32 protein-coding genes and 7 pseudogenes are annotated in these 46,083 nt (G+C 62.9%); 11 read left to right on the top strand and 28 right to left on the bottom strand.

What is annotated here, in order from left to right; translation table 11 throughout:
* The 18 genes and pseudogenes from trbJ to EOB36_RS16220 form a co-directional block, all read right to left on the bottom strand.
* Positions 1-376 (bottom strand): P-type conjugative transfer protein TrbJ (gene trbJ / locus EOB36_RS16310; RefSeq protein ID WP_128285230.1); only part of this gene is annotated, 376 nt, incomplete at its 3' end.
* The gene (trbE, locus tag EOB36_RS16305; RefSeq protein WP_095488544.1) at positions 373-2,823 is read right to left on the bottom strand and encodes a conjugal transfer protein TrbE; all 2,451 of its coding nucleotides are present in this window, start codon (positions 2,821-2,823) and stop codon (positions 373-375) included. The genes trbE and trbJ, both read right to left, overlap by 4 nt.
* On the bottom strand, positions 2,817-3,089 hold the full coding sequence (locus tag EOB36_RS16300; RefSeq protein WP_024502852.1) for a VirB3 family type IV secretion system protein: 273 nt from the start codon (positions 3,087-3,089) through the stop codon (positions 2,817-2,819). Before EOB36_RS16300 ends, trbE begins: the two co-directional genes overlap by 7 nt.
* Entirely contained in the window at positions 3,089-3,397 is a 309-nt protein-coding gene (locus EOB36_RS16295) for a TrbC/VirB2 family protein (RefSeq protein ID WP_024502851.1), read from the bottom strand. Before EOB36_RS16295 ends, EOB36_RS16300 begins: the two co-directional genes overlap by 1 nt.
* Positions 3,398-3,409: 12 nt before the next feature.
* Positions 3,410-4,378, bottom strand: coding sequence for a P-type conjugative transfer ATPase TrbB (gene trbB, locus EOB36_RS16290; RefSeq protein WP_128242904.1), 969 nt, complete (start codon positions 4,376-4,378; stop codon positions 3,410-3,412).
* Entirely contained in the window at positions 4,375-4,788 is a 414-nt protein-coding gene (locus EOB36_RS16285) for a CopG family transcriptional regulator (protein ID WP_095488561.1), read from the bottom strand. Before EOB36_RS16285 ends, trbB begins: the two co-directional genes overlap by 4 nt.
* Positions 4,789-4,904: 116 nt before the next feature.
* A complete protein-coding gene (locus EOB36_RS16280; RefSeq protein WP_024502848.1) occupies positions 4,905-6,929 on the bottom strand; it encodes a conjugal transfer protein TraG in 2,025 nt (674 codons plus the stop codon).
* Positions 6,930-7,148: 219 nt separating this feature from the next.
* Positions 7,149-10,613 (bottom strand): Ulp1 family isopeptidase, encoded by a 3,465-nt coding sequence (locus tag EOB36_RS16275; RefSeq protein WP_245330027.1) that lies wholly within the window; start codon positions 10,611-10,613, stop codon positions 7,149-7,151.
* Between the two features lie 835 nt (positions 10,614-11,448).
* A complete protein-coding gene (locus tag EOB36_RS16270) occupies positions 11,449-13,755 on the bottom strand; it encodes a S9 family peptidase (protein ID WP_095488546.1) in 2,307 nt (768 codons plus the stop codon).
* Positions 13,756-14,737: 982 nt separating this feature from the next.
* Positions 14,738-15,786, bottom strand: a pseudogene (gene fni, locus EOB36_RS16265) (type 2 isopentenyl-diphosphate Delta-isomerase).
* Positions 15,787-15,871: 85 nt separating this feature from the next.
* Positions 15,872-16,768 (bottom strand): hypothetical protein, encoded by an 897-nt coding sequence (locus EOB36_RS16260; protein WP_095488547.1) that lies wholly within the window; start codon positions 16,766-16,768, stop codon positions 15,872-15,874.
* The gene (locus tag EOB36_RS16255; protein WP_095488548.1) at positions 16,765-18,315 is read right to left on the bottom strand and encodes a hypothetical protein; all 1,551 of its coding nucleotides are present in this window, start codon (positions 18,313-18,315) and stop codon (positions 16,765-16,767) included. The genes EOB36_RS16260 and EOB36_RS16255 overlap by 4 nt, the downstream gene beginning before the upstream one ends.
* 302 nt (positions 18,316-18,617) lie before the next feature.
* Complete coding sequence (locus tag EOB36_RS16245; protein WP_128285232.1) at positions 18,618-19,616, bottom strand: polyprenyl synthetase family protein; 999 nt, start codon at positions 19,614-19,616, stop codon at positions 18,618-18,620.
* A gap of 67 nt (positions 19,617-19,683) precedes the next feature.
* The gene (locus EOB36_RS16240; RefSeq protein ID WP_095488550.1) at positions 19,684-21,027 is read right to left on the bottom strand and encodes a cytochrome P450; all 1,344 of its coding nucleotides are present in this window, start codon (positions 21,025-21,027) and stop codon (positions 19,684-19,686) included.
* A gap of 8 nt (positions 21,028-21,035) precedes the next feature.
* A pseudogene (locus tag EOB36_RS16235) lies at positions 21,036-21,815 on the bottom strand (SDR family oxidoreductase).
* A complete protein-coding gene (locus EOB36_RS16230; RefSeq protein ID WP_095488563.1) occupies positions 21,766-22,074 on the bottom strand; it encodes a ferredoxin in 309 nt (102 codons plus the stop codon). Before EOB36_RS16230 ends, EOB36_RS16235 begins: the two are co-directional and overlap by 50 nt.
* Before the next feature lies 1 nt (position 22,075).
* Positions 22,076-23,367 (bottom strand): annotated as a pseudogene (locus EOB36_RS16225) (cytochrome P450).
* Between the two features lie 91 nt (positions 23,368-23,458).
* Positions 23,459-24,629 (bottom strand): annotated as a pseudogene (locus tag EOB36_RS16220) (cytochrome P450).
* 1,134 nt (positions 24,630-25,763) lie between these two features.
* Between EOB36_RS16220 and EOB36_RS16215 the strand changes: the two are divergent.
* The 4 genes from EOB36_RS16215 to EOB36_RS16200 are packed head-to-tail and all read left to right on the top strand — an operon-like array spanning position 25,764 to position 28,832.
* A complete protein-coding gene (locus tag EOB36_RS16215; RefSeq protein ID WP_024505654.1) occupies positions 25,764-26,060 on the top strand; it encodes a DUF2604 domain-containing protein in 297 nt (98 codons plus the stop codon).
* Positions 26,053-26,670 (top strand): putative metal-binding protein, encoded by a 618-nt coding sequence (locus tag EOB36_RS16210; protein WP_091595799.1) that lies wholly within the window; start codon positions 26,053-26,055, stop codon positions 26,668-26,670. The genes EOB36_RS16215 and EOB36_RS16210 overlap by 8 nt, the downstream gene beginning before the upstream one ends.
* On the top strand, positions 26,667-27,155 hold the full coding sequence (locus EOB36_RS16205) for a Mov34/MPN/PAD-1 family protein (protein ID WP_091595801.1): 489 nt from the start codon (positions 26,667-26,669) through the stop codon (positions 27,153-27,155). The genes EOB36_RS16210 and EOB36_RS16205 overlap by 4 nt, the downstream gene beginning before the upstream one ends.
* 3 nt (positions 27,156-27,158) lie before the next feature.
* Positions 27,159-28,832 (top strand): E2 ligase fold family C protein, encoded by a 1,674-nt coding sequence (locus EOB36_RS16200; RefSeq protein ID WP_245330028.1) that lies wholly within the window; start codon positions 27,159-27,161, stop codon positions 28,830-28,832.
* Between the two features lie 100 nt (positions 28,833-28,932).
* On the opposite strand, the pseudogene EOB36_RS16195 reads toward EOB36_RS16200, so the two are convergent.
* The 7 genes and pseudogenes from EOB36_RS16195 to EOB36_RS16165 all read right to left on the bottom strand — a co-directional run bounded on the left by EOB36_RS16195 (position 28,933) and on the right by EOB36_RS16165 (position 36,900).
* Positions 28,933-31,400: pseudogene (locus EOB36_RS16195) on the bottom strand (S8 family peptidase).
* Between the two features lie 17 nt (positions 31,401-31,417).
* Positions 31,418-32,404: an ATP-binding protein gene (locus EOB36_RS16190; RefSeq protein WP_095488552.1), complete on the bottom strand. Its 987-nt coding sequence runs from the start codon at positions 32,402-32,404 to the stop codon at positions 31,418-31,420.
* Positions 32,405-32,760: 356 nt separating this feature from the next.
* The gene (rlxS, locus tag EOB36_RS16185) at positions 32,761-34,731 is read right to left on the bottom strand and encodes a relaxase/mobilization nuclease RlxS (RefSeq protein WP_128285229.1); all 1,971 of its coding nucleotides are present in this window, start codon (positions 34,729-34,731) and stop codon (positions 32,761-32,763) included.
* Between the two features lie 179 nt (positions 34,732-34,910).
* Positions 34,911-35,594, bottom strand: coding sequence for a transglycosylase SLT domain-containing protein (locus EOB36_RS16180; protein WP_128285228.1), 684 nt, complete (start codon positions 35,592-35,594; stop codon positions 34,911-34,913).
* A complete protein-coding gene (locus EOB36_RS16175) occupies positions 35,582-36,130 on the bottom strand; it encodes a S26 family signal peptidase (RefSeq protein ID WP_029354919.1) in 549 nt (182 codons plus the stop codon). The genes EOB36_RS16180 and EOB36_RS16175 overlap by 13 nt, the downstream gene beginning before the upstream one ends.
* Entirely contained in the window at positions 36,127-36,396 is a 270-nt protein-coding gene (locus EOB36_RS16170) for a helix-turn-helix domain-containing protein (protein ID WP_029354917.1), read from the bottom strand. Before EOB36_RS16170 ends, EOB36_RS16175 begins: the two co-directional genes overlap by 4 nt.
* Positions 36,397-36,576: 180 nt before the next feature.
* The gene (locus tag EOB36_RS16165) at positions 36,577-36,900 is read right to left on the bottom strand and encodes a DUF736 domain-containing protein (protein ID WP_008871905.1); all 324 of its coding nucleotides are present in this window, start codon (positions 36,898-36,900) and stop codon (positions 36,577-36,579) included.
* Positions 36,901-37,684: 784 nt separating this feature from the next.
* Here EOB36_RS16165 and EOB36_RS34400 point away from each other — a divergent pair.
* From EOB36_RS34400 to groL, 3 genes and pseudogenes are all read left to right on the top strand, one after another.
* On the top strand, positions 37,685-38,032 hold the full coding sequence (locus EOB36_RS34400) for a hypothetical protein (RefSeq protein WP_126038541.1): 348 nt from the start codon (positions 37,685-37,687) through the stop codon (positions 38,030-38,032).
* Positions 38,033-38,320: 288 nt separating this feature from the next.
* Positions 38,321-38,614 (top strand): annotated as a pseudogene (gene groES, locus EOB36_RS16155) (co-chaperone GroES); the annotation flags it as partial.
* 65 nt (positions 38,615-38,679) lie between these two features.
* The gene (gene groL / locus EOB36_RS16150; RefSeq protein ID WP_128285227.1) at positions 38,680-40,335 is read left to right on the top strand and encodes a chaperonin GroEL; all 1,656 of its coding nucleotides are present in this window, start codon (positions 38,680-38,682) and stop codon (positions 40,333-40,335) included.
* A gap of 221 nt (positions 40,336-40,556) precedes the next feature.
* Here the strand turns inward: groL and EOB36_RS16145 are convergent, their stop codons facing one another.
* A complete protein-coding gene (locus EOB36_RS16145) occupies positions 40,557-41,156 on the bottom strand; it encodes a TetR/AcrR family transcriptional regulator (protein ID WP_095489275.1) in 600 nt (199 codons plus the stop codon).
* 113 nt (positions 41,157-41,269) lie between these two features.
* Here EOB36_RS16145 and EOB36_RS16140 point away from each other — a divergent pair, with 113 nt between their 5' ends.
* Together EOB36_RS16140 and EOB36_RS16135 are read left to right on the top strand one after the other, a co-directional pair.
* Positions 41,270-41,713 (top strand): OsmC family protein, encoded by a 444-nt coding sequence (locus EOB36_RS16140; RefSeq protein ID WP_128285226.1) that lies wholly within the window; start codon positions 41,270-41,272, stop codon positions 41,711-41,713.
* Between the two features lie 17 nt (positions 41,714-41,730).
* Entirely contained in the window at positions 41,731-42,117 is a 387-nt protein-coding gene (locus EOB36_RS16135; protein ID WP_095489277.1) for a nuclear transport factor 2 family protein, read from the top strand.
* 218 nt (positions 42,118-42,335) lie between these two features.
* On the opposite strand, the gene EOB36_RS16125 is transcribed toward EOB36_RS16135, so the two are convergent.
* The gene (locus EOB36_RS16125; protein WP_095489278.1) at positions 42,336-42,947 is read right to left on the bottom strand and encodes a LysE family translocator; all 612 of its coding nucleotides are present in this window, start codon (positions 42,945-42,947) and stop codon (positions 42,336-42,338) included.
* 277 nt (positions 42,948-43,224) lie between these two features.
* Between EOB36_RS16125 and EOB36_RS16120 the strand changes: the two genes are divergently transcribed.
* Together EOB36_RS16120 and EOB36_RS16115 are read left to right on the top strand one after the other, a co-directional pair.
* Positions 43,225-44,070, top strand: a complete 846-nt coding sequence (locus EOB36_RS16120) for a class I SAM-dependent methyltransferase (protein WP_095489279.1) — start codon at positions 43,225-43,227, stop codon at positions 44,068-44,070.
* A gap of 474 nt (positions 44,071-44,544) precedes the next feature.
* Entirely contained in the window at positions 44,545-45,843 is a 1,299-nt protein-coding gene (locus EOB36_RS16115) for an amidohydrolase family protein (RefSeq protein WP_128285231.1), read from the top strand.
* Positions 45,844-45,851: 8 nt separating this feature from the next.
* Here the strand turns inward: EOB36_RS16115 and EOB36_RS16110 are convergent.
* Positions 45,852-46,083 (bottom strand): annotated as a pseudogene (locus EOB36_RS16110) (YkgJ family cysteine cluster protein); the annotation flags it as partial.

Genomic DNA, 46,083 nt, shown 5'->3' with positions numbered 1-46,083 from the left:
CCTTGATCGTGGCGTCGTAGCTTTCCGGATATTGGCTGCGCCACTGGTCTTGAAGCTTGCCCAGATCAAAGCTGAGGCCACTCGCCTGGTCCATCAAGCCGTCGATGCGATGGAGCGAACCGGTGAGTTGGCCAACGGAAGAGAAATCCAGACGCTGAAGATTGCGCGCCATGTTCTGCAGCATGGTCGCCTGATTCTGCAGCGACTGGATCTGGTTGTTGATCTGCTCCAATGCGCGCGCGGCCGTCAGCACGTTCTGCGCATAATTGGACGGATCGAACACGATAAGGGCGTAGGCGGGCTGCACATAGTCGGCCATAGGCTTGGCGATCAGGGAAACGGTGATCAGGCCGGAGAGAAGGCGTCGCCGCATCATGCAAATTGCTCCTTGTCTGGTTGAGGGAATTGCTTGAGAAGTTCGCCGGCCCAATCGAGGCCGCGCGCGATCAGGAACTGCGAGGCAAAGCTGCCTTGCCCGTCTTCGGACATGATCCTGTCGATCAGAGTCTGCGTGGCCGGATCGGAAGCACCGCAAAGCGCAAGAGCGATGGGGCCAAGCTCGAGCTCGAACAGACGGTTGCCGCGGCGCGATTGCAGATAATACTGACGCTTCGGCGTGGCGCGGGCGATCAATTCGATCTGCCGCTCGCTTAAACCGAAGCGCTCGTAGGCTGTGCGCGCCTGGGGTTCCACGGCACGATCATTGGGAAGGAAAATGCGCTGCGGGCAGCTTTCGATGATTGCCGGCGCTATGCCAGAGCCCGCGATATCAGCCAGCGACTGCGTAGCGAAGACAACCGACACGTTCTTCTTTCGCAGCACCTTCAGCCATTCGCGGATGCGGGCGGCGAACAGCGGATTGTCGAGATAGACCCACGCCTCGTCGAGCATGATCAGCGTGGGCCGTCCGTCGAACCGTTCCTCAAGTCGCTGGAACAGATAGGTAAGCACCGGCAGCAAAGCGCCTTGGCTGTGCATTAACTCCTCGGTCTCGAAACACTGCACATCCGACAAGGCCAGCCCATCATGATCGGCATCGAGCAGGCGGCCGAAGGGACCGTCGAGCGTGTAGGGCATCAATGCGGTCTTCAGCGCATTGGATTGAAGCAGGACCGAAAGACCGGTCAGTGTGCGTTCCTGCGCCGGCGCGGTGGCAAGGCTGGCCAGCGCTGACCAAATAGCCTCCTTCACCTCCGGCGTGACGGTGACGTTCTCGTGGGCAACAAGGCTGGCGATCCATTCGGCCGCCCAGCTTCGGCTAGCCTGGTCGTTGATGCTGCGCAGTGGCTGAAAGGCAAGGGAACCGTCCGCTCCTAGCGCGTGGTGTTCTCCACCCATGGCAAGTGTTGCAGCACGGGCCGAATTGCCTTTGTCGAAGACATAAACCTGGGCGCCGGCATAGCGCCTGAACTGCAGAGCAATCAGAGCAAGCAGAACCGACTTGCCGGCGCCGGTCGGACCAACAACCAGCATGTGGCCGACATCTTCGACGTGGGTGGAAAGCCGAAACGGTGTCGACCCACTGGTCTCGGCAACGAAAAGCGGTGGCGCTTCGGTTTGGGTGACTTTCGCGAGATGCTCGTTTGTCGCAGGACCGGCCCAAACCGACGACAGCGGCATGAGATGGGCAAGGTTCAATGTATGAACGAGCGGTTGGCGAACGTTAGCGTAGACATGGCCAGGCAATGAGCCGAGCCAAGCCTCGACCGCATTGACGCCTTCTCGGATCGTGGTGAAGCCGAGCCCATTGATGATGCGCTCGACCGCGCGAAGCTTCTCTGCAGCGGCTTGGCGATCCTCGCCCCACACCGTCACGGTGGTGGTGAGATAGCCGAAGCTCACATGATCGCCGCCCAATGCCTGAAGGGCTTCGTCGGCATCGAGCGCCTTGTTGTCGGCATCGCTATCGACAAGCGGGACCGGCTCGTTGGTAATGACCTCGCGTAGGATTGCCACGATCGATTTGCGCTTGGCAAACCACTGCCGGCGCAACCGCGTCAGCGTCTTCGTGGCTTCCGTTTTCTCGAGCGGAATGAAGCGCGTCATCCAGCGATAGGCGAAATCCTGATGATTGAGGGTATCGAGGATCCCGGGCCGGGTGAGGTTCGGAAAGCCGAGGATGGTCAGTGTGCGAAGATGCTGCTCACCCAGCATCGGCTCCAGGCCACCGGTAAGCGGCGCATCGACCAGTATTGCATCCAGATATATCGGCGTTTCGGGGGCCATGATAGGATGGCGGCGAGGCGAAATCGTGCCGTGGAGGTAGGTCAGCGTCTGAGCATCATCGAGGACGCGTACTTCGGACATGAAACCCGAGAAGAGATCGAGCACGCGGTTGGTCTCGTCACGGAACCTCGCCAGATCCTGGCGCCAGTCTCTTTCTCCTTGGGAATAATGAGAGTCGACGAGCGCGCTTTCTGCGCGCGCCTGGGCGTCCGGCGGTGGCATAAACACCAAGGTCAGATGATAGCGGCTCTCGTAGTGCGCTACCTTCCCCTCGAAAGCAGCGCGGCGTTCTTCGTCGACCAGCCACGACGCGGCGTCAGGAAAATGCGAGTTCGGATAGCCCAGCGCTTCTATGCGCTCGGCCTCAAAGAACAATGCCCAGCCAGAGCCAAGGCGTCTGAGAGCATTGTTCGCCCGGGCGCAAATGCCGACGAGTTCAGCCTCCGTCGCACTTTCGAGATCCGGGCCGCGGAACCGCAACGTCCGCTGAAAGCTGCCGTCCTTGTTGAGCACGATGCCGGGCGCCACCAAGGCAGCCCAGGGTAGATGGTCGGCAAGCCGGTCGGCTTTGCTTCGATATTCCGAAAGGTTCAGCATGCAAGCCACCCCTTCAGACGTAGGTGGCGCACAAGCACGCTGGCGAAGTCCGGATCGCGTCTTGCGGCAAAGACCGCTAACGAGTGGCCCGCGATCCAAAGCACCAGACCAGCAATCCATTGCTGCAAGCCGAAGCCAATGGCCGCGGCCACTGTACCGTTGAGGATCGCCACCGCGCGCGGAGCCCCGCCGAGCAGGATCGGCTCGGTCAGCGCCCGGTGGACCGGTACTGCGAAGCCCTCGATATGCTGCTCCCCGGCGGCCATCAGACGAGCGCCCCACCACCGAAGGAGAAGAAGGAGAGGAAGAAGCTCGATGCCGCGAAGGCGATCGACAGACCGAAGACGATCTGAATCAGGCGCCGAAAACCACCGGCGGTGTCGCCGAAGGCAAGCGTCAGGCCGGTGGTGATAATGATGATCACCGCAACGATCTTGGCGACCGGTCCCTGCACGGACTCCAGGATCTGCTGCAGCGGCTGCTCCCACGGCATGCCGGAGCCGGCCGCATAAACCGGGGCCGTGATAAGAAACGCGAGCGCTGTGGACGAAAGAAAGCGAAGCTTCTTGCGCATGAGGAAGGCCTTTCAAAGCTGCTGGAGTTGCGAAAGCGTGAGCGGGGCAACGGCGTAATCGCCGCTGCCGTCGAGACCGGTGACCTCGGCGATTGCGTCGATGTGGCGCGACGAGCCGCGTCCCGCTATAAAGACGATCAGATCTATCGCCTCAGCGATGAGCCGGCGGGGAACGGTGACCACCGCTTCCTGGGCGAGTTGCTCAATGCGATAGAGAGCCGAGCGCGCGGAATTGGCGTGTACGGTAGCGATGCCGCCTGGGTGCCCGGTGTTCCATGCCTTCAGCATGTCGAGCGCTTCCGCGCCCCTCACCTCGCCCACGATGATGCGGTCCGGCCTGAGCCTCAGCGTCGAGCGCACGAGATCGGCAAGGGTGACCGAGCCCCGCCTCGTTCTCAGGGCAACGCAGTCCCTGGCCGCGCACTGCAGTTCGCGTGTGTCCTCGATCAGGATCACCCGATCGTCGCATTCGGCGACTTCAGCCAGCAGAGCGTTGGCGAGTGTTGTCTTCCCCGAGGAAGTGCCGCCGGCGATCAGCATGTTGCGCCGCTCGTGGACGGCCTTTTTCAGCGCATCGGCCTGCAGCGGCAGCATGATGCGTTCGGCAACATAGTCGGCCAGGGTGTAGACTTTCGCGGCGGGCTTGCGGATGGCAAAACATGGCGCCAACACCACAGGTGGCAGCAGGCCTTCGAAGCGTTCGCCAGACGGCAATTCGGCACTGACGATCGGGTTGTCGGCGTGCGCCTCGGCGCGCACGTGCGAAGCAACCAGGCGGATGATACGTTCTGCCTCGGACGGGTGCATGTGAACGTCGGTATCGACCCGACCTTCGCCTAACCGGTCGAGTCGCAGCGCGCCGTCGGGATTGACCATCACCTCGATGACGGACGGATCGGCCAGGGCTTCGGTGATTGCCGGACCCATGGCGGTGCGTAGCATGACACGCCGCCGGTGGTCGGCCTCGGGATGAGAGCTCATCCTTCCCCTCCCCCACCATTGTCTTTGCTAAGCGACTTTTTGCCGGAAGCGATCTGGCGGCCGACCTTCTCAACGAATTTCTCGAAACGCTCTTGGGCAATAGCCTGCGTTGCCCGATCCGGGACCGGCGTGTGGGCATGAAGGGTGATCGAAAAGCGGATGAAGAGCGCCAGGCTCTCCAGGATCACCTCGGAATCGCGCCTGACGTGGGCAAGATCGCGGGAGAGCCGGTCAAGCCTTACGCCGTAGCGCCGATCGAACTCGCTCTCGCCACGCCGCTCGATGAACGCCTCGATCGCCTTCGCCACGATCGCTGATTTGGTCGTTGACGGATCGCGACTGAGGTTGTCCAGCTTCTCGCTGAGCTCCGGCTCAAGCAGAAACTGATGGCGAATGCGGTGCGGCTTCATGCGGCTCGTTCCGACGGCCCGGCGTTGCGCCGGCGACGGGAGAAGCATCGGCCAGACGCTCAAAATTGCTTATGGCCGTTATCTACGCTGAGGTGCGCTCTGCAACTCAGCGGACTTCAGAAGCCGGGAATGACATCGTCGCCCCTGCCCTCGTTGATACCGTAGGCGCGGGCCGCAGTGGAAATCCGATCCATGACACGCTTGTCCGCGAGCGCTTCGCTGTCATCGTCTGCGGGCTTGTACAGATCGGCCTGATCGGGCTCTTGAGAGACAACAACGTCTTCTTCGGGCAGGCTTGGATGGCGTTGCTGCTGAACGCCTCCCTCGTCTTCAACTGGCGCGTCGGCGCTTTCCTCGTCCGCAGCAAGTCGGCTATCGACGCTGCACACTTGTCCAGTCCAGCCGTCCGGGCGTGATGCAGGGCAGTCCGCATAGGGCCCGTCGTGCAGCACCGGCGCAGGCAGCACCCGATCTGTGAAATTCTGATCCTGATAATAGCGCAGCTTCTTGGCGCGGATCGGCGGCAACCCAGAAACCAGGACCAATTCGTCTGACGGCGGCAATTGCATCACCTCGCCTGGCGTCAGGAGCGGGCGCGCGGTTTCCTGGCGGCTCACCATGACATGTGAAAGCCAGGGCGCAAGCCGATGGCCCGCATAGTTGCGCATCGACCTAAGTTCGGTTGCGGTGCCGAGGGCATCCGAGATGCGCTTGGCCGTGCGTTCGTCATTGGAGGAAAAGGCAATTCGCACGTGGCAATTGTCGAGAATAGCATTGTTCTCGCCATAGGCCTTTGAAACCTGGTTCAAAGATTGTGCGATCAGATAGGAGCGAATGCCATAACCTGCCATGAAGGCGAGCGCCGTTTCGAAGAAGTCGAGGCGACCGAGCGCCGGAAACTCGTCCAGCATCATGAGCAGCTGATGCTTACGGCTCTTCTTCGGGTCCCCCTCCAGACGCTCCGTCAACCGCCTGCCGATCTGGTTCAAGATCAGTCGCACCAAAGGCTTGGTGCGCGAGATATCCGAAGGCGGCACGACCAGATAGAGCGACAGCGGTCGCTCTCCATCCACTAGGTCAGCGATGCGCCAGTCGCAGGACGAAGTGGCCGCCGCGACCGTTGGATCACGATAAAGCCCGAGAAAGGACATGGCGGTCGAGAGGACGCCTGAGCGCTCGTTTTCCGACTTGTTCAGGAGTTCGCGAGCCGCCGAGGCCACTACGGGATGGACCTGAGGGTTATGCCCCGTCCCGAGATGGTTTGTCGTCATCATCCGCCGTAGCGTTGCGGCAAACGAGCGTTGCGGGTCCGACAGGAAGGTGGCGACGCGGGCCAGCGTCTTGTCCTCTTCAGCGTAGAGCACGTGCAAAATGGCGCCAACTAGGAGTGAATGGCTGGTCTTCTCCCAGTGGTTCCGTCGCTCCAGCGCGCCCTCGGGATCGACGAGGATGTCGGCGATGTTTTGAACGTCCCGGATCTCATCTGGGCCTTTGCGCACCTCCAGCAGCGGGTTGTAGCGTGCCGATCTCGGGTCGGTCGGATTGAACAGAAGGCAGTACGAGAATTTCGACCGCCAGCCGGAGGTCAACTGCCAATTTTCGCCTTTTATATCATGAATGATGGCAGACCCGGTCCAGGAAAGTAGCGTTGGAACAACCAGCCCCACGCCCTTGCCCGAACGCGTCGGCGCAAATGCCATGACGTGCTCCGGGCCGTCATGGCGCAGATAGCGATCGTTCAGCCTACCGAGGAAAACGCCCGCCGGCCGTAACAACCCTGCCGTCTCGACCTCATGAGTCGTGGCCCACCGTGAAGACCCATAGGTCGTAACCGACCCGCGCTGTCGCGCGCGCAAAAGCGAGCCAGCGATTGCGGCGGCACAGCCCAGGAATCCGCTGGCGCCTGCAAGCGTACCGGCTTTGTCGAAGACCTCCGGCGCATAAGCATCGAAGTGGAACCACCATTCAAACAGCTTCCACGGCTTGTAGATTGGCCAGCCGGCGAAGAGAAACCATGGTGCGCCGAGAGGCGTCTGGTAGGTCAGCATTTGAGCGCACCATTGGGTTGCCGTCCATACGCCGATAATGACAATTGCGCACACAACGGCGATCTGCCCGATCAGTAGCTTCGTAGGTGTCATCGGCTTGGCCCGCTGAACAACGCGACCTAGCATCGCGCGGCGCAGCCGGGACAGGAATGTTCCTCACATACGATTTGGGAGCAATGAACGACTTCCTACGTATGCAGGTCGGTCAGCACGCGTGTTGCGCCTTCACGCGACACCATCCGCCACTCCATCCTTTCCATTCACCCTGAGGCCCGGCGCCGCCGACAGTTGCGTGACCGCTCCTCCGCAAAGTTATCTTCTGCGTTCAGGGAGCCACGGCGCCTGGGCTGGCTGATGAACACCGTCCGCTCGCGCATGTGGGGTCGAATTGATTTGTGCCCAAGTGGAGGCAGGCTCGTCTTCCAACAGTTGCCGCAGTTCCCCTGGCTCGAACGCCATCATCGGTGGGGAAGCGGGTTCATCCTCCAACAGTTGCCGCAGTTCCCCTGGCTCGAACGCCATCATCGGTGGGGAAGCGGGTTCATCCTCCAACAGCTGCCGCAGTTCCCCTGGCTCGAACGCCATCATTGGTGGGGAGGCAGGCTCGTCCTCCAACAGTTGCCGCAGTTCCCCTGGCTCGAACGCCATCATTGGTGGGGAGGCAGGTTCGTCCTCCAACAGTTGCCGCAGTTCCCCTGGCTCGAACGCCATCATTGGTGGGGAGGCAGGCTCGTCTTCCAACAGTTGCCGCAGTTCCCCTGGCTCGAATGCCATCATCGGTGGGGAGGCGGGTTCATCCTCCAGCAGCTGCCGCGGCTCTTCCTCGTGCGGCAAGCGCCTCCTTAGCCGGTCTTGCAGCGCCTGCCGATCGGCAACGAGGTTGTCGAGGGGCAGCGGCTCGTGGTCTGGCCGCTGCCCTTTCACCAATCGTTCAACCAGCGCCCACGTGCCCTCCAGGACAAATACGCCGCAATCATAATGGTTCGTCTGTCTGGCCATGGGGGCTGGCGCCAAGGTGGCATTCAGCAGTCCTGCGAGCTGTTTTGCAGGCACGTCGTTATATCCCTCTCGCTGGAGGGAGTCGTAGTGATAGGCGAACCGCCTTTCCGGGTCGCGGCGATCAACGAGCAGCAGCGACCAATGGGTGCCGGGGCTAGTAGCCGTGCCATTATTCACTGGCAAGAACAGGAAGTCGGCTGTGGCGTTGTTTTGATTATAGATGGACTGCAATATGCCTCGAGCGTCTTGCGGCGACGTGTGTCGCAGTAGATGGGATACGGAAGGATCCACCAGCCGAGTCCGGGCAGCGAGCGCCGGATTGATCCCCTGCAGTTGCCCCTCCAGCAAATTGTAATCTCTCTGGATATGGGCGTCGCTCAGCCATTCGGCGGCGCCGAGCACCCGCCCCGTTGCAACGTTGGACGGGGCTGTCGGATCGAGCGCCCCGATCTGAGCCCCAGAGGAACTGGTAGTCAGTGTGGTCACATCAACCAGTGGAAGGCCGCGGTAGGTGCCTGGCAGCCTAGCGGTTGCTGGCGAGGCGGGTTGGGGAGCTCTTGCCGGTGCCGCTGGCCCAGCTTCAGCAGCGGCCCCAACGCGCCTGGTGACTGCGTCTGCCGGATGAGCAGAAAGGACAGTTTCGCGCCCGAGCACAATGCGCGGCAGGATATCCCGGAGGTGAGCCAATGCAGAACTGATACTTAGCCTATTACCATAGGAGACAGCCTTGAAGCTCTCAACATCTTTATCCAGCGATTTGTCGTGAATCCGAGCCGCAATCCCAAGCTTGTTATTTTGACGCAGGTACTGACTAAAATGTCTAAGAAAATTTGTATAGCCGCCCACGGTATCTGGATTCCGTCCGGTCGCAGGCGCTGCCAGGTACTCCTTGGTCGAAGCGGCTCTGTAATTTCTAATGAGCTCGGCATCGTCAGGATAGGGGATCACGACAGGGCGAGCCATAATCGGGGCTCCGCCTGTCGACTTCTTGAGGTAACGCAGTGCGCCAGCCACGGTGGAGGAACCACCCGTACTCTCGTACTCCTTGAGATCCTGATCCAGCGACGAATGGTAAAGCCGAGCAGCAAACCCTGGCTTGTTGTTTTGAAGGAGCCACCGACTAAAGCCGAAAAGAGAATTTACATTGTAAGTGACCGTGTTCGCTTTGGCCTTACCCGCGTGGAATGCTGCCCTCAGCCCTTCGATAGCGGTCGCATCGTTGGAATAGACAGGACGCTTGTCGGCACCGTCGGGGACTACAATTGGACGATCCGGCTGCACTGTCGAGGGCATCGACCCACCACCTCCGGGATGCGGTGCTGGGGTGGATTCGTGCTCATCCCTCTGCCTGACGAGCTGCGCCTCACATTCCGGTGTAGCCACCTTATGAGGATCCTGCATCGGTTCGATCCCCTCCATCTCCTGCTGCAACCAAGCCAAAGCTTGGCGAGCGGCCTGCGCGGCTTCATCAACCGCGGAGGATGTCTCCACACCTCTGGCGGACGCCGGCAGAGCCTGCTCCGCCCGCCGTCGAAAGAGCTCTGGCGAGGCGGATTTCTCCGCCCACAATCTGGGCTGCGTAGCGAGTCCCCGTCCAGATTTATGTGGCACCGCCTCGCTTGGCAGCGGGCTGCTCCTGTCCCGTGCAGCTACCAGCTCCTCCGGGGCGCCCTGGTCGCCGTGGCGCCAGTTCAAGTGAGGGACGGCCTCTCCAAAGTCGGGCGCTTGGTGTTGGTGCGCGGTTGGGGCGAGAGACAATGGTAGATCGGTGCCCTCCTTATAACCTACCGGCAGGAGCTCCTCTGGCCAATCGAATCCCTGCTGTGGTGCGGTATGCTGAGCAGCGTCGCCACGGGGACGAGCCTCCATGCTGACCGCGTTTTCCAGATGATTCCCGAGTATAACGCGCGGCGGGTTCTTGCGGAGATAAACCAGCGCAGATTCGATCGGAGCTCCACCATTAGAGGAGGCGGCCTTGTAGCTCTCAACATCTTTATCCAGCGATTTATCGTAAATGCGACCCGCAATTCCGAGCTTGTCATTTTGACGTAGGTAATGACTGAAATGGTTAAGAGCAGTTGCGTAGCCGCTCGCGGATCTGAAATGTCTGGTGAGCGCGGCGTCGTCAGGATGGGGGTTCAGGACAGCGCGACCCACAATCGGGCCGGCTCCGCCCATCGACTTCATCAATTGACGCAGTGCGCCAGCCACGGTGGAGGAACCACCCCTACTCTCGTACTCCTCGAGATCCTGGCTCAGCGACGGATGGTAAAGCCGAGCAGCAAGCCCTGGCTTGTTGTTTTGAAAGAGCCAACGACTAAAGCCGAAAAGAGAATTTGTGCTGCGAGTGACCGTGTCCGGCCTGGCTTTACCCGCAAGGAGTGCTGACTTCAGCCCTTCGATGGCGGTGGCATCGTTGGAATAAACAGGACGCTTGTCGGCACCGTCGGGGACCACAATTGGACGATCCGGCTGCACTGTCGAGGGCATCGACCCGTCGAGATGCGGTGCTGGGGTGTATTCGTGCTCGTCCCCCTGCATCACAAGTTGCGCCTCCCGTTCCGATGTACCCACCTGATGGGTGGGGAGTTGCATCATCACGCGAGCGCCTGAGTTGCCAACCTCACCTGGTTGCCGCTCAGTGACAGCATGCTGCAGATTGCTTTGGATCCTCTGCCTCTTCGTTGGTCTCAACTCACCTTTACCATGCGAGCCATTGACGAGGACCTCCTCGCCTGGCGCACCCATCAACTCGTCCGCCGCCTGCAGTTCGCCCAAGTGCTGCTCAAAACCGGCTTGGCCGGCCTGTCCGCTTGCTCGTGCGGTACGGCGTGCTGCACCTGCAGCCAAGCTGCCACGATGAATGTCTAGTTTGTACGGGTGCACGCTATCCTCACTTCCACAGATCACATGAGCAACCTACTCAGGCAAGCTTTCGAGAGGCTGACGAGGTCCGCCGCCGCGGAAGGCGAAGGCTGGTTTTCTGCTCAGCGGTTGACGGCCTCGCGTGTTGCGGCCGCGCCGGGTATCACGCCAATCAATCTGAATAGTCGATGCGTCAAACGAACCAGGATGGGATTTTCGTAGCGGGGCTGCTCTACTCACTCTTGTCCTGAGGGCAGAATTCAACCATATCGCCGAGCAACTGGATGCCGATTGGATACCCGATCCGGAAAGCTTCAGCTCCTATGTGACGCGAGGATGAGAATCGTGGCAGCTCCAGACCGGCGGGCTGCCACCGACACCGGCGATGACCGACGAGGGTCTTCTATTGCCAAGGCAATCGTCCGTTCGGGGACCTATGTGTTCCAATGCTCGTCGAGCGGATCGGGTGGGCGGCACCGCCGTAGCGTTACGGCGAGCGGAAGCGGCGTTGGTGTGCGGCTTTTCCCCTGAACGCTTCACACGAGGCTGATAGTGGATCTTGCAATCGCACACACGCGGTCTGCAGGCGTGCCCATCAAGCAGTTTGCGCAGACCAACGTCGCGGCGAGCCGATCCTCAATACGCAGCGCAAGTCCTAGACTCCACGATCGTCCTTCGGTGAAGATTTGCTCGCGCCTCGCCCTGATTACAGCCGATAAGGCGAGCTAACAATTGCAAGAGCCACAAGCTATTCCAGCTCGATCGGTTTGGTGTTCCAGTCGGGCGGGGTCTGACCGAGAATGTTGCGAACGAAGAAGTCTAGGAGTTTGCGCTCGGTGTAGGTGCCTAGAGTATGGTGATTGGCACCAGGAACGTAGACCATGTCAAAATCTTTTCCTGCCTTGATGAGTCGATCGGCAAGCTGGAACGAGCAAAACGGATCGACATTATCATCCATTTCGCCGACCGCGATCATCAGCTTGCCCTGCAGCCTGTGAGCATTGTCAACGGCGGAGGATTGCGAATATTCAATGCCGACCGGCCACCCCATCCACAGTTCGTTCCACCAGGTCTTGTCTATCCTGTTGTCGTAGCAGCCGTTTTTGGCGACGGCGACCTTGTAGAAATCGGGGTGAAAGAGCAGCGCGCTGACTGCACTCTGGCCGCCGGCGGATGCGCCAAAAATGCCGACGTTGGATATGTCGTACCATGGATATTGCGCGGCCGCCGCCTTGTGCCACAGAATGCGATCGGGAAATCCTGCGTCCTTCAGATTCTTCCAAGCAACATCATGGAAGGCGCGGGAGCGGTTGTTGGTGCCCATGCCGTCGATCTGAGCAACGACGAAGCCCAGCTGCGTGAGCGGCTCTGTCCACCGCGAGAAGGATTTCGGGACGAAGGAGCCGTGGGGTCCAGCATAGATATTCTCCACAACCGGGTATTTCTTCGTCGGGTCGAAGTTGGCTGGCAGGTGGAGCACGCCCCAGATATCAGTTTTGCCGTCGCGCCCCTTGGAATGGAAACTGAGCGGCGGCTGCCAGCCTGCGGCGACGAGCTCGGAAATGTCGGCCGTCTCGATCTGCTGGAGCTTGGCATTGTCGCTGGCGCGGTAGAGTGCCATGCGCGGGGGCAGATCGATGCGTGACCAGAGATCGACATAATAGCGCCTGTCAGGCGAGAACTCGATATGGTGGTTGGCCGGTTCGGGCGTCAGTGCAGTCAGTCCCTTGCCGTCAAAGCCGATGCGGTAAGCATGGACCCAATAGGGGTCCTCCTGCGGGTTCATCCCGCTCGCCTCGAACCAGATCTGACGCTTGACCGGATCGACATGGTTGACCCTCCGGACGACCCACTCACCTCGGGTGATCTGGTTTTCGAGCGCGCCTGTCCGGCCGTTGAAAAGATACAAATGCTCATACCCGTCGCGCTCGGATGCCCAGATGATCTCCTTCCCGTCATCGACATCGAAACGGAAGATTTTTCCGGCATCCTCCTGGCCATGCCCCAGCGGCAAATAATCAACGAATGTCTCGCTGGTCTCATCGATCAGGGAGCGCCCGTGGCCCGTGGCGGCGTCTACCTCGACCAGGCGATAGAGCTGATGCCCGCGCTGGTTATATTCGAAAGTGAAGCCGCGGCTGTCCGCCCACCACCGGAGAGCGGAAAGTTCGAAGACGTTCGAGAAGAGGGCATCGTCAATCACGATCTGGCGCGGGCCGGCAATGTCGAACAGGACCGGCTGGGGCAGCGGAAGGACATCGCCCGGCCTGGGATAGAATATTGTTGAATATTCCCGCTCCAACTGGTCCGTCGAAGAATTGAGATAGCGGACCTCCCGCCTATAGCCGGGGCGAACAAGGTAAGCGGCGAGGTGGCGCGAGTCCGGCGACCAGCTCAGCGTCGAAAAGACGTAGCAATTGCCTTCGGCTCCGTCCCGGCTCAGAGGAACATCCTGCAATCCGTCCTCGCTGCGCAGGAAAACATTGCAGTTCTTGATATAGGCGATCCATTTGCCGTCGGGCGACGCGTTGCTCTTGTCGGGGTTGTTCTCCGCTGGCGGCGTGTAGCGGTGGCTGAGCTCCCTAGGGTCCCCTTTCCTTGCATCGAACGTGGTGCTGGTACAGTCGTAGCTTGCAAGGTCGCAGCTCCACCGGGTGTCTTCAATCTGGAAGTCGAGCCTGCGACCATCCTCACTCAGTTCGAAACGGTCGAACGGAAGATTGCCGGCTTGATAGCTCTCATGGCTCACCTTGTTTAGCGCTGCCGCCAGACGCGCCTGATCGAAAGCGGGCCGCTTGAAACCCGTGGCAGCATCGACCTGCATGAACTGCTGCTCGCCGTGGCTAGTCCGGCGGTAGACTAAGGCTTCACCCCCGGTCAGCCAGAAAGGCATTTTGGGGACATTGACAGTGAGCCCGCCATATCGATCGTTGATCGTAAGTGCGCGCTTGAAATCGGCCGGCGCTAGCGGCGGGTGTAAACTTTTCGAACCCTTGGCCAGCGTCTGAGTTGCCGATCCCCGTGCCGCGCGCGTCAAAGCGCCGATCCTGGACATACCTGTTCACTTCTTTCGGTTTTCGGAATGCGAATTTTGAAGTTGGGTTCTCGTCGCCGGTCTGCAGCAGCGCCGAGCGTCGCCTTGGAGGAGAGCCAGCACGCGGGTGCAGCCAGGCCGCGCAACAGGGGCGCTCCTTGGACATCCAGGCACTGGTCGGGTGCCGATTGAAGAGTTGGCGTCCGCCGCCGAAACAACCAGGAAAGAGCGTCCATGCAGCCCTGACGCGACTATTTCCTCCGCGAGTATGGCCGCTTGCTTTTCTACATCATCTGAAAGGTCCTGCTCTAGTCGGGCCGGATGTCACCCCGGCAGAAATCATTGTGCTATTTCGACAATCTCCGAGCGATTGCCGCCGGCCCATGACGAGGTTTACCGATAGGGCGCAATATGCGTGCCAAAGGAAAAGCGGTTTAAATACACGGCAATCCGCCTATGTCGCATCCCCAACATCGTCGTACACCGGACAATGCCGGACGAAATTGTCCCGGGGCGTCAAATTGGTTTTGATGGTGACCCAAGGAGTTCTGGCCTTATCTGAGGCGTTCGGCCTTTTTCGAGAGCCGGACTCTTCGCGCGTTTCCGGCGACCCGAAGCGCCTGATCAAAGCTGACGGCATTCCCGGGTCTTGGCCTTGCCACAGCAGCACCTGCTGCATCAATTCCGACGGACGCTGTAGAACACCTGCAACACACGGCCCGCAGCAATTTCTCCGGCGCAACGCTGGGGCGACCGCCTTTGGCACTGCAGGCGTACATGCCGGAAAGGATGCCGTCTAGCCGCACCAGCGCTCCATTGATCATCAGCCGGTGCGGGCACAAGGATGATCGGCTGGAACGAAATCTTCCAAGCTTCATCGTGAACAGCTGCTCCATGAACACATCGCTCCCGTGCATCGAGCCGTCTCGCCAGGGGGATCAATAGTCTGTCTTTGGCGTAGGTATTTCAGCAGCCTGCTGCTAGCGTGCGGACGACGCCGACATCAACCGGCGGACAAATGCGCCGAGGGCAACAAGCGCGCCTGACGCAACGCCGCCAGATCAGCCGAGCCGGTGCAGAAGCAGGCGACGGCCAACTGGCGGATGACGATCTCGAAATGCGCGACAACCGCCTCGGTGGACACTGTCGCCGCGCCCAGCACGCTGGCCGCCTGCCCGGCGATGTCCGCGCCCAGGCGGATGGCCTTGGCCACGTCGACGCCATCGCGGATCCCGCCCGACGCGATCAGCTTCACCGTTGGCAGCGCCCGGCGCACCGCCTGCACGCTGGTCAGGGTGGGAATCCCCCAATCGGCGAACGACATCGCCACTGCACGGTCGGCGGCATTGCGGGCGCGCTCGCCCTCCACTGCGGCCCAACTGGTGCCGCCGGCGCCGGCGACATCGATTACCGCCACGCCCGCCTCGACGAGCGCACAGGCCACCGAGGCGGACAGGCCCGCCCCCACTTCCTTGGCCACGATCGGCACCCCCACGATGCGCGCGGCGCCAGCGATCAGCGCCAGGACGCCGCGCCAGTCGCGGTCGCCCTCCGGCTGTACCGCTTCCTGCAGCGGATTGAGATGGACGATGAGCCCATCGGCCTCCAGCGCGTCCACCTGCGACGCGCCAGGTCCAGGCCGTCGGCCTCCCGCAGTTGCGCGGCGCCGATATTGGCCAGCAAGGGAATGTCTGGCGCCAGGCGGCGCAGCGCGCGCGTTAGCCCCTGGGAGTTGCGGGATTGCAGGCTCACACGCTGCGAACCGACGCACATGGCGATCCCCAAGGCTTGCGCTGCCTCGCTCAAATACCGGTTGATGGCCTCGGCCCGTGGCATGCCGCCGGTCATAGAGCTGATCAGCAGCGGCGCGCGCATAGCCTTGCCCAGCAGCGAGGCGCGCAGGTCGATCTGCGTCAGGTCCAACTCGGGCAGTGCGCAGTGTTCGAAACGGATGTACTCCCAGCCAGCGGCCACCGTGGCCGGCGCCGTTCGCCGATCCAGCACGATGTCCAGATGTTCGTCCTTTCGCCGGCTCAGGGCGGTGTCGCTCATGCTCGCTCCATCCGTAGCAGCGGGCGACGGCGTTGCGTCGGATCGAACCGACGGCAGGGCGCCCAAGCCGCCGCCTCCGGCGCGTTCAGGCCGACGCACGCTGGCCTCCCCCTGCAGCGTCGCTGCGGTAGCGGCTGGTCGAAGTCTGGTAGTACTGCGCGCGGATCGCCGCCATCGCCTCGATCAACGGTCCCCACGGCGCGGGAAAGCATTCTTCCGCCATCACCCGGTGCAGCATGCGCGTATGGCCGGCCAACTCGTCGTTGAGGAACTCAACCACAGGCATAGCCGGATAGCGCTGCAGAAGCAGGATCGCCGCGTTGTCGCCGGCCGACCTGTCCTTGTCGCGTCCATGCAGATCGTTCTGCAGGCGCCCTATCACTGAGATGAGCCGCAGGACCTGGCGAAACGCTGGACGCGCGCGCAAGGTCGCCATGTCCAGCCCCCACAGCAGCGACAGGCAACAGAACACGTTCCCGTAAGCGATCGAATCGATGCCGTTGTGCAGGTACTCGGCGTAAGACCAGCGTCGCGCCCCTGCCGCCTGCGCGTGTCCGGCGCGCAGCGCCGCGCAGTAGCACCGGGTATAGTCGAGAAGCCGAGCATAGTCGCGACGATCGTAGGCGAGCGCAGCCAGCGAAGCGCGCAGCTGAGCGCAGCCCTCGAATCCGGAGAGCACGCACGGTACGCCGTGCCCCAGCGCCTGCTCCACGGCGGCGAGCTGCTCCGGCGCGATCAGGCCAAGGTCGTTGCAATCGTCTAGCCAGAACAGCAGCGCCAGTTCGCGATAGAACGCCACGATCAGCGTTTCGTCCTGCGGATCGCGGCCGGTGCGGGCGCTGGTGTCGCGCAGGCTCGGGTGAATGCGTTGCAGGATATACTGGCCGCCCCTTACCGCTTCCTCACCATGCTCATCGGCGAAACCGGTCAGGGTACGCCCCCACTCCAGGACCTGCTGCAGCGCGCGTTCGGTCTGGATCATGGCGCCGCTCCTGCTCCCTCGGCTACGACGCGCCGCCCCCAACGAAGCGCCAGCCACAACCCGGCGAGTTCGGCCACGCGCACGACCCGGGTAGGGCAATACAGTTCCTTGCCGATCCACAGCGGCGCCTCCGGCATTTTATGCGCCGCATGGCGGGCGAGCATCCACTCCAGCGCACGCGCTACCGCCTGCGCGATCCGCCGGCGCCCTGTTGGCTCTTCGCTCCCGTTCATCACGTGCAACGTGAACAGCGCATAGGCGGTTTCCTCGAATGTTGACGCGCGACCGGCGCCCCAGCCGCCGTCGTCGCGCTGCGCCTGCAGCAGCGCCGCCAGCGCGCGCTCGTCGCGCCACTTGGGCTTGCCTTGCGCCAGCGCAGCGACCGCATGCGCGGTGGGATACAGCCACGAAACGTGCCATTTTTCGTTGTCCCAAAGACCATGCGGGTTGCGTTTGGCCTCGATGTAGGTGCTGGTGCCGGCGGCGGGCTTTCCCAACAGTCGCAGCGCATGCAGGGCATGGATGTTGGTCGACACCGAGGCATTGCGCTCGCCGGGAAAGGTGACGAACAGCTCGCCGATTTCGAAATGGCACAACGCATCGACCGCCGGGGCGCGGCCTGCAAGGCGCAGGACGCACAACGCAACGGCGGTGTCGTCCGCATCGGCCGCGAAGTGCAAGGCCGGCCCCAGACCGCGCACGCCCAGGCGGGCGTCGAGCTGGGCGACGATCACGCGCACCGCATCGGCGAGCGCGGGATGCGCGAACAGCCCGACCAGATGCAAGGTGTACAGCGCCCAGCATGGCTCGAACACATTGATAGGCCAGACGTTGGGAACGACGCCTTCGATGCCGCTGTGCGTCGCCCGCGATGCCGCCTGCAGATACGCGTCGGCGCGCCCGACCTGCGGCGTGCTCCCCTGTTTCACGGCGTGCGCACGCCACGCGGCGGTGGCCGCCGGACTGATGCCGATGCTACCGTAGTCATCCGGGCATAGGGTGGCCGGCGACGTCCCCCAGGCTTCCCAGGAGTGCAGCAACGGATGGCCGCTCGGCAACGTCGCCACCGCACCCAGCTTGAGCAGGCACGCTTGCCGCAATGGCAACAGCGCCGGGTGGCGGGGAAACGCCACGCCGCCCAGCAAGGATGCGGCCTCGCCACACAACTGCGGCAGGATCAGCTCAGCGCCGATCGGCGCGTCTTCTGGCACGGCATGCGCGTACGGATCGGGCTGGCGCTCGAGGAACCGGATTGCAGCCTGGACTGCGTCGGCAGCGCCGGGAAGAGGATCGGCACGTTGCAATGCCAGCAACGCCGCCCACGTGGGCGCATGGCGAAACAGCGGGAAGTCCGCGCTTCCCCATCCGCCATCGGCCTGTTGCTGCGCGATGAGCCACGCGTATGCGTCCTGCCGACCGGTGAGGTTGCCGTGGAACTGCAGAGCTCGCGCGGTGTCATAGACGCACGGACCGACGCTGCCGCCGTCGCTCATCTCGCTCAGCAGGTGGCGCAATTCGGAAAGGAGCTGTTCGGACAGCGCGTTCACGTGGGATGTTCCTTCTGCAGACGGTTGACGAGAACCAGGATCGGGCAGACGCCGCGCACGTCGCCGCAGGCCCGTCGCGGCCAGGCCGCGGGCAGCGCCGGACGGCCGCCCTGCTGCGGCTCGACGCCGCGCCCGATGCTGGCGCCGGTCCGCCGCATAGGCTTGGCGCAGCGCGCCGCGTGCGCCGCGGCCGTGCTGGGCAACCGCTGCGATCGGCGCGCCGGAGTCGGAAACAGTGCAGCATGCACCGTTGCCGCCGGCCGATCGCAGCGGCACAGGGGCGACTCCATTCGGACGGGCGCTCAAGCGCATGGCGCGTGCTCCAACAGATACGTGTTGGCCCGCTGCAGCATCTGCGCCAATCGTTCCGCACGTGGCCCTAGCAGGGCGATGGCCTCCCCGGCGTCGCGCAACAGATCAAGCGCGAACTGGCGCGCAGCCTGCAGCCCCATGATCGACGCGCAGGTCGGCTTCTGCGCCGCCGCGTCCTTGCCGGGGGTCTTGCCCAGCGTCGCGGTATCCGCTGTCGCGTCGAGAATGTCGTCGACCACCTGCAACGCCAGGCCGAAACAGGCGCTGTAGCGATCGAGCGCATCGTACAGCGCAGCGTGCGCAGAATCCTCCGCGATGGCGCATAGCGCACCCATGCGAACGGACGCGCGCACTAGCGCTCCGCTCTTCATCCGGTGCATCGCCACGATCTTGTCTAGCTCGACGTGCTTTCCGACCAGCGACAGATCCATGGCTTGCCCGCCTGCGGCACCCTCGGCGGACACCGCCTGCGCCAGTTCGCGCACGAGCGCGATACGGTTATCGCCCGGCGCATCCAGGCTCGCCAGGGTCAGGAAGGCGTGCGCCTGCAGCGCATCGCCGACCAGGATCGCGGTGGCTTCGCCGAATTTGACGTGCACGGTCGGAAGGCCGCGGCGAAGCACGTCGTCGTCCATCGCGGGCAGGTCATCGTGGACTAGGGTACAGGCATGCATCATCTCGATGGCGGCGCCGACGTCGTCGATCATGTGCGCCGAGTTGTCGGCCAGTGCGCCGGCAGCCAGACAGAGCAAGGCGCGGGTTCGCTTGCCGCCATGCAAGGTGGCGTAGCGCATCGCCGCCATCAGCTCGGTCTCACAGTCGCCTTCGGCGCAGAGAAGACGCGCCAGCGCCTGTTCGACCCGCTTTGCGCTGTCCTGCACCCAGATTTCCGGCAGCAGCCTGCCGGGTGCGCCGCGCGCCTGCGCGCCAAATTCGACGAGCGCGGAAATGCCAGTTCGATCGTCGTTTGGCGTGGGACCGGCCTGCATATTGTTCATCTCCTTGTACCTGACAGGAGGCGGCCACGGCGAGCCACACGGGACATGCGATGGAAGCTCATGAGAATCCGATGCAGATTGTCATGGACGGATGTGCGGTCGGGTAATAGCGCTGGCCTTTTTCGGCGTCGTTCAGCAACCGTGGCCGCACCCCGGCCTTGTGCATGGTCAGCGCCAACGCGATGCAGAACTGCACCAGTTCCAGCCATACCAGGTGGTAGCCGATGCAGACGTGTGGGCCGGCACCGAACTGCAACATGTCAACCGGCCGGATCGGCTCCGTGCGTTGCAGCCACCGCTCGAGTCGGAACTCATCAGGCGCCTCGTGCAGCAGCGGCGAGGTCGAGAAATGCAGCAGCGGGATGCCTAGATGGGTGCCCGCGGGAATGCGTCGTTGGCCGAGTTGCAGTTCCTGCAGCGTGCGACGCGGCAGGAGCGTGACAGGAGGATGCAGGCGCAGCGTCTCGCGGAACAGCGCCTCGGCGACCGGACAATGCGCCAGGTCCGCGTGCCGGGTCGGCACCGCGCCCACGCGTTGCGCCTCTTCGACCAGGGCGTCCCACAGCACAGGCTGCCGCGCCAGCTCGATCACCATCCAGGCCATCGTCGAGGCGGTGGTCTCGTGACCGCCTAACAGCAGCAGGCGGATATTGGCGACCAGAACGTCATCGGAGAGCTCATCGTCGCTGCGATCGAAGGCGCTCACCATGTCGCTGATCAACCCGGTGCGCGCGGCATGCGAGCGCGCGTCGCGGACGAACTGGCGCAACTGCGCGTCGATCCAGTCGCGGGCGGCGCGGCCGCGCCGCAAGGGGAGGCCGGGCAGGTCGATCGGGGGCGCGACGATCAACTGCAGCAGTTGCCGGTACTTGCGATGCCATCCCGGCAGGTCCTGGGCGGGGATTCCCATGAGGCTGAAGATGAGCTTGAGCATCAGGTCGCCGGTTTCGCACAGGATGGTTACGTCGCCGCGGTCGCGCCACGCCTGCACCCGCGCCCGGATGACGGGCGCGAACAGGTCGCCGATGCCGGCTTGGGTCAGTCCCTTGGGCAGCAACGCCGCCTTGATCGCATCGCGCGCCTGCCGGTGCGCGCCGCCGTCCTGGGCGACCAACGTTCCGCCGAGCAATTCGGGCGCCATCTCTCCGATCAGCGCGGAGGACACGTCCTTGTGCCGGAGCAATGCGAACGCATCCGGATCCACGCAGATCATCAGGTGTCCGGCAGGGCCGAAATTCAGCCAGAAATGGCTGCCCAGCGTCCGTTCCGCGCGCCGCAGCAGGCGCGGCAGGTCGCGGACCATGGCGGGAAAATGCCCGACCAGGGGGAACGCGCCGGGCACGACCGGGATGTCGTGCCAAAGCCGGTGGCGACGGTTCAGCGGGTTGAGCAGCATGTCCATCAACTCCATCAGCAGCGCGGCGCCGCGGCCGCTTCGGCGGTGTCGCCGGCAGGCGGCATGGCGCGGCTGTTGCCACCGTCGGCGTATGTCGGCACATGCACCAGCATGTCGCCGCCGATGCACACGACCTGGCGGGTGATGAACGCCGCATCGTCGGAGAGCAGGAACGCCATCAGCGCGGGCACGTCCTCAGGGCGGCCGACGCGCGGCAGGACCTGGTGTCGGCGCGGATGCCGTTGCATGCACTTGTCCAGCTTGGCGAGCAGACGCTCGGTCATGGTGAGACCCGGAGCAACCGCGTTGCAGCGGATTTACGCATGACCGTACTGGGTTGCGAGGGAGGCCGACAGCATGTTCATCGCCGCCTTCGACGCGGCGTAGGACGTCTGCGCGGTGTCACCGCTGAGCCCCTGGCACGACGACATGTTGACGATCACGCCAACGCCGCGGGCGATCATCCGTGGGATGGCCTGCCGGCAGCAGAACAGCGCGCCGCGCAGTTTGGTCACCATGGTCTGATCCCAGACCGCCGGGTCCAGGTCGAGGATCGCGCGGTCGTGCGGGGTCAGATACATGGCCCTCGCGTCGAAGTGCCGCTGCGCCGTCTCGAACAGCGCTGCCACCGCCTGCGCGTCGGCGATGTCCAGGGCTAGGGCCAGCGCTTGGCCCGCTTCTGCCGCGATCTGCGCGGTGAAGGCGATGGCCGCCGAGCCATCAATGTCGGCCACCACCACGTCTTCAAACCGTCCCATCGTGTCCTCCTGGATTGCGTTGGTCTTTCGCGGCATGCCGCTCGGGCTCCGCCGGAGAAGGCGCAGGGTCGGCGTTGGCGCGCTCGTCATCGCAAGCGTCGCTTTCGATGACCCGAATTGCAGCGACCGGGCACTGGCTGGCCGCGAGCCGCACGGCGGCGTGCAGCGCCTGCGGCACTGTCGCCACGCATACTTCGACCACGCCGTCCGGTTCGCGCTGGCGAAAGGTGCCCGGCAGCGTCAGCACGCATTGCCCGGTGGTTCCGCACAGATCCTGGTCGACCACGACGCGCATCTCAAGCCCCCCGCTGCGCATGCAGCCTCACCGGCAGCGCGCGGAACGTCCTAAGGAACGCGGAGGGCTCCCGGGTCGGCTGCTTGGCCAATGTCAGCGTGGGGAAGCGCGCCTGGATCTGCGGCAGGCTCTCGGCCAACTGCATCCGGGCCAGTTGCGCACCGGGGCAGAAGTGGATGCCGTGGCCGAAGGTCAGCATGATCTTCCCGTCTGTCGACATGCCAGGATTGGTGCCGTAGAATCGCGCAGGGTCGAAGCGGTCGGGATCGGCGAAGGCGTCCGGGTCGCGATTGCTGGCCGCGATGAGCACGCGCACGTCCGCGTTCTTGGGGATTACCACGCCGCCCAGTTCGATGTCGCGCTGGGCGATACGCGGAGTGACGCTGAACAGGACGGGCGAGTCGCGGCGCAGGACTTCTTCGACGAATGCCTTCACCCCCTTGGCGTCTTCCTGCACCCAGTGCCGCTGTTCGGGATACGCCAGCATCGCCAGGACCGCATGGTCGATGGTCGCAGCAGTGGTGGCGAAGCCGCCCAGCAGCATGCCCCAGAGCATGCTGATCAACTCCTCATCCGACAGCGTGTCGACATCATCGTCGTGTGCGCCGACCAGCATCGACACGATGTCGTGGCAGGGATCGGTTCGCTTGCGCTGTATGAGGTCCCCGAAGTAGGCCTGCACCCTGGCGCTGGCCGCGTCCGCCGCGGCGAGTTGGGGATCGCTGGCGTGCGGGCCAAGGCCTTCCACAATGGTGCCGATGCCGGCGGCGAGCCCGAACATATCGTCCTGGGGAAGGCCGAACAATTCGGCGAAGGCCAGCATGGGCAAGGCCAGCGCGAATTCCCGATGCAGGTCCACCGCATCCCCGCGCTCCAGCGCGGGCGCTATGCCGTCCAGGCGCTCTGCAAGATGCGCGCGATGCTCGGCCGCAGGTTGTCGACCTGGCGCATGGTGAAATCGGGCGAGATCAGCCGCCGCAGGCGCGTATGCGTCGGTGGATCCTTCATCGCCACCGTGGACGCCATCAGTTTGAGCGACAGGCTGGTCGCCGCACGCGGGAAATAGCGCGCCAGCTCGCCCGGCGTCGGTCCCCGAAACGCATCGCCCGTGGCCTTGAGCGCCCAGTAGATGTCGGCGTGTCGGCTCAACAGAAAGAGGCCCGACGCCGCGCGATGCACCGGATCGTGCTCGCGCAACCACCGCATGAACGGATACGGGTCGTGGATGCACGCTGGCGACGCCAGTTCGGCGAAGGCGTCCCGGCATGCTGCCGTGGTTTCTTGGACGTCCATATTAGTTACCTCTTGGCTGGCTGATCAGACCGGTGCGCCAGGGGCGCCGGCAAAATTGCGGAGAAGATCGCGAATCCCGGCGGCGTCCGCATCACCAGAGAACCGGGAACTCCTCGAACCCGCCAGTGATGATCTCCTTGCGCAACTTCAGTTCTTCGGGCGCCACGGCCAAGCGCAGCGCGGGAAAGCGCTCGAAGATCGAACCGAACACCACCTTGAGTTCCAGCCTGGCCAGCGCCATGCCGACGCAGTAGTGCGCCCCGTAGGAGAATGCCAGGTGCGGGTTTTCGTCGCGTCCGATGTCGAAGATTTTCGGGTCGTCGAAATGGCGCGGATCGAACGAGGTCGCCGGCAGGCCGACCAGCACCTTGCTCTCCGCAGGAATATCCACGCCCGCGATGGTTACGTCGGTCCTCGGATAGCGCATGATGCCGTCCCAGCCCGCGCCTGGCGGGTACATGCGCAGGATTTCCTCCACCGCCTTGTCCACTAGAGATGGATCGCCGACCAGGCGTTCGCGCTGTTGCGGATAGCGGAACATGGCCAACATGCCGAATTCGATCTGTGCGCAGGTGCTCTCGTGCCCGGCCACCAGCATGCCCGCAGCCAGGCCGATCGCCTCTTCCTCCGTCGCCTTGCCTTGGTCGACCGCCGCCAGCAGATCCGTCAGCAGGTTGTCGCCCGGATCCGGGCGCTTGTCCCGCATCTTGCCGCGAATGTAGGCGCGCAGGTCTTCCCAGGCTAGGCGCGACGCGCTGCGCGGGCCGCTTTCATGCTGGTGCGTCATCACCTCGTCGGACAGCCCGGCAAAAAAATCGTGATCCTCGTAGAGCAAGCCCATCAGCGCGCAGATGACCATGGTCGGAAGGGGAAAGGAGAGGTGGCGCCGCAGGTCGGCGGGCTGGGGCTGGGCCGCCAGGGTCTCGAACAACTGCCCGGCGATCGCCTCGACCTGCTGCGCGAGCAGCTTTACCCTTGGGTTGCTGAAGGCCGGTGCCACGATCGTGCGTAACCGGGCATGCTCGCTCCCCTCGTGTGAAACCAGCCACCCCGGCGAACCGAGGATCACCGAATCCGGTGAAAGCCGCCGGCGGCATTCCCGCGGGCCGGAACGCCGCGTCGGACAGCACCGCCTTGGCCTCGTCGTAGCCTGTCACCCACCAGCCTTCGTGCCCGGACGGGAAGCGCACGCGGTGGATCGGACCGTTGGCGCGTAACGCCAACATCTCGGGCGAGGGCTCGATATGATCTACGCGCCACATCGGCAGCGTCGGCAGCGGTTGTTCGGACGTCGTGGCACTTCACTTTCTAACCGATGGAAGGGCAATCCGTGTTGCTAGCATCTCAATTGCAAAGGCCGCGCCAAATCTCACTGGGCAGTAAACGCATGGCTCTCCCCGAAAACCTCCACGATCCCGGCATGTCGACTATGCGGAACCCGACATGTCGGCTTTTGCCAGTGTCAGCTTTCGTTCACGCATGACGCGTTTCGCGCGCCGCCCACCCAAGCCCGTGAGCACGCTCGGCAAGGGCGCCCCAGGCGGCTTGCAGACCATCAGGCCGCATCTCCGCGCCATAACGGCGATCGCGAAGTTATCGATCCGATTGCCAGTTGCTGATGCAAGCTCTTGTGAACGGCCGTTTGGAGCCGGCCCGCAGCCCCGCCGGCAGTATCGAGCAAGCCGCTTGCGCCGGCTCGCCATTAGCAGGCGAGGACGAAGGTCGCCGGCGGCAAACGCACGCGAGCACATTGCAAGCGACATCCGCGAACGCGGCGCCGACTGGTCAGCCTCCGCCTCGGTGCCCGCATATGTCCGCGAGTCGAGCAGCGCCTGCGCCACGAAATGAGCAGAACGCGTTACGAACATCGACCGCCGGCTGCTGCGCATGCGCGATGATGAGGCCTGGTCTCGCAGCGGCATGCGTTCCGAGAGATGCTGCACCAGGTACGAGGCGACCTTATCCAACAAGGCACCACTTGCGCTGTTTTGTGGAGACGAGCGTCGGCATGCATCCATGCGGGTGCTTGAGTGGTGAAGACTCTGAACGACGGTTCCTATGGCGCTGCCGGCGCAATCAGCTGCTTGGGGACGCGTGACGCAGATCAAAGCTCCCCTTGCCGAGCACGGAGCAGGCGAGTGAGAGAGCAGATGAATAGGCGTGTCGCCAATATTTTCGCATTGCTCTAATCGATTATAGTTGTGAGGAGCAATTTGAGACCATTTACTTGCGGCTCAAGTCACCCATAAAAGAAGGCAAGCACCGATTCGGTAGCTTATCCCCTGTCTTTCGCGTACTCGCGGCCGTGGCGCCGGGTGAACGATTGAAGACCGCCGGTCTCACTCGCAGGTGGGTGCCAGGGCGTGGGGCGGTTGGCAAGCCACAGGAGTAGGACAATGTCGAAGGATTCGGGTAAGGGCGATAATCACGGCGGCGGACCGGGCAAGATCGAGATCACGGTGGTGGTGAACGGCCAGCCCACGCAGGTCGAAGCCAATCCCAACCAGCCGCTTCACGTCATTCGTACCAAAGCCCTTGAGAACACGCAGAATGTCGCCCAACCAGCCGAGAATTGGGAATTCAAGGATGAGGCCGGCAACTTGCTCGACGTCGACAAGAAGCTTGGCGATTTCGGTTTCCCGAATACTGTGACCCTGTTCCTCAGCCTGAAGGCGGGCGTCGCAGGTGCCTAAACCCCAAAGTGTGGATCCGGAGGTCTCCCGAGCGAAGTTTGATCGGGAGATCGGCCGGTTCCGGCCATATGCTGATGTCTATCGGGCTCAGGGCTGCTTCTTGATCGAGGCGACTTTTCCGCGCGCTTTCTTCATTTTCGCCAGCCCCAAGTTAAAGCCACGGGTGGTCAGCGCAGCGAGCGAGGTCGACTTCACCGACTACGACTTAAGACCACCGTCCGTGGTCTTCGTCGATCCGTTTACGCGTGATCCGATTGCCCGGAAAGATCTATACCTGAAAATGCTTAGACGTCCGCCGCTGCCCGGAACGCCGCCGGAGATGATAGGAGCTCTCATCCAGCAGAACGCCGTGCCGCTGACGGACTTCATCCAGGCCAACAGTCCCGAGGACGAACCATTCCTGTGCATGGCGGGCGTCCGGGAATACCACGACAATCCAGCCCATTCAGGTGATCCATGGCTACTTCATCGGGGTTCTGGCGAAGGCTGTTTGGCCTTCATCCTGGACAAGATCATCAAGTACGGAATCGTTCCTATAGAGCAGTTGCAGATTCAACTCCAACCGACAATCGTAGGAATGGTGGTATCCCCTCAGGCGATACAAGAATGACTGGTTTGAGAGATGTAACGATCGTGACTCTCCCGCGCGGCTGCATCTCGACCACGCATGGGCATCTGCGCTCAGTTGGTCGCGAGGGCAATGAGGGGATGGCACTTTGGGTCGGCGTTCAGGAAGACCGGCACTTTGCCGTAACAGAGACGGTTATCCCGGCGCAGCGTCACATTCGAACAAACGATGGCGTTTGCGTGATCGTTGCGGCCGAAGAACTGCACCGGCTCAATGTCTGGCTCTACAAAAGCGGCCTGAAACTCTTGGCCCAGATTCACAGCCATCCGGGCCGCGCCTACCATTCGACGACGGACGACGCTTATGCGGTTGCTACCACGGTTGGGTGTCTGTCGCTGGTGGTGCCGAATTTCGCCCGCGAGCCTTTCGATTTTGCTCGGGTCGCCGCCTATCGGCTTGACGAAAAGGCCAAATGGAATGCGCTCCCTCCCGCGGCACTGTCGCGAATGATCATGATATCGAGTTGAACAATGGCATTCGCTAACTTCATCGATCGCGCCGCCACGGCGGCATCTCAGGTCCTGGCCGATTTTCATCTGGGAGACTTCAAAGCAGCTCTTGAAAAGCAGGTCGTGGCAGTCGCCTTCGACCATCAGGCCGCTTCCTGCGCCGAAGGCCAGGCGACACTAGATCTTGCGGTGAGATTGCTCGCTAGGCTCTACCCGGTTCTGGCGATACTCCCGCTGGACAGCGCGGCGAGCTCTCAAGCCCAAGCGCTGGAGCGCTTGGCAAAGTCGATCAATCCAAAAGTCGGCATCCGGCGTTCCGGCAAGTCTGCCACCGTCTGCGTCGTTGCAGGGGTAACGCGCCCATCACTCCGGTGCCCGATCTTTTTCGTGGGATCGGACGGTTGGGCGGCAAAGCTGTCGCGTACGGACCCGGTGGGCTCTGGCCCAAGTCTGCTGCCTTATGGAGCTGGCGCCGCCAGTTGCTTCGGCGCCGCCAACGTCTTTCGAACTATCTTCGCCGCCCAGTTGACCGGCGCCGAGTTGGACGAAACCATCGACCTCTCGCTATGCAGCTACGACAAGACCAAAGCCGGGGAGGCTGGCCCGATCGACTTCCCAGTCGACCTTGGCGAAACCCACCTCGTTGGGCTCGGTGCGATAGGCCATGGCTCGCTTTGGGCGCTAGCGAGACAACCCGATCTCAAGGGTCGTCTGCATGTAATCGATCACGAAGCGATCGAACTCTCAAACCTGCAGCGCTACGCATTGGCCGGCCAGGCGGAGATTGGTATGTCCAAGGCGGTTCTTGCAGCCACCGCCCTTAGATCGACTGCCCTTGAGGTCGAGGCGCACCCTCTGACGTGGGCAGAATATGTTGCGCGCCGGGGCAATTGGGTCTTCGACCAAGTGGGTGTGGCGCTTGACACCGCCGCCGACCGTCTGGCTGTCCAAGGTGCACTGCCGCGATGGATCGCAAACGCTTGGACGCAGGAGCACGATCTCGGTATCTCCCGGCATGGTTTCGATGACGGCCAGGCTTGCCTTTGTTGCATGTACCTGCCATCCGGAAAATCCAAGGACGAGCACCAGCTGATTGCCGAGGAACTCGGAATACCGGAAGCACACGAGCAGGTGAAAACGCTCCTGCAGACCAATGCCGGAGTTCCCAACGACTTTGTAGTTCGCGTGGCTACAGCGATGGCTGTGCCGTTTGAACCGCTAGCCCCGTTTGTCGGCCAGCCCCTGCGCTCCTTTTATCAGCAGGCTATCTGCGGCGGTCTGGTGTTCCAGCTTAGCGAAGGAAGTCGCCGCGTTCGAACTGTGGTTCCGATGGCCTTTCAGTCGGTGCTTGCCGGGATTATGCTTGCCGCGGATTTGGTCAAACATAGTGCGGGGTTTCCCATGAGCCCGACGACGAGCACTCGGGTGAATCTTCTGCGCCCCCTTGGCTCTCACTTGCACGATCCGAAGGCCAAGGACTCCAGCGGCCGCTGCATCTGTAGCGACGACGATTTCATTGCCGCTTACAGGCGCAAATACGGCGAGCGCGTTGATCAGGTAAGCGATGTCTCGGCCGCCTTAGCAGACGCGCACCTCTCCGTGGACGCAGGGGGCGCGGCTTGTGGGCGTGACCATGGGCGCCATTATGACACGCTTGGCCCGCTCCTTTGCCGGCCTATCGTCCTCCGCGCATGATCCCTGACACCTCCTTGCCGACGTGATGATCCAGCACCAGCCGCCATGGCACCAGAGGCTGGTCAAACCTCCGTTGTTGGCCGGTTTGGACAGTGCTGCATCAGGTCTCGACCGACGTCTCGACAGTCAGGGCTGCTTCGACGGGTGTGAAGATGTCAACATCGACCCCAGGCGCCCGAATCGTCACAATCAGGGCGTACCGAGCCAGAGCGTCGACGCGTTCCAGGTAAGGCTTCTCCTTCCACCAGCCCCCGACCGGGAACACGCCGATCGCGTCACGCTCGGCGAGATCGGCGGCGCTGCCCGACCAGAAATCGGCGTGCAACGAGCCGCGATCGCGGAAGGTGCCGAGCAGCCACTCTTCTCCGCCTCCAGCAGGCGCCCCTTCCTCCTCGTCCCGAGCGGCCTGATTGATGCGGGCTCGGAATTCGTCGACTGTCTCGGTCGCTGACTTTACTCTGAACCGAAGACCATGGGACGCGTAACGATGCCGGCGGGTCCATCCGCGTTCACCGGGGTTGGGTTCGATGAAATAGGACAGCGTGACGCGGAGCTCGACCTGGGCAGCGCCGAGCGCCGCGAGCTGCTCCTTCGGCCAAGGCAGGCGATGCAGCTTCATGTCACGCGTTTTGGCAGCCGCGCCGCCCTCGCGCTGGAAAGGCTGAAGCTCATCTTCAACGATAAGCGTGAGGTCGTTCACCGTTGACAGAAGCGCGCGCCCAAGATCTGGCACGCCATAACCATAGCGCCGCACGAGCGCCTGGATCTCGCCCTTCGCTCCGTTGCACGCATCGATGCGTGCGCGCATCGCCGGAGTCCATTCGGCCGAGTGGACGATCAGGGCGCGAACCGTTTCAGGCCACAGCTCGGGGCGCGCTGATAGAATTAGTCCCGCCATCCGTGCGGCATGGGCCGTTGCCGCGCTCGTATCTCCGAGGGTGGTGAAGTGGCGCAGTTCGGGTCGATAGAAAGTGGTCAATATCTGCAGATCGTCGATCGGCTCGCCAGGCAACACACCGTCATGGGCGAGATTGCCGCCTTCGAAGACGACCTCGGGCTTCACCGGCCACTGCCTGTCCCAAACGACCGAAGTGCGACTGCGCGGCGAGAGCTCGCCCACCGGCGCGATCGGAGCGTAGCCCGCAAAGTCGGTGTCAATGATATCGACCTTTTCTGTGAAAGCGCCGACCGTCAGCGCATTCCAGGCCTGAGAAGGATCATCGACTGCTTCCAGATCGTTGCGCGTCAAATGCTCGGCCGGCATGAGGTCATCGCCGATGTTGCCGGCAGAGAGAACGATCAAGCGTCGCTGTTCCTCTTCGAAACAGAGTTGGTCGATAGCGGCAGACCACGATGTGGGCCTTCCACGCGCCGGACTGGCGCTTGTCACAGCCATTGCGATCGCGCGGCGGCGCTCCGGCGCCTGCACCTCGGCGCGGGCGATCGCTTCCGCGGTGATCGCGCCATAGAGTTCTGGATCGTTTGCCTCGTCTTCTGGCGGAAGGATACGAACACTCTCCAGCCGAAAGGGCAATGAACTGGATCGCCTCCGACCAGGAGCGGGACCAGATCACCGTACAGGCCGACACCTGCCATTCGCGTCCCGTGGCCGCTCCACGCAGGTGTGTCGTCGCTGCCCCATGCCGGTTTGACGGTGTGCCAGTCTTCAACGGCAAGTGCGGGTTCGATCAACGGGTGGGTGCGACGCACGCCGCTGTCGAGAATGCAGACCGCAATATCGGTTTGAGGCGGTCTGACGCGCCCGAGAAGCTCGTCGCTCCAGTCCCTTTGCTCCGCGCCGCCAAGGCCCATGAAGAAGGACGGCGTATCCTTCGCGCGCCGCAGCTCGGCGACGACATCGCTGTGCGCAATCATGCGGTCGAGCATTGCCGTGCTGGCGAGTGCCAGCATGACCACCCGCTCCGGAAACCTGACCGCATGCGTGCGCAAAGTGATGTTCAGGGCTTCGGCAATGTGCTCGAAGTTCTCGCGGCGACCGTCGCGCAGCCAGACTTCCCACCACACCTGCTCGTCAGCGGCCTGGGGGAAGAGGTCGTCGTGGTCGGTAAACAACAATCGTGCAGTCGCCAGCCTGACTGTCTCCATGCGGGAGACGAGCGGCTCGTTGCGCGGTCTGCCGCGGTCAGTGTCAACGTCTCGATACGCCTCGACTTTCCGCAAATAATAGGCTTGCGCGCTTTGCGGCAGGAACACCGACGCTGTGATGGGAGCACCGGGTTGAGTTGGCTCATGGACGGCGACCAGCTCCATGTGCTGGCGACGATCGGCCAACTGGTCGAGGGCCGCCCGTCCGGACATGGGCAGATCGATCTCGAGATAAAAGCCAGGCGTGCCGACCGACAGCTGGGGGTCACGCGCCGCAATCTGCTGGCGTGCACTTTCGACCGCTTGTTCGATGGATTGCGTCAAGGCCGCAGCATGCGACGCCCGATCACGCGCCGGCAGCGGCGGTGCATGTATAAGTTGGTTGGGCCGCCGATAGGCTTCCCGAATGCCGTTGTTGCGAAGGTGGATATGGGCGCGGTCGCGCGGAAAATCGTCTGCCATTATGATCTGTGCTGTCGCTACTCAGACAGCGAAGCCTGCCGGCGTTCCTTCAGAGCGTCGATGAGCGCTTCCGAGGTGATCCGCTTTCCCCCCCGCAATATGATGGTTTTTGCAGCGTCGTCGGCCGCGCGGGTGATCTCGGCCTGCGACAGTCTCTCTGCCTGAGAGATCGCCTCGTTCCAGGCAAGCCCTCTGGTGTCGAAGCGGTCGAGTCGAGCCCGAAGCAGCGCCTCGATAATCGGCCGATCGGGCACGGCGTATTCGATGACATCGTCGAAACGGCGGAACAAAGCTCTGTCGAGCAGCTCGGGATGATTTGTTGCCGCAATAATCAGGCTGTGGCTGTCGTCTTGCTCGAGAAACTGCAGAAACGAATTCAGCACGCGCCGAATCTCGCCAACATCCTGGCGTTCGCCTCGACGCGCGCCGATGGCATCGAATTCGTCAAAGAAGTAGACGCCCCGCGTCGCCTGCATTGCATCAAAAACAAGCCGCAGCTTTCCGGCAGTCTCTCCCATGAACTTGGTGATCAAACCATCGAGGACGATCGTGAAAAGGGGCAGATGAAGCTCCCCGGCCAATGCCGATGCGGTCATCGTCTTGCCTGATCCTGGCGGGCCGACCAGAAGCAGTTTGCGACGGGGAACAAGCCCGTGCTCGCGCAAGCTTGCTTGTTGGCGCTGCTCTCCCAGCACGCGGTGCAGGCGCGAGCGCAGACTGTCCGGCAAAATCATGTCGGTCAGTCGCAGGTCCGGATAGCGCACATGCAGGAGCCCTGCGAGCTCGCCCTTTGGCTGAAAAAGGGGAACCGGCCGACTGCTCTTGGCAATCCGGGCGTCCCTGCTCTTGGCTGCGTCGACCAGATCCTTGAGCTCCTGAGCAAGCTTGCCATGGCCTTGACGTGCCTCATGCGCAGCAAGCTGCATCGCGATAGAGAGGAAACGATCCTCGTCGCCGGCAATGTGGCTTTTAAGCAGCGTCACGATATGGCGGGCCGTGGTCATGGCTCTCTTCTGGGGTATCCGTTTACTTGGCGAAGCGCATGCAACCTAAACGCTTTCAACGGCGATTTGTATCGCGCAATGGTGTTTTTTCTCTTGCCGATGTTCGCCCGTGGCAACTTCAGCGGTGAACTGTTGCGCCGCGGTCATAGGCCAGCCGGAATAACGCCGGCCAGCAGACAACAGTCCGCATCTTCGAGCGCTCGAAGTCTGGCCACTCACGCAGCGTGTCGGGTCCGAACGCTCCAAAGCCGCCCCGCCTGGCAGGTCCATGCGACCGATTGCGGTCGTGCGGCCATAAGGTCTACGCGGGCTCGCATGGCTGCCCGCGCCGCTGGCTAAAAAAGCTGTACACCATCTCACGAAACACCAGGTCCGCTCCTTTGCCGGCCGACGGTCCATGAAATCCCCTCCCCACTCACGACACCGGAGACCTCCTTGCCCACATGGCGCTCAAGCACCGGCCGCCATGGCACCAGCGTGAACTCGCGCGACTTTTCAACGACGGCATATTTTCCGCTGGCAAGCTCGACGGAGCGGCGGAGCGTACCCTCTACTCGTCCTCCGGATCGCGCTTCGGCATAGGGCAGGCCAAGTTCCTCCGACAGTTGGCCAGCAACACGGTTCAGTTCTCGCTGGCGCAGGATCGAAAGCATGTTGGCTCGATAGACGATCCGATCCTGTTCTTCATGCGCGAGGCCTTGCGCGATCAGCCACTGCCGCCGGCGAGCTTGCGCCTCTCTCACGTCGCGGCCGAAGCCGGATCCGTGCAAAGGCTCGGGTCTATCGGCAACCAGCTCCCGGTCGAGCCAGGTGGCGCCGTTGAAGCTGACCTGTCGCTCCAGCGCCATTGAGGAGAGCTTGTCGGCAACGACAGGCTCGGCCCTGGCCCGCTGGCCCTCATAATTCGCGACGCGATCGAGATGGTCCGGCGCGATGAGCCAGGTGCCGTTCGGCTCTCGCTCGACGCCGCCGGTCGCGCGGCGGATCGCCTCCAGCCGCCGCACATGCGTTCGCGCAAAGCTCTCGGTGGCGGATGGGTCATGCTTCAGGTGCATATCGACGTCGTAACGGCCGCCATGCGCTGCGGCGATTTCGGCGATGGTACGATCGACCTGCCTCGGCTCGGTGTTCCTTGGCGCGACACGCACGATGCAGCCATTAGGCATCGTTTCCATCGCCTCGCCTCTACCGATGTCGATCCAATGGCTCTTACCGTCGACGGCGTCGACGATCATGTAATGGCGGTCATTGATCTCGTCGGCCAGTCCACGCGCGACAACGCGACCGACGAGAGACTGGACGGGCTCGCCGGCTCGATCGTGGATCACCCAGTCGGCGGCACTGCGGGCAAGCCCCTTGCCGGTCAGTTCGCGGTGCATGGTCTTGATGATGTCGCCGCGTTCGCCGGTGCGGCGCAGCGTGGCTTCGAGCTCATCGTCGAGGCGCCAGGAGCCAGCGCCGACCTCCGCGGCCAGACCCATCCGCTCGAGCTTGCGCAGCCGTCCCTGGTGCAGCGTCTGGCGAATGGCGTCGGGACCGCCCGGCGAGACCAGGCCGTCATCATCACGCATGCTGAGCAGCCGACGGTCGATGCTGGTGAAGCGTTCCTGCTCCATTTCCCGGCGCAGGCGAAGCTCAATCTCGCGGTCGGTTCGCGGACCGAGATCGAGGCTGACCAGCTCGGCCGCCCGCTCGCGGATGCCAGATGAGATATATTCGCGCGCGATGACCAGGTTCTCGCCACGGTCGTCCCTGCCACGGACGATGATGTGGCTGTGCGGGTGGCCGGTGTTGAAATGATCGACCGCGACCCAGTCGAGCTTCGTGCCGAGGTCTTCCTGCATCTGCGCCATGAGCCGCCGCGTCAGCGCCTTGAGGTCGTCGTACTCGATGCCGTCTTCGGCAGCGACGATGAAGCGGAACTGATGGCGGTCGCCGTCCGCGCGATCGATGAACGCCTTGCCGTCGACGCGGCCGCTGTCGGCGCCGTAGAGCTCGCCAGGTTCACCTTCGCGGGTGACGCCGTCGCGCTGAAGATAGCGTAGATGGGCACGCGCCCCGTCCGCGCCCTTGCCGGCGAGCTTGACGACCCGCGCCTTGACGATCACCCGGCGCTGGCGGAAGGCGGCATACCGGTCGCGCGATTTCAGCAGTGCGGCGGCCGCCCCGCCGCGCCCTGTCCGGCTTCCGGTGAAGCGACCACCGCGTTGCGGCCGGCCGCCAGCCCGGTTGATCGCCGCACGAACCTGGCCGGCATAGCGTTTGCCGGCCTTCGAGCCGCGCGACCCGATTTTGCCGAGCTTCGGCCTGAACTCGTCATCCTTAATGCGAGCCTCCCAGACATATCAAGCAAAATCAGATACTTACACGTCCAACCCTCTTGGCACCGGCGGCAGCCTCCCGGAAAAACGATGTGCAGACAAAGATTTAACCGCCTCCTGGAGGCGGTACCTTTATCTTGCCTTACGCGCCCAGCCCCGCCAGACGCGCCCCCGTCCGCCCATGGCTAACGCACCGGCTCCTTCGGCTGCGCGCCGTCCTTGCCGAGCGGCACGAAGAGATCGCCGTTTCGCACGCCTGAGTGAACACCGTCATGAATGAAGAACAGCGACCGTCCGAGAGGAGCGATTTGCGCCTTTGGAGCGACAGATTGGCTTTCGAACGCCTCGATGTCGGCCGCCGAAACTCCGGCCGCCTTGAGTTGGTCGAGGTACTCGACGGTCTCTTCTGGCAGCGGTTTGCCACGCTTCAAATGCTCGTCGTAGCGCTCGGGACCGGCATTGTAGGCGCCAAACAGGCCAGGAAATCCGAAGCGGTCATACATGGCACTGAGATAGGCCGTGCCGGCCAGGATATTGTCGCGCGGATCGTGGGGGTTAGGCCCAAGGCCGTGTTCGACCCGCATATCTTCATAGGTGCCGGGCATCACCTGCATGAGGCCCATGGCGCCAGCGGGGGAGGTGATGGGGCGGCAGTCGCGCATCGTCTTGCCGCCGCTTTCGGCAGCCATGACGGCATAGATCCAGGCTTGGGGAATATGGAAGCGCCGGCTTGCTTCCGATACCAACGTCTGCCACTTTCGCAGCTGCGGACTTTGGGAGATGGCGACCGGCTCAGCGCCGGTCGAGGCGGAACAGGCGCATGGCGCAATGGCGATCATGCCCAACAAGAGGAGGATCACTCGGTCCATAGTGGTACGAGCCTCCCGATGACATTTTGAGTGGGAACAGGCCCGAAATAGCGGCTGTCGAAGGAGCGGTTTTTGTCGCTGCCGAGCAGGAAAACCTCGTTATCCCCAAGCGCTCGGCAGCCGTTCCACCATGGCAAAGGTCGGCCTTCGGCGTCGATTTTGAGCCGGCGCGCGACGATGTCGCCGCCGATGATGATGGCGTCATTGAAGGCGCAGACATTATCGTCCGGCAGCGCTGCAAGACGTTTTGCCAGCGGCACATTGCGAGGCAGATAGCTGCGCTCGGCGGCGAGATACGCCGCGTATTCAGGCGGGCGCACGAGCACGAGATCGCCACGCGCCAGCGCTCCCGCAGCGATGCGGTAAAGGCCGATCGGCGCGCTGGCCGAGGCGTTCCAGACCAGCCAAGGGGTGGGCTTTCCCAGCGCCGTGAAGCCCAAAAGACCGAGACCGGCCGCGGCCAAGGCGACCGTCTTACGGGCTCGAACACGCCTCAGGCGGCTGCCGATCAGATGGATGGAAGGGCGCCGCCTCATGAACGGCCTCCCGTGCCGCCCTGGCCGGAACCGGCCTTGCCATCGCCGGCGGTGGAGTGCTGCGGGTGTCCTTTCGACCAATGGTCGAGTTCGTCGATGTGATAGCGGACATAGCGGCCGTGCTTGCGGAATTTCGGGCCGCCGCCCTTGAGCCGCATCTTTTCGAGCGTGCGCTGGGAGAGCCCGATATAGAAGGCGGCTTGGGCTGTGCTGAGAAACGGGCTGCCCTTTTTCGCGCGGGCCGCGCGTTCGTTTTCGTCGTCCATGATGATCCTCGTTTCGCTTCGGACAAGCGAGGGGGAGGATGGGCGAGGGAGATCGTCTCGGGGACGGGGGAAGAGTCGGGGGAGAGTTTTCGCCGCCTTTTAGGCCGGACGGGGTTTGGGTGGAACTCGTGGGAATGAGCCCCACGCCGGGGCTGCGGCGCGAGGCTCTATGTCGGCCGATCAGTCGGCCGGGTTCCAGATGATGGCGTAGGTGTCGTCATCGTCCTGGCCGGCGGCGCGGCCGAGATTGGCGTAGAGCTTGCGCGGTCCGAACTCCGGCGCTGCAATCGACAGGCTCACATAATCCTTGCCGGAAGTCTCGCCGGTGCGGATCCAGCCGGCGCCAACTTCGACCCCTTGCGTAAGCACCCGGAAGTCGGGATGGTTATCGGCGCTCTTGGCCTGGTTGGGGACGATATCGATGTCGGCGCGGACGCTGAGCGTCTTGAGCTGGCCCTTGTAGGCGCCGTTTTCCTGCTTGTTGACGTAACCGATCGCGGTCATTTCGAAGTCTCCTTTTTTGCTTTCGCCGGGGACCATCCCCTGCGATGGCGTACCGTAATGGGCGCGTCAGGACCGCCTGAACCCGACAGGGCCGCAGCGACAGCGAAGGACCCGAGCGGGCAGCTTTTTTGTGAGCGAAGCGGCGCGAGGAAGCCGCCGCAGGCGGCGGGGAAAAAAGCTGATGGCGAGGGTTTCGGGCGGCCGGACCCGCCCATAGGTCGACAAGCCAGCCGCAGGGATGGTCCTTGGAGAGAGCATGGAGACCGCTCGCCAAGTGCGGTCTGTCAGCCAAGCAGGACGCCGGGAATGAAACGGCCTGCAAAGATGCTGCGCCCTTATGCCGGATCGAGATCGTGCCAGCGGGTCGGGCGCCAGAGCAGACATCCGGCATGGTGCGATCGATGAAAGCAGGGCTCGCCAGCGGGAATCTGATACGCGAAGGGGCCAAAGCAAGGCTGGATGAGAAGCCGGTGCTACCTGCAGGTCCAGTGTCAGGCGGCGGCGCTCGGGAAGCCGCTACGCAACGTGACGCGCTCTTATGAGACGAACAGACCGGCCCCTTTCGATCGACCGGTGGGCGGCGCGAAACGCGTCATGCCTGTCCGAAAGCTGACAGTGGCAGAAGACGCATGTCGGGTTCCGCACAATCGACCATGCTGGATTTGTGGAGGTTTTCAGGGAGAGCCATGCGTTCACTACCCAGTGAGCTTTGGCACGGCATTTGCACTAGAGATGTGGCAACACGGATCGAAGGTTGACTGCATGCACAAGCGCGAGATGAGCAATGCTCTCCTTTCCTGGAGGCTTGGCAGCAGATTCGATTGTGACGTTGCGAGGAGCTTCAGCCGCTCGCGGCGGAAGTGATCTCAAATCTGAAGGCACCGTTGGGGCCGCAGCCATCAAACACATCTTTCTCTTTTTCGCAGCTCGTCATCAACGCGATGCGGACTTCTTCGCGTCGACGGCGGCCGAAGGTGGAGAAGGGCTCGACTTGCAAAAAGGAGTTGTCAATGACGTCTTACGTTCGCACCAACAGCCCGGCGCAGGTGCGCTCACTGTCCACCTTTGGCAAGCATCTGCAAAGGAGCGTGCTGACGGCGACGCTGCTTGCCGCGGCTTCGACGGGAAGTGAAGCGCAGCCCTATGTTCGTGCTGACGGCAGCACGACTGACGACTTGGAAGCGGCGCGCGCAAGTTGGCGTCATGACGCCGAATTCAATGGAAATGTGGGGCTCGCAGCCATCAACGCGGATGCGCGTATGCGTTGGGTTCCACCGGGGAGGGGGCCAGAGCTCCTCGCCTGCCCTCGTCCGTCTTGACGAGTGCCCGCTTACAGCCTACCTCACTATCGCGTTAGCACTCGTCCATCGCGAGTGCTAACAAAAACCCCTCAACATCCGCACCAGGGAAAAATCCGAAAATGGCAAAGTCGAAGTTCCGCCCGCTGCATGACCGCGTGGTCGTTCGCCGGGTCGAATCCGAATCCAAGACCGCTGGCGGGATCATCATCCCGGATACGGCAAAGGAAAAGCCGCAGGAAGGCGAGATCATCGCCGTCGGCTCCGGCGCCCGCGACGAAGCTGGCAAGCTCGTCCCACTGGACGTCAAGGCTGGCGACCGCATCCTGTTCGGCAAGTGGTCGGGCACGGAAGTCAAGCTCAATGGCGAAGACCTTCTGATCATGAAGGAATCCGACATCATGGGCATCATCGGCTCATATCAGGCCCTTTCGTCAACTGAATTCCCGGGCTCGATTGAAGCCCCTGCCAGGAGCTAAAAATGGCTGCCAAAGACGTAAAATTCTCCCGTGATGCCCGCGAGCGCATGCTGCGCGGCGTCAACATCCTCGCCGACGCGGTGAAGGTCACGCTCGGCCCCAAGGGCCGCAACGTCGTCATCGACAAGTCGTTCGGCGCCCCGCGCATCACCAAGGACGGCGTCACCGTCGCCAAGGAAATCGAGCTTGAGGACAAGTTCGAGAACATGGGCGCGCAGATGGTCCGCGAAGTTGCTTCGAAGACCAACGACATCGCCGGCGACGGCACCACGACCGCGACCGTTCTGGCACAGTCGATCGTCCAGGAAGGCCACAAGGCCGTTGCCGCCGGCATGAACCCGATGGACCTGAAGCGCGGCATCGACCTCGCGGTAACCGACGTCGTTGCGACGCTGATCAAGAACGCCAAGAAGATCAAGACCTCCGAAGAGGTTGCCCAGGTCGGCACCATCGCCGGCAACGGCGATGCTTCGGTCGGCAAGATGATCGCCGAAGCAATGCAGAAGGTCGGCAACGAAGGCGTCATCACGGTTGAGGAAGCCAAGACCGCCGAGACCGAACTCGAAGTCGTCGAAGGCATGCAGTTCGACCGCGGCTACCTCTCGCCCTACTTCGTCACCAACGCCGACAAGATGGTTGCCGAGCTCGAGGACGTCTACATCCTCCTGCACGAGAAGAAGCTGTCCAACCTCCAGGCCATGCTGCCGGTTCTCGAAGCCGTCGTGCAGACCTCGAAGCCGCTGCTCATCATCTCGGAAGACGTCGAAGGCGAGGCTCTGGCCACGCTGGTCGTCAACAAGCTGCGTGGCGGCCTGAAGATCGCCGCCGTCAAGGCGCCGGGCTTCGGTGATCGCCGCAAGGCCATGCTGGAAGACATCGCCATCCTCACCGGTGGCCAGGTCATCTCGGAAGACCTCGGCATCAAGCTCGAGAATGTCGGCCTCAACATGCTCGGCCGCGCCAAGAAGGTGTCGATCTCCAAGGAGAACACCACCATCGTCGACGGCGCCGGCAAGAAGGCCGAGATCCAGGGCCGCGTTGCCCAGATCAAGCAGCAGATCGAAGAGACCACTTCGGACTACGACAAGGAGAAGCTGCAGGAACGTCTGGCCAAGCTCGCCGGCGGCGTTGCGGTGATCCGCGTCGGCGGTGCGACGGAAGTCGAAGTCAAGGAAAAGAAGGACCGCGTCGATGACGCCCTCAACGCGACCCGCGCGGCCGTCGAAGAAGGCATCGTTCCCGGCGGTGGCGTCGCGCTCCTGCGCGCTTCGCTGAGCATCAAGGCGACCGGCGCCAACTCCGACCAGACCGCGGGCATCGCCATCGTGCGTCGCGCGCTGCAGGCTCCGGCCCGCCAGATCGCGGCCAACGCCGGTGCGGAAGCATCGATCGTTGCCGGCAAGATCCTCGAGAATAAGGGCCCGACGTTCGGCTTCAATGCCCAGACCGGCGAATATGGCGACATGATCGCCATGGGTATCGTCGATCCGGTCAAGGTCGTGCGCACGGCTCTCCAGGATGCGGCCTCGGTCGCCGGCCTGCTGGTCACCACCGAAGCCATGATCGCGGAGGCTCCGAAGAAGGAGTCGGCTGGCGGCGGCATGCCAGGCGGCATGGGCGGCGGCGGCATGGGCGGCATGGGCGGCATGGATTTCTAATCCAACCCATCAGCCTTCAGATACGGAAAGGGCGCCGAAAGGCGCCCTTTTTCGTTGCCATCGGACGATCATGCTCTGAGGTGACCCGAGAGACGTGTCGGATTGAGGAGCTTGATCACAAGCAAGGGGCGCGCATTCTACACGGGCGCGGCGGCGCAGAATCGCCGAGCGGTATCGGCAGGGCTCCACGCCGGCTTCGATGCGATGAAGGCCATAAAATATCAGCGTGCGGCTACAGCGACCTCTTTGGCCGGCAAGGCACCTTCTATCAGCGCGGCGACTTCATCGGCCACCGCCAGCACCGGGGCGCGGTCGCGGGTGGCGCGCGCGATCACCATCAGCCCTTCCAGCGATGATTCGACAAGCAACGCCAGAGCGTGAGCGCGGCGCTCGGGCACCCCTGCCCTGACGAAGGCCGCCTGCAGCAAGCCTACCCATTGCTGGAAAGCCGACCGGCATAATTCGGCCAGCTCCGGCATGTCGGCCGGCGAGTCCAGCACTACAGGCGCGACCGGACAGCCAAGCGTGAACTGGTTGTCCTCCAGCATGCGTGCGACCGCCTGGTAGATGTGGTGGACGGCCACCGCCGGGTCCTGCTCGGCGGCGAGCGCCTCACCCATCCATTGCGTGACCTTTTCGACGCTGTCGCGCGTCACCTCGATGACCAGTTGGTCCTTGCCGCCCGGAAAATGAAAATAGAGCGATCCTCTTGGCGCACCGGAGGCGCTCAAAATGTCGTTGAGCGAGGTGCCGTGATAGCCGCGCTGCCTCAGCAGCAGCGCCGTCGCCTCGATCATGCGGGTGCGGGTATCGTTCGCCATGTCAACCTCTGTCAGGAGTGAGCACTATAGGCCTTGCGCCGAATATGACAATCGGTCTATATATTATGTAGATCGGTCTATATATTGGATTTCATCGAAGAGGAGAAAAGCGAATGACCATCCGTGAAGCAGAAGCCCAATGGCAAGGGTCGTTGAAAGAAGGTTCGGGCCGGCTTCGGCTCGGCAGCGGCGTCTTCGAAGGTGCATATTCCTTCCCGTCGCGCTTCGAGAACGGTCCCGGCACGAACCCCGAGGAACTGATCGCGGCGGCGCATGCCGGCTGCTTTTCGATGGCGCTGAGCGCCATAGCCGGCAGCGGCGGCCATGTCCCCGCACGGATCCACACCGTCGCCAAGGTGCACCTCGGCACGAGCAAGGCGGGACCGACGATCATCCGCATCGATCTTGAAACGGAAGCCGAAATCCCGGGCCTGGCGCCCGAGGAATTCCAGCGCCTTGCCCAGTCTGCGAAAGCGACATGCCTGGTCTCACGCGCTTTGGCTGGTGTGGCTGACATCACGCTCAAGGCCGACTTGGTCACGGCCGCGGAGAAATGAAATCAGGAGATACTGAGATGAAACAGGATAGCATCATGGTTGTCCATCCAGACGACCAATCCAGACAGACGGCCGAGATCATGCGGCGCTACAACGACATGTTCCAGCTTCATGATCCATCGACACTCCCGGGCCTGGTCGCAGAGGACTGCGTCATCGAAAATACCGTGCCGGCGCCGGACGGCGCCCGCCATGCCGGCCGGGAGGCGTGCGTGCGCCTGTGGTCGGCGATAGCCAGCGAACCCGGCACCCGCTTCGACATCGAGGAGACCTTCGTCGCCGGTGAGCGGGCGACAATCCGCTGGCGTTACTGGCGTGCCGACGGCAACTCCATCCGTGGCGTCAATCTGATGCGCGTAGCGGACGGGCTGATCGTCGAGGCGATGGGTTATGTGAAGGGATAGGTTTGGCGCTGCCCCCTCATTGCCCTGCCGGGCATTTCTCCCCGTATAGTGACGGGGGAAAAAGCTGCCTTCGCGAAAGATTTCGCCAATCTCAAGCGTTAAAGGAAGGATGCCAGGTTGCGGCCAGCCCCCTTCTCCCCGTCCTAGACGGGGAGAAGATGCCGGCAGGCAGATGAGGGGCGGCGCCAGCTTCGACGACTGCCCGCGATCCTTACTGTCTACCGGTCCGTCAGCGCCAGTTTTGCGCCGAGCGCGACGAAGGCGCCGGCGAAGGTGCGGCGCATCCAGGTCAGCACCATCGGCCGCGATACGACATGGCTGCGGATCGAGGCGGCGAAGATGCCGTAGCCGACGAAGACGACGAAGGTCAGAAGCATGAAGACGGTGCTGAGCTCCAGCATCTTCGACAGCGCATGCGGTTCGGTGGTGCTGACGAACTGCGGCAGGAAGGCGAAGAAGAAGATCGACAGCTTCGGGTTGAGGATGTTGATGAGGATGCCCGAGGTGATCACCTTGCCTACCGAGCGCGGCGCGACATCCTGCCCGACGTTCAAGCCGCCGCTCTCCTTCAACGTGTTCCACGCCATGTAGAGCAGGTAGGCGACGCCCAGATATTTGATCGTCTCGAAGGCGAGTGCGCTGGTGTGCAGCAACGCCGCCAGCCCGGTGATGGCGGCCGCCATATGCGGAATGATGCCGAGCGTGCAACCAAAAGCAGCGACAATGCTGGCGCGCGCGCCACGCGAAAGCCCGGCGCTCAGCGTATAAAGAACGCCGGTGCCGGGCGAAGCCACGACAATCAGCGACGTCAACAAGAATTCGATGCTCACGGCTGGTCTCCCGGCGTTGTCCTGCCACCGGCAACGTAGCCAGCGAAACGCGCGGGCACAAGCCAGCCCGAGGGCCGTTAGGCCTCATTTCGAATTTCGGCTCACGACCCTTCTTTGCCCTTTGTTCGGAGGACTTCTAAGGCAAGCATTGACCCCTGAAGCGACATTCGCATTGAGGTCAACAGCGAGTCTGATTGACTGGCTGCCGCATCGGCGCATAGTCGTCGACTAACGCGATGTCCCCTTTGGGGAACAGTCGTATGAGGGGAGGCAAGCCATGGAAGTCGCAGGTGGCGCTCGTGCCGACGTCCACGTCCCGTATATTCTCGTCCATTCCGATCGCGAGATCAGGCGTCTCAGCCATCAGGCGGGCATCATTAACCCGATCACGCGAAGAATCTTGCTGTCTGCGGGCATAAGTCCCGGGATGCGCGTGCTCGACGTCGGCTGTGGCGCGGGCGACGTTACATTCCTGGTTTCCGAGATGGTAGGCAGCGAAGGTCAGGTCATCGGCGCTGATCGGGCTCCAGCGGCCCTTGCGGCGGCGGAGGGGCGCGCGGCGACGCATCCGATCCAGAATGTCAGCTTCCGTGAAGGCGATCCCGCGGCACTCTCGTTCGACCGACCGTTCGACGCCGTGATCGGCCGCTATGTTCTGATGTTTCAAGCCGATCCTGTGGCCATCCTGCGAGGCGTCGCTCGCCATCTCCGGCCTGGAGGGATCATCGTCTTCCATGAGCCGGATTGGGACGGCTGTCGATCCAGCCCGCCGGCGCCGACCTACGACGACTGCTGTCGATGGATCGTCGAGACGTTCCGGCGCAGCGGTATCGAGACCAACATGGGTATCAAGCTCGATGCGGCATTCCGCGCGGCTGGATTGACCGCGCCCTCAATGCACTTGGAGGCGGTCGTTGGAGGAACCAAGAGCGGTTTCGGATGGTCACACCAGACCGCTGAACTCATTGTCACGATGCTGCCGGAAATCCAGAGCCGGGGAGTTGCGACGGCCGCTGAGGTCGATATTGAAACCTTGGGACAGCGCATGCAGCGCGAAATCGAGGCGGGTAGCGTGATCGTGAGCCGCTCGGAAGTGGGCGCCTGGTCGCGTGCCCCGACCTAGCCATGACAAAACTGGAGCGACAGGGTAGCCCGTAACAATCCTTCTCCTGGGTTCTGGGCTGCTGCCTTGCAGGAAGACCAAGGCGAATGTCCCGCTCCTGGCAACGTGCTTGTTCTCGCAGATGAACCGAACAGCGACTTCCCACCCATCCCGGGCGCTCCCTCGTCTGATCGCTTCCTCAGGCGAACCATGCACTGCTTGCCCTGGTATCACCATGATCGGCCTGACCTTCGAACGACCCCTCGCTGCGAAAGAAACCAGTCTGGAACGCTTCTTGACGACGATGCCGTATAAGCTAGAACTTGTCCTTGCGCCGTGACCACCTCCTCCTGAAGCAGGATAACCGTCATGTGTCACAAATCCTTTGGATCGCAGGAGCTGACAAAAGGCGAGGTCGTGGCGCATGCCGTGTCCTTCGCCGCAGCCGTTTTCTCTGCCCGCACGGCTTTCATGATCCTTCGCTCAGGCAGAGAAATGCTTGCGGCAGCCCTCGTGCTCGGACTTTGCGCAACTGCGGCCGCTGACGACGTGCTTTTCGAAAACGTCCGCATCTTCGACGGAAAAGGCGCTGCACTTTCGGCCCCATCCAATGTGCTGGTCGAGGGCAATGTGATCGCGCGGATCTCGACAAGTCCCATCGCGGCCGAAGACGCGCGGCGCATTGCCGGCAACGGGCGAACGCTAATGCCGGGGCTGATCGATGCGCATTGGCACGCAATGCTGATTGCGTCCACGCCGGCAGAGGCGATGGGCGACGTCGGCTTCGCCAATCTTGCGGCCGGCGACGAGGCAACGGATACGCTGATGCGCGGCTTCACCACCGTTCGCGACGTGGGCGGGCCGGCGTTCGGCCTCAAGCGCGCGATAGATCAAGGCATCATAGCGGGACCACGCATCTATCCGTCCGGAGCCATGATCACCGTGACCAGCGGGCATGGGGATTTCCGCCAGCTCAGCGATTTGCCTCGGACGATCGGCGGCTTGTTCACTCCCATGGAGAGGAACGGCGGCAGCATAGTTGTGGACAGCCCCGACGAGGTGCGTTTGCGTGCCCGCGAGCAGTTCATGCAGGGGGCCGCGCTGCTGAAGTTGACAGCGGGCGGCGGAGTGTCGTCGCCCCACAGCCCGCTCGACGTCACCACCTTCACCGAGCCCGAACTGCGGGCCGCCGTTGAAATTGCCGAAAATTGGGGCACCTACGTCGCCGCGCACGCCTTCACCTCGGATGCGATCCGGAAGGCTATCGCGGCTGGCGTTAAGTGCATCGAACACGGCTTCCTCATGGACGAGGCAACCGCCAAGCTGATCGCCGAAAAGGACATTTGGCTGAGCTTGCAGCCGCTTCCCGAATTGATGAGGACAGGCCTCCGGGAGGGTTCGGTCGAGCGAGCCAAGGCCGATGAAGTGTGGCCGGGCATTGGCAGGACCTACGAACTCGCCAAGAAATACAAGATCAAGACGGCATGGGGCACCGATGTCCTGTTCTCCCGCGCGTTGGCGAAGCAGCAGGGGGCAATCCTGGCGTCGCTCGTCCGTTGGTACACGCCTGCCGAAGCGCTCGTCATGGCGACCGGGACAAATGCCGAGCTGCTCGCGCTGTCGGGCCGTCGCAACCCCTATCCGGGGAAACTCGGCGTGATCGAAGAAGGCGCGCTCGCGGACCTCCTGCTCGTCGAAGGCAATCCGCTGGAGAACCTCGACGTGGTGGCCGATCCAGCCAACAACTTCAAAATCATCATGAAAGATGGCCTGATCTACAAAAACGCTATCTAGGCCCGTTACTACAGCGTCGACAGCCCATGCGCCTTGCGCGCCATCAGGCAATCGTCGCCACCGGGCATGCAGGCGCGGCAGACGTCCGGTCGGACCTCGTAGATGCCACAGGCGGTCGACTTGCCGACCTCCCCGGAAAGCGCCGAGCAGCGCACGCCGTCGCAGCGCATGCCGGCCTCGTCGGCAGCCACATAGTCTTGCGGGATCCGGTCGAGCTGCGCGCCATCTTCGGCGGAGAAG

It is taken from the genome of Mesorhizobium sp. M6A.T.Cr.TU.017.01.1.1, from assembly GCF_004023115.1.
Lineage (GTDB): Bacteria > Pseudomonadota > Alphaproteobacteria > Rhizobiales > Rhizobiaceae > Mesorhizobium > Mesorhizobium mediterraneum.
Note: the sequence above shows the minus strand (reverse complement) of the source record. Positions and strands in the feature narration are given on the sequence as shown.

What these genes read in the sequence shown, in the direction of transcription:
- groL (WP_128285227.1), top strand. Translation starts at nt 38,680, where the DNA reads ATGGCTGCCAAAGACGTAAAATTCTCCCGTGATGCCCGCGAGCGCATG.
- EOB36_RS16115 (WP_128285231.1), top strand. Translation starts at nt 44,545, where the DNA reads ATGCTTGCGGCAGCCCTCGTGCTCGGACTTTGCGCAACTGCGGCCGCT.
- trbE (WP_095488544.1), bottom strand. Translation starts at nt 2,823, where the DNA reads ATGCTGAACCTTTCGGAATATCGAAGCAAAGCCGACCGGCTTGCCGAC.
- EOB36_RS16270 (WP_095488546.1), bottom strand. Translation starts at nt 13,755, where the DNA reads ATGTCCAGGATCGGCGCTTTGACGCGCGCGGCACGGGGATCGGCAACT.
- trbB (WP_128242904.1), bottom strand. Translation starts at nt 4,378, where the DNA reads ATGAGCTCTCATCCCGAGGCCGACCACCGGCGGCGTGTCATGCTACGC.
- EOB36_RS16240 (WP_095488550.1), bottom strand. Translation starts at nt 21,027, where the DNA reads ATGGACATGCTGCTCAACCCGCTGAACCGTCGCCACCGGCTTTGGCAC.
- EOB36_RS16190 (WP_095488552.1), bottom strand. Translation starts at nt 32,404, where the DNA reads ATGACCACGGCCCGCCATATCGTGACGCTGCTTAAAAGCCACATTGCC.
- EOB36_RS16295 (WP_024502851.1), bottom strand. Translation starts at nt 3,397, where the DNA reads ATGCGCAAGAAGCTTCGCTTTCTTTCGTCCACAGCGCTCGCGTTTCTT.
- EOB36_RS16230 (WP_095488563.1), bottom strand. Translation starts at nt 22,074, where the DNA reads ATGCGCGTCGTGGTCGACCAGGATCTGTGCGGAACCACCGGGCAATGC.
- EOB36_RS16215 (WP_024505654.1), top strand. Translation starts at nt 25,764, where the DNA reads ATGTCGAAGGATTCGGGTAAGGGCGATAATCACGGCGGCGGACCGGGC.
- EOB36_RS16260 (WP_095488547.1), bottom strand. Translation starts at nt 16,768, where the DNA reads ATGATCCAGACCGAACGCGCGCTGCAGCAGGTCCTGGAGTGGGGGCGT.
- EOB36_RS16170 (WP_029354917.1), bottom strand. Translation starts at nt 36,396, where the DNA reads ATGGACGACGAAAACGAACGCGCGGCCCGCGCGAAAAAGGGCAGCCCG.
- EOB36_RS16165 (WP_008871905.1), bottom strand. Translation starts at nt 36,900, where the DNA reads ATGACCGCGATCGGTTACGTCAACAAGCAGGAAAACGGCGCCTACAAG.
- EOB36_RS16175 (WP_029354919.1), bottom strand. Translation starts at nt 36,130, where the DNA reads ATGAGGCGGCGCCCTTCCATCCATCTGATCGGCAGCCGCCTGAGGCGT.
- EOB36_RS16245 (WP_128285232.1), bottom strand. Translation starts at nt 19,616, where the DNA reads ATGCAGGCCGGTCCCACGCCAAACGACGATCGAACTGGCATTTCCGCG.
- EOB36_RS16300 (WP_024502852.1), bottom strand. Translation starts at nt 3,089, where the DNA reads ATGGCCGCCGGGGAGCAGCATATCGAGGGCTTCGCAGTACCGGTCCAC.
- EOB36_RS16140 (WP_128285226.1), top strand. Translation starts at nt 41,270, where the DNA reads ATGACCATCCGTGAAGCAGAAGCCCAATGGCAAGGGTCGTTGAAAGAA.
- EOB36_RS16285 (WP_095488561.1), bottom strand. Translation starts at nt 4,788, where the DNA reads ATGAAGCCGCACCGCATTCGCCATCAGTTTCTGCTTGAGCCGGAGCTC.
- EOB36_RS16135 (WP_095489277.1), top strand. Translation starts at nt 41,731, where the DNA reads ATGAAACAGGATAGCATCATGGTTGTCCATCCAGACGACCAATCCAGA.
- EOB36_RS34400 (WP_126038541.1), top strand. Translation starts at nt 37,685, where the DNA reads ATGCTCTCCTTTCCTGGAGGCTTGGCAGCAGATTCGATTGTGACGTTG.
- EOB36_RS16180 (WP_128285228.1), bottom strand. Translation starts at nt 35,594, where the DNA reads ATGGACCGAGTGATCCTCCTCTTGTTGGGCATGATCGCCATTGCGCCA.
- EOB36_RS16145 (WP_095489275.1), bottom strand. Translation starts at nt 41,156, where the DNA reads ATGGCGAACGATACCCGCACCCGCATGATCGAGGCGACGGCGCTGCTG.
- EOB36_RS16205 (WP_091595801.1), top strand. Translation starts at nt 26,667, where the DNA reads ATGACTGGTTTGAGAGATGTAACGATCGTGACTCTCCCGCGCGGCTGC.
- EOB36_RS16280 (WP_024502848.1), bottom strand. Translation starts at nt 6,929, where the DNA reads ATGACACCTACGAAGCTACTGATCGGGCAGATCGCCGTTGTGTGCGCA.
- EOB36_RS16120 (WP_095489279.1), top strand. Translation starts at nt 43,225, where the DNA reads ATGGAAGTCGCAGGTGGCGCTCGTGCCGACGTCCACGTCCCGTATATT.
- EOB36_RS16200 (WP_245330028.1), top strand. Translation starts at nt 27,159, where the DNA reads ATGGCATTCGCTAACTTCATCGATCGCGCCGCCACGGCGGCATCTCAG.